This is a genomic window from Cellulomonas sp. P1_G12_2 (genome assembly GCF_056405535.1).
Window position 1 is genome coordinate 1 of the sequence record NZ_JBFUBX010000005.1, and the last position, 57,671, is coordinate 57,671.

Consider the following 57,671-nt stretch of genomic DNA (forward strand, 5'->3'; position numbering starts at 1 on the left):
GCTCAGCGCCCCGCCACCGCGGCGCCCGCCGCGCAGCGTCCGGCCGGAGCGACCCCCGGCCAGGCATCGCCGGTCACCTCGCGGCCCCCGGCAGCGGCCGCCGCAAACCCTGCCATCTCGCGCCCCGCAGCRGCGTCGCCGGCTCCGGGCCAGTGGGGTCAGCGGGCCCCCGAGCCCACCGGCTCGGCCGCGCCGAGCTCCACGGGCGGCTGGGCTCCGACCCCGCCGCCGAGCCGCCCCGCCCCGCAGGACCGACCGACGCCCACCCCGCAGTCGGCGCCGGCGCCGGCCCCGCGCCGCGACGGGCCGAGCTGGGCCGGGGGCACGCCGGCCTCCGCGGGTTCGTGGGCCACGCAACCGCCCGCGGCCCCCGCGCCGACCGCCCCGCCGGCCGCCTGGCAGCAGCCGCCCGCGCAGCCRCCGGCGGCGCAACCCGCTGCGTGGCAGCCGACGCCCGCGTCCGCGCGGACACCGGCCGCTCCGGCGACGAGCCGTCCCGGTCAGCCGACGGGCCAGCCCACCTGGTCCGCCGCAGCGGCCCCCACCGCGCCTGCTCCCGACGCGGCACCCGGCGCCTGGGCGCCCACCGGACTGTCGTCCGGCACGGTCCCGGCGCCCCGCGCCGGCGGCGAGCCCGCGGCACCGGTGTTCGGCGCGCCGCTCGGCGGCCTCCCGGACCCGGTGCGTTCCGGCGTCGCACGCGACGAGGACGACGACGACTACGACGACGAGGACGACGAGGAGCGCCCCAGGCACCCGTACACGTGGCTGCACCTCATCGTGCTCGCGCTCGTGGCGTTCGTGCTGGGCTTCCTCATCGTGCTCCTGCTCAGCAACACCACGGAGGACGACCCCGGCTCCACAGCCGCGGCCCCCGTCACCCACTCGACGACCGGCCTGTCGGCCGGACCTGCCTGACCCGAACCTAGGAGACCCGTGGCTGCGACCGAACGAGCGATCGAGCTGGCCCTGGCGGCCGCTCGTGCCGCGTCCGACATCAAGGCCGAGGAGATCATCGCGCTCGACGTCAGCGAGCAGCTCGTGCTCACCGACGTCTTCCTCATCGCGTCCGGCACCAACGAGCGGCAGGTCGGCGCGATCGTCGACGCCGTCGAGGAGGCGCTGTTCAAGCTCGGCGCCAAGCCGATCCGGCGCGAGGGCAAGGCCGCGGGCCGGTGGGTGCTCGTCGACTTCGGCGACGTCGTGGTGCACGTCCAGCACGCGGAGGACCGGGTGTACTACGCCCTCGAGCGGCTGTGGAAGGACTGCCCCGTGATCGATCTCCCCGCTGACGCGCGGGGGACCGACGAGGGCACCGACGCGTGACGGCGGGGCGGCTGCTCCTGGTCCGGCACGGCCGGACCGCGTACAACTCCGAGGCGCGCCTCCAGGGCCAGGTCGACATCCCGCTGGACGCCGTAGGCCGCTGGCAGGCCCGCACGGCGGCCGCCCGGCTGCTGACCCGGCACGAGCCGACGGTGATCGTCACGTCCGACCTCAGTCGCGCGCACGAGACGGCCAGCTTCCTCGCGCGAGCGACCGGCCTCGACCTCGTCGTCGACGCGCGTCTGCGCGAGCGCGCCTTCGGCCTGTGGGAGGGCCTCACGGGCGACGACCTGCGGCGGGACTGGGCCGACGAGTTCGCCGTCTGGCGAGCCGGCGGCCAGCCGGAGGGCGTCGGCGCGGAGACCCGTGCGGAGGTCGCGCAGCGCGTGCGTGAGGGGATCCTCGAGCACGCCGAGGCGCTGGGCGCGGACGACACCCTCGTCGTCGTCTCGCACGGCTCCGCGATCAGCTGCGCGGTCGGCGACCTGCTCGGCATGCCCACCGACTGGCACGGCTTCACGGGCATGCTCAACGTCCACTGGACCGAGCTCGTCGCCACGCGTGGCGATTTCGCGCCCCCGTGGCGCATGGTCGGGTACAACCTCGGCCCGACCGACGCGTCGAGCGACTGGAACGCCGGACCGGACACCACGCACGAGACCGACGCCGATGCGGAGACCCGGGACCCCGATTAGCGTTTGGGACCGCGTTCGTTCTAAACTCTCCGAGCGCCTACGGGCGTGAGTGGTCCCCCTCGGGGGGCTGCGGGGCTGTGGCGCAGCTGGTAGCGCACCTGCATGGCATGCAGGGGGTCAGGGGTTCGAATCCCCTCAGCTCCACCGAAAGTGCTGGTCAGAGGCCACGCCGGGATCCTGAACACAGGAGCCTGACGTGGCCATCGGCCATTTGTCGGACACTTATCGGTCCGGACTCGTCCTCAGGAGGCACAAGCAGCTCTGCGTACCGAGAAGGGTGGGCTGCGGCACCTGTCGGGCAGAGCAACCATGGGTGCGGCCTCGCCGGTCGACCTGTGCCCCGAGCCGTACGCCGGGGAACGGGGGAGGTGGCTGCACGACGTCGGGCCCGTCTGCGGATGGGCGAACCCCGACCGGGCGCACCGAGGCGGAGACGGTCCAGACGAGCCTTGGCACTGGGAGCTCGTCTCCGGTGTGGAAGTCCTAGCCGACGGCGCCTCAGCGTCGCGGTGTACACCACTGCGCGAGGAGCCTTCGATGCGGGTCGCTCGGCCGGCGATGGCAGCGCCCTCGTTCTGGGAAGGTAGTTCGACTGAGAGCTCGCGGACATGACCAGCGCGCCCGGCCGCCGGGTACGACAGGCTCGTGATCATCCTCTGGTTGGTGCAGCTCGTCGCGCTCGTCGCGACGCAACGCAACCTCGTCCTCGTCCTCGGAGAGCACGACCACGATCAGCTCGAGTGCAACTCCCCGCCCTAGATCCAGTGGCGCGCTCTGAAGACCAGGTACAACGTGACGCTCACGGCGCCCATCAGGGCGAGGGCGAACGGATATCCCCACGTCCAGTGCAGCTCGGGCATGAGGTCGAAGTTCATCCCGTAGACGGTGCCGATCAGGGTCGGCGCGAACAGGATCGCGGCCCATGCGGAGATCTTCTTGACCTCCTCGTTCTGGGCGTTGCTCGCCTCGGAGAGGGTCTTCATCTCCTCGTTCTGCCGCTGCGCGACGAGCGTGGCGTTGACCGTCAGGATGTCGCGCAGCGCGATCCGGAACGACTCGATCCGCTCGTCCACCTCGGTGACGTGGTCGGCGACGTCCCGCAGGTAGCGCTGCTGCTCCTCGTCGACGCCGTACTTGGACGATCCGGCGTCGAGCGCGGCGAGCATCGCGCCCAGCGGGCGAACTGCCCGCTGGAAGTCGACCACCTCGCGGGAGAGCTCATAGATGCGTCGGGAGACTGCGGGGTCCCCGCGGAAGACCTCGCTCTCGATCTCGTCGATGTCGTTCTCCAGCCCGGCCACGACCGGCCCGTAGGCGTCGACGACGGCGTCGAGGATCGCGTACAGGATCGCCTCAGGTCCCCGTCCGAGCAGGTCGGGGCTTGCCTCGACGCGGTGCCTGACGGCGGCCAGGTCGGGGGACTCGGCGTGTCGGACCGTCACGACGAAGTCCGGTCCGACGAACAGGTGGAGCTCGCCGAACTCGACCTGCTCGGTCGAGTCGAGGTAGCGGGCGGCGCGCAGCACGACGAACAGGGTCTGGCCGTACCGCTCGATCTTGGGTCGCTGGTGCGCCAGGATCGCGTCTTCGACCGCGAGCTCGTGAAGATCGAACTCGCGCGCCAGCGACTGCAGATGCTCGGCCGTCGGGCGGTACAGCCCGATCCACGCCATCGCGCCGCGGCTGCTCCGCAGCGCGGAATAGGTGCCGGTGAGGTCGGTCGGCGACGCGATCCGGACGCCGTCCCGATAGACCCCCGAGTCGGCGATGCTCGCCTGCAGCTCGAGCTCGCTCGAGTCGGGCATCGGGTCGCCCCGCCCGACGTGGTCCTCTGGTCCTCGCGCGCCCGGAAGGCGCGGCAGGTGGATCATCGGCAACCTGCCGGGCGACTGGCGACGTGTCATGACTGCGGTCCTCGCGTACGTAGACGGATGGCGGAGTCTGCCGGCGCGGTCCACCCGCGCGGAACCTACTCCCCGTCGGTGAACGCGCATCGAACTCGACTGCGGTCCGTTCGGCAGAACCCGGGATGCTAGTGCCGCGTCGAAGCCCGCTCGGCCTTCATGCGGCGCATGTCGCGGTGCAGCTCCTGGAGCAACAGGGGCCCGTCTGCCCACGCCTGCAGGCTTACCGTGGCGACGGCCCGGACCGGCGGCCACTCGCCGTCGGCGAAGTCGGGGGGACTCGCGGCCAGCGTTCGGAGCGCTCGCTGCCGCAGCTCCTCGGCAACCTCGCGGGCGCGCTCATCGGGTACGGCGGGGAGCACCGCCACGACGAGGATCTCGTCGTCGCCGAGCCGACCGAGAACGCAGCCTCCTGGGTAGGCGCCCGTCAGCGCCTGCGCCATGGAGGCGAGCACGCGGTCGCCGTGGGCGAGACCATGGGCCGCATTGAGCAGGCCGAAGCCCGCGATGTCGATCAGTGTGACCGCCAGTCGTTGGCGGGAACCCCGAATCTCCTGCGCCCACGAGGCGAGCGTGTGCTCGAGGAAGTGGCGGTTGACGAGTCCCGTCGTCCGGTCGCGGATGCCCTGGTCAGCGAGCGCGGCGGCGAGCGAGTGCACGAGCTCCGCCGTCCCTGTCGCCAACCAGAGGTCCGAGCGGACCACGACGTCCTCGAACCGGGATTCGGGCGGTCGGGCCATCGCGAGGAGCGCCGCCTCGACGACGGATGACGACGAGTCGACGACCAGGGGCTCCCAGTCGGCCACGGCGCGCGCTGGGCGACGCGTCAGGACCGCTCGGCCGTAGCCGAGCCGGCCGGCCATGGCGGCGTTGAACCGTGATCGCGTGATGAGTCCGATCCGGTTTGCTGCGTCCCGGTCGATGACGCCGATCCGCAGGAGCGTCGGATCGAGGAAGAGCGGCTCGATCTCGTGCACGGGCGTGTTGGCATCGACCGCCTGGAGCGGGACGGCGAGGGTTCCCACAAGGTCGGAGGACGGGACGGCGCCGGAGCGCAGGTCACGCAGAAGGGTCTGGACATCGGCCACAGTCCGAGCGTCGTCGCTGACACCGCAGGTCGTGAGCGTGTTTGGCGAGTCGCCAGTCAACGTTCACACGCGCGTCACCGGGAGCCGTTGCGTAGCGCTCGCCTGTCCCCAGTGCGCGCCCGACGGCCTGCGCTCTGGCGATGGCGTGGGCCGCTGCCGCTGGACCGTGGGTGATGGCGGTGCTCGGCAACGGGGTGAGCTCCCTAGCCACGATCTGTCTCGGGCGCATCCGGCCGCAGGGGCCACGTCACACCCCGATCGGCGTCGCTGTCGCTGTTGCCCGGAACGTTCCGAAGGCGTGTCAGGCCGAACCCGACGTCGAGGTCCACTCGGCGACCTGGGTCCCCAACGCCGCGGCCATGGCCTCCAGGTCGCGGCGGGCCTGGCGGTGCGAGGCCCAGACCCGTCCGGTGCCACGGATGCCGAGGGGCTCGGATTCCGGGTCGGCGGTCAGCACCACCAGCGTCTCCCGGGCACCCCGCGGCACGAGGTGCGCGGAGACCCGGTAGTCGATCCCGTGCCAGCTCCCGGCTCCGCGCGCGGCCTCCCCCGGGGAGGTGGAGTCGAGAACGACGTCGGCATGCTCGAAGTGCCATACGGCGGGGTTCTGATCCGTCGCGCGGGCGACCGTCGTCAACGCCCTCCAGGCGAGACGTGGATCGGCCGGGATCTCGATGCTTGCGGCAGTCTGCTTCGGCACTCCCATGCGTCCATCATGTGACCACGCGGAGCGTCGATGTCGAGAACGGACAAAGTGCCGGAGAGGACCGTTCTCAGGTTTGGGTCTCCCTCTCGCCGCCCCGCAGGAGCTCGAGCGCCTCGTGCTCGACGAGGACCGGCACGAAGTCGCGGACGCTCGACCCGGTGAACTGCGCCAGCTGTGCCTCGACGACCTCGCGCACGGTGGTGGACGGGATGTCGGGGAACCGGGCGGCGAGGCGCTCGACGACCTCGTCGATCGCGCGGCCTTCGTCCTGGAGGGGCATGTCCGACAGGTTCGCTGGCCGGGCACCCGGCGTCAACTGGAGGACGAGCGACCCATCACCCTCGAGATCGTTCTGCCCCGCCCGTGACCTGGACGTTCGTCCGGTTGTCGGGGGCGAGAGGAGCCGTCGATACGTCCGTCCTGTCTGATCGTCGGCCCCTGGTCGCCTGGTGTTCGTCCTGCGGTCCCGCACAGGTTGCTCACAGATGCAGCCGATCCGCTGAACTGCACCGGGTGCGCCGCGACAGGCGCCACGATGAGAGGACGGGATGCGGACGGTGCCGCCCGTGTTCCAGCTCTACCGGTTCTCCGACGACGACGCCGTGTGGTGGCGGCTCGTGAGCCCGAACGGGCGCGGGTTCGCCCGCAGCACTGTGGCGCTGCCGACCCCCACCGCCGCGCGAGAGTCCGTCGAGGCCGTGCGTGCGTCGATCGGGTCGCTCGTGCCTGTCCTCCGCCTCACCGAGACGTACCGCTGGCAGTGGTTCCTCACCGCCGACGACGCCCCGGTGGTCCAGGGGATCGGCGACAAGGACCGGCGCGTGCGCTGCGCCCACGCCTGCCGGGACTTCGTCCTGCTCGCGCCCGTGGCGCAGATCGACCCCGCCGTCGTCACCTATCGCCGGGTCTCGTCTCCCCGGGTTGCGCGACGCCCGGCGACGTGACCGTGACGCGTGCCCGGCTGGGCTGGGCTGCAGCGGGGGTCGCGGCGACGGCGGTGGTCGTGCTGACAGGGCTGGCGGCCGCGCAGCAGGCCGACGTGGCGAGCGGTGCGGCCGTGCTCCCGGTCGCCGTCGGCACCGCGCAGGTCGAGGCTCCCGAGAGTCCCGGTGGTCCCGTGGGGACAGCCGAGCTGGCGTCGCATGAGGTCGTGGCGCCGGTCGATCGCGCGTCCGGCGCCTGGGTGTCGGCGGTCTCGGGGGTGACCGGCGTCGGCACGGTGGCGCTGCAGGCGTACGCCGACGCCACCCTCGCCATGACGCGTCTGGGTCCTGGGTGTCACCTCGGGTGGACCACGCTCGCCGCGATCGGGACCGTCGAGTCGGGCAACGGCACTCACGGGGGTGCCCAGCTGCAGCCCGACGGCCGGCCGAGCATCCCGATCGTCGGTCCTGCGCTCGACGGGTCTGCCGGGACCGCGGCGATCCCGTCGCATCCCGAGGACGCCGCGTGGCACGGCGACGCCGTGTGGTCGCACGCGGTCGGCCCCATGCAGTTCCTGCCGTCGACGTGGAGTCGCTGGACCTCGGACGGCGACGGCGACGGCACGCAGGACCCGAATGACATCGACGACGCCGCGCTCGCGGCCGCACGGTACCTCTGCGCGTCCGGGCGGGACCTCGCCACGCCCGAGGGATGGCAGGCAGCCGTGCTGTCCTACAACCACGACGACGCGTACGTGGCGCTGGTCCTCGCGACGGCGAACGGCTTCGCCGCCGCAGCGGGTCGATGACCGGGCAGCTGCTCGGCGGGAGGTACGCGCTCGGGGGCCTCCTCGGCTCCGGTGGATCGGCCGATGTCTTCGCCGCCCTCGACGTCCGCCTCGGGCGGGACGTCGCAGTCAAGGTCGTGCGCGTCCCCGTGGCGCCGGGAGCGGATCCGTGGGCCCAGCTGCGGGCGGGTGCGCGCCTCGACCACCCGAACGTCGTGCACGTGCTCGACGCCGGCGCGGACGCCGGTGGGCGGGCGTTCCTGGTGCTGGACCTGGTGGTGGGCCGGACGCTCACCGAGCTGCTCGCGCGCGGACCGCTCGAGGCCCGCGACGCGCTGACCGTGCTGGACGGCGTGCTCGCAGGCCTGCAGCACGCGCACGAGCGGGGTGTCCTGCATCTCGACCTCTCGCCGTCGAACGTGATGGTGCCCAGCCTCGGCGAGCCGAGCGCGGTGCTGCTCGACGTCGGCGCGACACCGGCTCCGGACCTGACCGACCCTCGCGTGACGGTCAGTCCGCACTACGCCGCGCCCGAGGTGGCGACCGGTGTCGGCAGCGACGCCCGCTCGGACGTCTACTCCGCCGGCGCCCTGCTCTTCCACCTGGTCACCGGTCGGCCGCCTTTCGACCATCACGATCCGCAGAAGGTGCTTGCCGCCCAGGTGTCCGAGGTCGCGCCGGTGCCCAGCGCGGCCCGTCCTGGCCTGCCGACCGACATCGACCGGATCGTGCGGCGCGCGTTGGCCAAGGATCCGAACCGGAGACACGACGGTGCGGCGGACCTGCGCGCGGACGTCCGGGCCGCCCTTCTGCTCGCGGGCACGCCTGCCGCGCAGCCGAGCCAGCCTCGGGCCAACGGGTCGGTCCGGACCACCAGAGAGCTGCTCCCGGTTCGCCTGGTCGAGCCAGCACCGGGCGGGCGACCGACCAGCGGGGGAGCCTGGGTGACGTTGGGCATCGCGATCCTCGGCACGGCGTTCGTCCTCTGGCTCGCCCTGGCGCAGCCGTCGACGGCCGAGCCGCCGCCGCAGACGGTCGCGACCACTCCTCCCGTCACTCGCGCGACGCCGGCCCGTGGAACGCCCACGGCACGGCCGGAGCCGACGATGGCGCCGCCCGTGCCCACCGAGGTGGCGGTGCCAGCACTTGTCGGTCTCACGCTGAGCGACGCGCGAGCGGCGCTGGCCGCGGCCGGGCTCACGCTCGGCGAGCTGGTGCAGGCAGACGCGGCCGCGCCCACCGAGACTGTCCTCAGCAGCGCCCCGGCCGGCGGTGAGTCGGCACGTCCGGGTGATCGTGTGGCGCTGATCGTCGCCACCGGGTTGGTCGGTGTTCCGGACGTGAGCGGGCGGGAGCTCGCAGACGCTCGCTCGGCTCTGGCCGCTGCCGGGTTCGCGGTCGTCGAGCGCGCGGTTGCCGCGTCGACGGTGGGGGTTGTCCAAGGGAGCGAGCCGGAGGCCGGGGCGCGGGTGCCGGTGGGCGGGTCGGTCGTCGTGCTCGTCGGCGTCGAGCCGCCAGCCTCGCCCACGCCGACCCCCACGCCCTCGCCGAGCCCCTCGCCCTCGACCGAGCCGTGAGCCGACGCGTCTGTCGGGCTGCGCGCGTTCGTCCCCTGTTCACCGGCGCGGCGTCACTCGGTCATCGGTCCAGGTTTCGATCTGCGGAGGCAGCAGAGGACGAGCAGCGAGGAGCGTGGCGGCAGCGATGAGCACGCAGGTGCGGGTGGACGACCCGCAGGTCGGCTCGGCGCTGCCTCGACGACTCTCCAGCCGCCTGAGCGGCTCCGACCGAGCCTTCGTGATCGGTGCCCGCGGGGTGGGCGCGACGGTGCTGCTCATCACCGGCGGCATCGGGGTGTTCCTGGCGGTCCAGGCCTTCCCCACGCTGCGGCACTACGGCTGGTCGTTCTTCACCGAGACGGACTGGCAGCCCGAGGCCGACCGCGTCGGCATCGCCGCCGTTCTCGTCGGCACCGTGACCGTCGCGCTCGTCGCGCTCGCGTTCGCCTTCCCGCTCGGTCTTGCCACCGCGCTGTACATCAGCGAGTACGCGCCGGCCCGGATCCGCGGCGCCCTCGTCTCGGTCGTCGACCTCATGGCCGCGGTGCCCAGCATCATCTACGGGCTGTGGGGGTTCCTGCTGCTGCAGCCCTACGCCAAGGGCATCGCCCGCTGGCTGCACACCTACCTCGGCTTCCTCCCGTTCTTCCAGGTGGGCGCGGACCCGAACGCAGCGCTGTGGGAGCAGACCCGGTACACCGCGTCCGCGTTCGTCGCCGGCCTGGCCGTGGCGATGATGGTGCTCCCGATGGCCTCCGCAGTGATGCGCGAGGTGTTCTCGCAGGCTCCGCTGGGGGAGCGTGAGGCGGCCCTCGCGCTGGGATCGACCCGGTGGGGCGTGATCCGCTCGGTGGTGCTTCCGTTCGGTCGCGGCGGCATCATCGGCGGCACGATGCTCGGCCTCGGCCGGGCCCTCGGCGAGACCATCGCGGTCGCACTGATCATCTCCCCGGCCTTCGACCTGAAGTTCCAGCCCTTGGAGATCGGCACCAACACCGTCTCGGCGCTCATCGCGCTGCGGTTCGGGGAGGCCGACGACGCGCAGCTCTCCGCACTGCTCACCGCGGGCCTCGTCCTCTTCCTCGGCACGCTCGTCGTGAACACCGTCGCGGCGATGGTCGTCGCACGCAGCCGCTCGGGCGTCGGGACGGACATCTGATGACGGTCCTCGAGGCACGGACGCCGCCCGCGGCTCCCCGCACCTGGGTGCGTCCCGCCGACGACCCGACACCTACCGCGCCCCCACGCCGCCGCCGCCCCGGCGGGACGAAGGCGGAGGACCGCGCGATCCTGGTCGGATCCGTGCTCGCCGGCATCGCGCTGAGCTGGGTGATCTGCTTCCGACTGCTGCCCTGGGGCAATCCTCTGGCGTTCGCGCTCACGGCGTTCGTGGCCTTCCTCGCGGTGGTCACGGTCGCCACGGCCGCGACGTCCGACGGGCCGATGGTCACCGACCGGCTCGCGGCCGCGGTGATCAGCGGCGGGGCAGCGGTCGTCGCGATCGCCCTGGTCACCACGGTGGTGTTCACGTTCGTCCGGGGCGCGGAGGCCCTGACGCACTCGAACATGTTCCTCGACGACATGGCGGGCGTCGGCCCGCGCGACCCGCTGACCAACGGTGGAGTGCTGCACGCGATCCTCGGGTCGCTCATCCAGATCTCGATCGCGGTCGTCGTGACCGTGCCGCTGGGCATCGGCACCGCCGTGTTCATGACCGAGGTCGGCGGCAAGTTCTCCCGTGTCGTCCGCACGGTCGTGGAGGCGATGACCGCCTTGCCGTCGATCGTCGCGGGGCTGTTCATCTACGCCGTGCTGATCCTCACGCTCGGCGTCCCGCGCTCCGGCCTCGCCGCCGCCGCCGCGCTGTCGGTGATGATGCTGCCGATCATCGCCCGCGCCGCCGACGTGGTGCTCCGCGTGGTGCCGGGCGGCCTGCGCGAGGCCAGCCTGGCGCTGGGGTCGTCGCGCTGGCGGACTGTGTGGCACGTGGTGCTCCCCACCGCCCGGGCGGGGCTGGCGACGGCCCTCATCCTCGGCGTGGCGCGTGGGGTGGGGGAGACCTCTCCCGTGCTGCTCACCTCCGGGGCCGCGTCGTTCGTCGTGCTCAACCCGACGGCCGGCGCCATGAACTCGCTGCCGCTGTTCATCTTCTCCGCCATCCGCAGCGGTGAGCCCCTCTACGTCCAGCGCGGTTTCGCCGCCGCGTCGATCCTGCTCTCCCTCGTGCTCGCGCTCTTCGTGCTGGCGCGGCGGATCGCCCGACCGCGGACGGGCCGGCGATGACCCGGCACCCGCGCCCCAGCCCTGGAGGACACGTGCCTGATCCGAGCCGTCGCCGTGCGCGGCGCGCCCTCGCGGCCCTCGGGGCGGTGCTGCTCGTGCTGCTCACCGGTCAGACGCCCGCGTTCGCCGCGTACGGGCAGATCGAGGGCACCGGCTCGACGTGGAGCCAGGTGATCGTCGACCAGTGGATCGCCGACGTGGACGCCAACGGCATCAAGGTCGTCTACACCGGCGGCGGGTCGTCCAAGGGCCGCAAGGACTTCGCGTCCGGGACCACCGACTTTGGCATCTCCGAGATCCCGTACCAGCAGACCGACGAGTACGGGAACGCGGACAACGCCAACGGCCGCCAGTTCGCCTACCTGCCGATCGTCGCCGGCGGCACGGCGTTCACCTACCACCTGGAGTCCGGCGGGCAGCTGGTGCGCGACATCCGGCTCTCGGGGCCGACGATCGCCAAGATCTTCACCAGCCAGATCACCAGCTGGGCGGACCCGGCTATCAAGGCCGACAACAACGGCCGGACCTTCCCGGACCAGCCGATCATCCCGGTGGTCCGCTCGGACGGTTCGGGCACCACCGCGCAGTTCACCACCTGGCTCGACACCGCGCAGCCGGCGATCTGGCGGCCGTACTTCGGCCGGTCGGGGCTGACGTCGTACTACCCGAAGCCCAGCGGCAGCAAGATGATCGGCGCCTCGAGCTCGGACCAGGTGATGAACACGGTCGCCTCGGACGCCGGCAACGGCACGATCGCGTACGTCGAGTACTCGTACCCGATCAACAAGGGGTACCCGGTGGTCAAGGTGCTCAACGCCGCCGGCGTCTACGTGGAGCCCACCCAGTACGCCGTCGCGGTGGCCCTGACCAAGGCGCGGATCAACTCCGACCCCGCGTCGCAGAACTACCTCACGCAGATCCTGGACGACGTCTACGCCAACCCCGACCCGCGGTCCTACCCCCTGTCGTCGTACAGCTACATGCTGCTGCCGACCGGGTCGAGCGACCCGCGGATGACCACCAACAAACGCCAGAGCCTCGTGGACTTCATGTTCTACTCGCTGTGCGAGGGGCAGGGGAAGGCAGGGGCCTACGGGTACTCCCCGCTGCCGCTCAACCTCGTGCAGGCGGGTTTCGAGCAGGTGGCCAAGCTGGGCGCGGCCGACCCGGCCGTCGACGTGAGCAACCGCGACGCCACCAAGTGCAACAACCCGACGTTCGTCGCGGGCGACCTGGCGCGCAACAAGCTGGCGGAGATCGCCCCGGCGCCGGCGGAGTGCGACAAGCAGGGTGCCGGGCCGTGCCTCGGCGCCGGCCAGACCAGTGGGGGGACCGGGAGCGTTGGTGGCCCTGCGGCCGGAGGCGGCGCCGCCGCGGGTGGCGGCGGCGGGGCGGCCGGGGGCGCGGACGCAGAGGGCACCGGGAGCGAGGCGGCGGCGGTCGACGATGCCGTGACGATCGACCCGGAGACCGGGCTTCCCGTCGGGGGCGGCGGGTCGGGCGGGTCCGACGTCGCCAGCGGGACTGTGTCCACGCAGGTGGCGCGCCCCGTGGGGGGCGGAGTGGCGTTCGGCGCGCTCGCGGCCGCCGAGCTGCTCGCGATCGTCCTCGTGCCCGGTCTCCTCGCCGTGCGCGCGCGTCGAGCGGCGGCCCTGTGATGCGCGCGCGCCCGGGCGTGCGACTGGCCGCGCTCGCCGCCGCCGTCGCCACGTTCGCGCTCACCGGCATCGCCGCGGCCGCGCCGGCCGGGGCGGCCGACGCCGTCGACTACCGGCAGACGAAGACGCTCACCCGCGAGCACGTCGCCGCTGACGGCACCACCACGACGGTCGACTCGCGCGAGGTGACCGTGCAGGTGGACCGGACGCAGAGCCTGCGCGGCCGCGAGCGGATCCACGTGAGCTGGTCGGGCGCCCGTCCGAGCGCCGGCCGGTCCGCCGACCCCTACGGGTTCAACGGCATGAACCAGGAGTACCCGGTGGTCATCCTGCAGTGCCGCGGCGTGGACGACGCGAGCGCGCCCGAGGCCGACCAGGTGCGCCCAGAGACGTGCTGGACCTCCACGTACCTGCAGCGCTACGCCGCGGGCGTCGTCTCGGCAGGGGTCTGGCGGCACGACCGCTACGCGTCCGACGAGGACCGCGCGGACCAGGAGACGCTTCCCGACTGGCCCGCCGAGTGCGGCCTGCTGCCGGGTTCCGTCTTCGCGCAGCACCTGCTGCCCTTCGAGGCCGCGAGCGGCACGGTCTACCCGTCGTGCAGCAACTCCACGATCGCCCCGGAGTCCGCGATCGACGCAGCGCTCCCGCCCGCAGACATCGCCGCGTACACCAACCTGGACGGCACCGGCGACGTGCAGTTCGAGATGCGCACCTCGACCGAGAACGAGTCGCTCGGCTGCTCCTCGGACGTCCGGTGCACCCTCGTCGTCATCCCGATCATGGGCCTGAGCTGCCTGGACGCCGACGCGGCCTGCACGCAGACGGGGGACTTCGCACCCGGCTCCTCCAACCTGTCCGACGTCGGCGTGGACGACGCGGTCTCGCCCCGGTTCTGGTGGTCGGAGTCGAACTGGCGCAACCGGTTCAGCGTGCCGCTCAGCTTCGCGCTCCCGCCGGACGCGTGCGACGTCCTCGACTCGCGTGCGCCGGTGGGCATGTACGGGTCGGAGCTGCTGAACCAGGCGTCGATGCAGTGGGCACCCGCATACTGCCTGCGCGCCGACCGGTTCAAGTTCCAGCACAACCGGATGCCGGAGTCCGCCGCGCTGCGGCTGCTGGGCACCGGGGACGCGGTCGCGGCGTTCGTGTCGGACGCGGCACGCACCTCGGCGGTCGACCTGGCCTACGCGCCGACGGCGGTGACCGGCTTCGGGGTGGCGTTCGTCGCCGACCTGCCCGACAACTCCGGGGAGCTGACGCAGCTGCGGATGACCCCACGCCTGCTCGCCAAGCTGCTCACCCAGTCGTACCCGGCCACCAACGACGTCCGCGCGCACGAGGGCCTCGAGAACAACCCGCTGGCGCTCAACACCGACCCCGAGTTCATCGAGCTCAACCCGGGGCTGTCCGCTGTCGCGGCGGAGGCGAAGGCGACGATCCTGTCCCTGTCCGAGGCCTCGGACGTGATGACCGCGGTGACCGGCTACATCGCGGCGGACCCCGAGGCGATGGCGTTCCTCGGCGGGGAGCCGGACCCGTGGGGGATGCGGGTCAACCCGAGCTACCAGGACATCGACGTGCCGCGCGAAGACTGGCCGATGCTGGACACGTACGTCCGCGAGAGCACCCGCGAGTGCGAGCAGCTGATCCGGTCGCCGTACCTGGGGCTCGTCGCCGCGCCGGTGAACAGCCTGCGCAAGATCTCCGAGGCGGTCCTCGACGCGTGGCCGAACGTGCAGACGCAGTGCACGCGCTCAACGACCACCGACCCGTGGAAGTTCGGCCGCATCGCCCGCCAGAACTACGGGGTGCGGTTCATGCTCGGGCTCGTCTCGCTCGGCGACGCGGAGCGGTACGGCCTGCGCACCGCCGAGCTGCGGACCGCTGGTACCGGCCCGGGGGCGACCTTCGTCGCACCGAGCGTGGCGACGATGTCGACCGCGGTCGCACAGGCGACCCAGACAGGCCCGGGCGAGCCCTTCACGTTCGACCGGGCCTCGCTCGACCCGACCGGCTACCCGGGGACGATGGTGGTCAGCACCGCGGCCCGCGTCTCCGGCCTGGACGCGGCTGACGCCGGGCACGTCGCGCAGTTCATCCGGACCGCGACCACCGAGGGCCAGATCAGCGGACCCGGCAACGGTCAGCTCCCGGACGGCTTCGTCCCGATCGCGTCGACCGGGCCGACCGCAGCGCTCTACGCGGCCGCCCAGCAGGCGGCGAGCACCATCGAGGCGCAGAAGGGTCCCGCCGTCGCACCGTCCACCCCGCCGGCCACGGTGGCGCTCGGCGCCGCGACCGGATCGCTGGCGGTCAGGCCACCGGCGCCCCTCTCGGGTGGCGTGCCGGTCGGGGGGACACCGCAGACCGTCGACGGGTTGCCGGCACCGGAGTCGGCCGACGTCCAGGCGGCCGGTACCTCGGGAACCACGGTGGCGCAGGAGTCAGGGGCCGGGGGGACGGCGGTCAAGGCCACTCTCGGCCTGGCGCTCGCGGGCGTGCTCGGGGCACCGCTGCTGCGCAGCCTGGCGACTCGGCGGCGCTCCTCGTGAGCGTCGTCGAGGCGAACCCGTTCGCGCCGCCGGAAGCCGGCCGCGTCCTGCCCCCGCCCGAGCGCCGCGTGCGTGCTCCCCGGCGCCCGCCCCGCCCGGTGCCACCCCAGGTTCCCCGCCCCACGATGCCCGAAGCCGCCTCGGTGGCCTACACCGCGATGCTCCTGATCGCGGCGCTCGCGGGGTGGGCGCTGCTCCAGCTCTTCGTCCTCGGCGGACTGTCGGAGACGCGTGCGCAGCAGGTGCTGCACGCCGAGCTCCGTCAGCAGCTCGCCGCGGAGACGGCGCCGACCGGGGGGAGCATCGAGCCGGGCGCCCCCGTGGCACTCCTGGTGATCCCGACGCTCGGCGTGCGGCAGGTCGTCGTCGAGGGGACGGCGTCCGGAGACCTCACGGCCGGGCCGGGGCACCGCCGCGACACCGTCCTTCCCGGACAGGCCGGCGTGTCCATCGTCTACGGCCGCTCCGCCGCGTACGGCGCGCCGTTCCGGTCCGTGGCACTGCTGAGGGCGGGCGACGGCCTGCAGGTCACCACCGGTCAGGGCGAGTTCGTCTACCGCGTGGACGGGGTCCGCCGTGCGGGCGACCCGCTCCCCGCCGCTCTCGACGCGGGCGCCGCCCGGATCACCCTCGTCACGTCGGAGGGCGACGGTCCGCTCGCGTCGATCACGCCCGTGCGCACCGTGTACGTCGACGCGACGCTCGTCGGCGAGGCCGCGACGGGCCCCGGCGGGCGCCCCGCGGGTGTGCCCGACGCCGAGAAGGCACTGGCAGGCGATCGCAGCGTGCTGCCTCTGCTCGCCCTCTGCCTGCAGGGCCTGCTCCTCGCCGTTGCGGCCACGGCGGTCGCGCTGCGTCGCCTCCCTGGCCGCGCGGTCTGGCCGGTCGCCGCGGGGATCGTCGTGGCCCTGGCCTGGGCCTCGACCGACGCCGCCTCCCAGCTGCTGCCCAACCTCCTCTGACCCCGGCCCGGGACGTCCTGCGGTCGAGCCTGCGCTGTCCCTCGTTCACCTGATGACGGGCGGGGGTTCTTCCTCGGTGGGGAGCGTCTGTGGTGGGCCGGGACACCGGCCCACCGACCACAGTCACGAAGGGCTCCCTCCCATGAAGCGATCGAGGGTCTCGATCATTCTTGCCTCCGTCCTGACCGGCGTCGTCGCCGCGTCCATCGCCGCCACCCCGGCGTACGCGGACCCGACCCCGCAGGTCAAGGACATCGTCGGCGTCGGCTCCGACACGACGGAGTTCGCGCTCAACTACATCGCCGACGGCCGCCGCGCCGGGGTGTTCTCCCCGGGCTACAACGCGAGCGCCAGCGCGCGTCTGGTGTCGTTCGACGCGACCGGCAGCTCCACCGTCGTGCTCAAGGCGGGGACGACGGCCATCACGCGGCCGAACGGCTCCGGCGCGGGCAAGGCGCTGCTCTACGGCGCCGGCAACAACACGAACGTGAACTTCGCGCGCTCGTCGTCCTCGCTCAGCTCCGCGGAGGTCGCGGCCGGGCTCTGGCAGGTGCCCTTCGCGGTCGACGGGCTCAAGCTCGCCGTCGCGTCGACGTCGAACGCACCCGCCAGCATCAGCGCGGCCCAGATGGTGAGCATCTACAACGGCACCTTCACCAACTGGAGCCAGCTGGGTGGCGCGAACGGCGTCATCGTCCCGCAGATCCCGCAGACGGGGTCGGGCACCCGGACGGTCTTCCTCGCCCAGCTCCAGGCCGCCAACGGTGGCACGCCCGTCACCCTTGCGGGCTCGGTGGTCGAGATCCAGGAGCACGACGCCGCGCCGATCGCCGGCAACCCGAACGCGGTCTCCCCGTTCTCGACGGGCCGGTTCCTCACCGCGACCGGCATCAAGCTCACCGGCGGCTGGACGTTCCAGCGCGCGCTCTACAACGTCGTGCGCACCGCCGACCTGACCAAGCCGTTCTTCACGTCGCTGTTCGCCGCTGACGGCTTCATCTGCAGCGGGTCGGCACAGCCGCTCATCGAGGCAGCCGGCTTCCAGCAGCTCTCCGTGGCCGCGGACGGTGGCGCCTGCGGCGTCCCGACCCAGGCCGCGGTCACCAACTTCACCGTCAACTGATTCACCGACAGCTCAGGAGCAGATCGATGAGACTCAACCGACTGGTGGCCGGCGCACTCGCCGCGACCGTCGCCACGGGTGCGGCGCTGGTCGCCGTGGCCGGCCCGGCGGCGGCCAACGACGAGGGCCCGCTGATCCCCGGCAACATCTTCTTCCTCGCGAACGCCGGGGGCTTCGACGCCAACACCCCCGCGGACCAGATCACGAGCGGCACGACTGCGACGCGGCCGTGGCAGTCCCTGACCGTGGACGCGACGTGCCCGGCCGGCACCGGCGTCATCCAGCCCCTGATCCGCATCCCGCAGGCCGGCGTGCCGGTCATCGACTGGGAGCAGGTGCCCTTCGGCCCCGTCTCCACCCTGGTCGACTCCGACGGCCGTCCGTACACGGGCCGCGGCGACTTCATGGGCAAGCCGCAGGCGCTGACGTACCTGGCGTCGCAGCCCGGCAACACCGCGGTGCTGCCGTTCCTGGTGGCGTGCCGCGATGTCGACGGCAACTCGATCGCGTACTTCGAGACCGGTCTCACGATGACCGGCACCTCGAGCGCGAACCTCACGTGGTCGATCCCGGCCGCCGCGTTCCCCTCCGAGCCCAGCACCACGACCCTCGGGGTCTCCGCGACGACCGTCGAGGCCGGCACCTCGGTCGACCTCACGGCGACCGTCGACCCCGCGGCCGCGACCGGTGACGTCGAGTTCTTCGCCGGCGCCACGTCGCTCGGGACGGCCACCGTCGCCGCCGGCGTCGCGACGCTGTCGACCGTCGCCCTGCCCGTGGGCACCAACGCGGTGACCGCCCGGTACCTCGGTGGCTCGCACGCAGCCTCCACGTCCGCGCCGGTCTCCGTCGTGGTCACCGCGGTCGCCGCCCGCACCACGGTCACGACTCTGGGCGTCACGCCGGTCTCCGGCGCGGCGTACTCGGCCGTCACGTTCAGCACCACGGTCGTGGCCTCGTCCGGCGCGGCCAACGGCACCGTCGCCTTCAAGAGCGGCGCCACGGTGCTCGGCTCGCTCCCGGTCGTCGGTGGCGTCGTCGCCGACTTCACCACCAACGTGCTCGGCGCCGGCGTGCACTCGCTGACCGCCGACTTCGTGGGAACCGCGCCGTACAGCAGCTCGGTCTCGGCGCCCGTCGCCGCGACCTACGAGCTGTCCGGTGCGGTGGACGAGCAGACGGTCACCGTCGACATCCCCGTCGGTGCCATCTCGATCACCACGCCGTACACGCCGTCGAACCCGCTCGCGCTCGGCACCGCCGTGCTCGACCCCGCGGACTCGACGTACTCCGCGTCGGCCGCCTTCGAGGACATCGTCATCACCGACACCCGGGCCGGGAACCTCGGCTTCACGGCGTCGGTCGTCTCCGGGGCGTTCACCTCCGCGGCGGGCTCGTTCCCGGGCCTGCACGCCGGGCTGACCGGCCTCGTGGCCGACCAGGTGGCGGGCAACGCGCTGCAGGCCGGCAACGTCACCCTCACCAACCACGCGCCGGCCACCGACGGCCTGGACGTCCCGAAGGTCTTCGCGACCTACGGCGCCGGCCAGCCCCTCGGCACGGCGCACATCGAGGGTGTCTTCGGCGTGGACCAGGTGCCGACGTCGGTCGCACCAGGTCTCTACACCGCGACGGTCACCTTCACCGCCGTCTGACGACGGCCCACCCGGCTGCGGCCGGGCGGTGACCAGGGGAGGTGGGGCGCGCTGCGCCTCACCTCCCCGCAGGCGTTCCCCGTCCCTCACACCTCTGGAAGGCCCGACCTGATGCTCGACCGCCTCCGTCCCCTCCTCGCGGTGGCCGCGGTGCTCGGCGCCGCCGCACTCTGCGCGAGCCCCGCCGCGGCCGCACCCGACCCGCTGCCGCCCGCAGCCGCCGACCTCGTCTCGTTCGGCATCAGCCCCGCCGGTCCGGAGCGCCCGGACGACCGGCCGTTCCTCAGCGTGACCGCACCCCCGGGGGCAGTCGTGTACGAGAACGCCGCGCTGCTCAACCAGGACGACACCACGGTCCAGCTGCAGGTCTACGGCGGAGACGTCGTCATGGCCGACGGTGGCGGGCTGGCCGTCCGCGCGCGAGACGACGCCAGCACCGACGCAGGCGCGTGGATCGCCGTCCCGGGCGCGGCCACCGTCGACGTGGCCCCCCAGACCGCGGACGCGGGGTTCGGCTACACCGTCGTCCCGTTCACGGTCTCGATCCCGGCGAACGCCGAGCCCGGTGATCACCTGGGTGCACTGGTCGCGTCGCTGGAGAGCGTGGGTCCGGGAGCCGAGAACGCGCCGAGCATCGAGCTCGAGCAGCGGGTCGCCGCTCGTGTGTACATCCGCGTGGACGGCCCGCTGGACCCGGGTCTCCGGGTGACGGACGTCTCCGCGACCTGGCACGCGGCGTCCTTGGTCGGTGCGGGCGAGGTCACCGTCGACTACACGCTCCGGAACACCGGCAACGTGCGGATGGCCGTCGAGCCCGAGGTCGCGGTCGGCGGTGCGTTCGGTCTGCTCCGCGAGCGTGTGGACGGCGACCGGGTCGACGAGCTGCTGCCCGGCGGCGAGGTGCGCGGGTCGACGACCGTGCCCGGCGTCTGGCCGCTGGTGCTCGAGACGGTCACGGTCGAAGCGACCGCGGTGGCCCCGGCGGCGGGGGACGACCCTGGCGTGGGGACCGTGTCGGGTGCCGTGCGGGTCTGGGCCGTCCCGTGGCTGGTCCTCGCGCTGCTGGTGCTCATCACCCTCGGGCTGGTCGTCCGGAGGGTCCGCCGCAGGGCGATCACGACGGCAGGACCGGCGGTCGAGGCGCCCCAGCTCGAGGCGGTGCGATGACTGCCCCGCACGCCGTCCCGCGGACGCCCGGCGGGGGCCCGGCGTTCACCTACGGGCTCCATCCTCGTCGCGGTGCGACAGCACGTGACGTGAAACCACGCCAGATCGTCCTCGAAAGGACTGCTCGATGAAGCTCAGGAGAGTTGTGGCCGCGCTGGTGGCCGGGACGTGCGCGACGGGTGCGGCGCTCGTCGCCGTGGCGGGCCCCGCAGCCGCCAACGACGAGGGTCCGCTGATCCCCGGCAACATCTACTTCCTCGCGAACGCCGGCGGGTTCGAGGCGAACACCGCGGCCGACGTCATCACGAGCGGCACGACGGCCACGCGTCCGTGGCAGTCGCTCGCCGTGGACGCCACCTGCCCGGCCGGTTCCGGCGTCATCCAGCCGCTGATCCGGATCCCGCAGGCCGGTGTCCCGGTCATCGACTGGGAGCAGGTGCCGTTCGGCCCGGTCTCGGTGCTGGTCGACTCGTCCGGACGTCCGTACACGGGTCGCGGCGACTTCATGGGCAAGCCGCAGGCGCTCACCTACCTGGCCTCGCAGCCGGGGAACACCGCCACGCTGCCGTTCCTGGTGGCGTGCCGCGACGTGGACGGCAACTCGATCGCGTACTTCGAGACCGGCCTGACGCTGACGGGCACCACGAGCGCGAACCTGACATGGTCCGTCCCGTCGCACACCTACCCGTCCGGCGGGGGCACCCAGGCCGTCGCGACGACGACCACGCTCACCGCGGCTGCCTCGGGCGCCGACCTGGTCCTCACGGCGGCGGTGGCCCCGGCCGGCGCGGCCGGTCAGGTCACGTTCAAGGAGGGCGCCACGGTCCTCGGCACCGCGCCGGTCGCTGCCGGCTCGGCCGCGCACTCGGTGCCGGCGCCCAGTGCCGGGAACCACTCGTACACCGCGGACTTCGCCCCGACCGACACCGCCGCGTACCTCGCCTCGAGCGGGAGCCTCTCGCTCTCGCTCGGGATCGACTCGGCGACGGGGCAGCTGGTGCTCACGGTGCCCGAGGCGCCCGTGGTCGACGGGTCGCTCATCTTCAGCGTCCCGTTCGACACGCCGGTCGCCCTGACCGGCTCGCGCTCGGTGGACAACTCGCGGGTCACCGCGGCCGGGGTCTTCCCGACCGTGACCGTCACGGACACCCGCCGGGACGCGCTCCTGACCGGCTGGGAGGTCAACGCGCAGGCGTCGGACTTCACCGGCACCTCCGCCACGGTCGGCGCCAAGTACCTGGGCTGGACGCCCGGCACGCCGAGCATGACGCCGGACGCCGGCAGCCCGCTCGTCGCGCAGGCCGGTCCGGCCGTCGCCTCGTTCCTGGACGACGCCTCCAGCGCCGGCCTGTCCGCCAGCTCGCTGCTGGGCCGGGCGCAGACCCCCGGTCGCGGGGTCTCGACCCTCGCCGCGGGCCTGGCGCTGGCCATCCCGGGCGCGACGTCGGCCGGCTCGTACACGTCGACCGTCACCGTCACCCTCGTCGGCGGCTGACCGAGACGCCACGGACCGGGGCTCCTCGACGCGCGAGCTGTCGAGGAGCCCTGGCCGTGGCACGTCCGACCCGAGCACTCCTCACCACCCCGATCGGAGAACCCATGGCGGCCCACCGCCCCCTGCTCGCCGCCGCCACCGTCGCGCTGACGGCGTTCCTCGCGGTCTGCGCCGCCCCGGCCGCCCTCGCGGACGACACCGCTGCGGCTTGGGCGGTCACGCCGGCGGGCGCGGCCGGCGCCGCCGACGGTCGGACCAGGTTCGAGCTCGCTGCGGCGGCGGGGGAGACCGTCGAGGAGCACGTGCTCATCACGAACTCCTCGACGGTCGAGCGCGAGTTCGCGGTGTACGGGGCCGACGGGTTCAACACGCCGTCCGGCGGCTACGACCTCTCACCGGCAGCCCAACCGCCGACCGACCTGGGCGCGTGGGTGAGTGTCGCGAGCCCGACGGTCACGATCCCGCCGCTGGCGACCGCGTCCCTCGCGTTCACGGTGGCGGTCCCAGCCGGGGCCTCGCCCGGCGACCACCCCGGCGGGATCGTCGTCTCACCCGTCCAGACGCAGGTCACCAGCGCCGGGGTGCTCGTCGACACGCGGGTGGCGGTCAGGCTCAACCTCCGGGTGGCCGGAGAGCTGGCCCCTGCGCTCGAGGTGCGGGAGGTCAGCGGCACGTTCGACGCATCCCTCGTGCCGTTCGCCTCGGCGCCGATGACCGTCACCTACGAGGTGGTCAACACCGGCAACGTCAAGGTGGTCGGCGTCCCGCGCGTCCGGGTGACCGGACCGTTCGGTCGGACGCTGGCGTCGCTCGATGCCGAGCAGACCCGGGAGGTCATGCCAGGCGACTCCTTCACGGTCGTCTCGATTCTCGAGGGCGTCGAGCCGCTCGGGGTGTCCACCGCGGTCGTGGACGTCGACATGGCCGCAGCGCCGGGGCCGGACACCGAGATCCCGCTCGTCTCCAGCACGGCGCGGACCACCGTGCTGAGCGTCTCGTGGACGGGGCTGGCCCTCGTCGCACTCCTCGCCGCGACCGTCTGGTACCTCGTGCGCCGGACGCGCCGCCGGCGCCGGGAGGGTGCCGAGCACTGGGAGCGGATGGTTGCCGAGACGCGCCACGAGATCGAGACCGCGTCCGCGCGGGGCACCCGTGCCCTCGGCGCCGGACTGGTCCTGCTGGCCGTCCTGGCGCTGACCGCCGCGGCCGCGATCAGCAGCGCCCCTCCGGCCCTCGCGGCGGGTTCGGACGACGGCTCGCTCACGCTGACCGTGCCCCCCGGCACGACAGGGAGACCGCCAGTCTTCGTGGGGTCGCCGGGCTCCGGGACGAGCAGCTCCGCAGGGCCACGCCGTCCGTCCTCCTCGTCCGCAGCCCCGACGTCGGCTGCGCCCGACCCCGTCGACGGGGCGGACGTGATTCCGGCCGTCGACGTCGTCGCCGACCCCGGGACCCCGCCGGACCTCGTGTGGACCGCGGGCGCACGTCGCTGGACACCGGTGCAGTGGACCCTGCTCGGCCTCGGCGCTGCCGGGGCCCTCGCCGCGCTGGCGCTCGCCGCCCGCGCCATCGCACGCGCCAACGGCGCGGGAGGAGTCTCGTGAGCAACCACCAGTCCGACTCCACGGTCGTCCTCTCGCCCGTGCCCGCCGGACGTCCCAGCTCGATCGGCCTGCTCGCCGCGGCGCCGGTCCACGAGCTCCCCCCGTCCCTCGCCCCGAGCCGGCTCGCGGAGCTGCGCGCCCAGTCGATCTCGGCGTGGTTCGGCAAGCACCAGGTCCTCGACCGGGTATCGCTGACCATGCCCGCGGGCATCGTCACCGCGCTGATCGGCCCGTCGGGCTGCGGCAAGTCCACGTTCCTGCGGATCCTCAACCGCATGCACGAGCTGGTGCCGTCCGCCGCTCTCGCCGGTGAGGTCCTGCTCGACGGACAGGACATCTACGACCCGTCGCGGCGGCTGACCCAGGCCCGTCGGGACATCGGCATGGTGTTCCAGAAGCCGAACCCGTTCCCGGCGATGAGCATCAAGGAGAACGTCCTCGCCGGCCTCAAGCTCACGGGCGTGCGCGCGTCGAGCTCGGACAAGGACCAGCTCGTCGAGGAGTCGCTGACCAAGGCGGGTCTCTGGCGCGAGGTCCGTGACCGTCTCGGAGCACCGGGTGGCGGGCTGTCGGGCGGCCAGCAGCAGCGGCTCTGCATCGCGCGGTCCCTCGCCGTCCGGCCGCGGGTTCTGCTCATGGACGAGCCGTGCTCGGCGCTCGACCCGACGTCGACCCGCGTCATCGAGGAGACGATGACGGAGCTCGCGCGGGAGGTGACGATCGTGATCGTCACGCACAACATGCAGCAGGCCGCCCGGGTCTCGCAGCAGTGCGCGTTCTTCCTCGCCTCGCAGGGCACGCCTGGAGTCATCGTCGAGCACGGCGACACGCAGGCCATGTTCCAGTCGCCGCAGGACGAGCGCACGGCCGCCTACGTCGGTGGGCGCTTCGGGTGAGTGCCCGAGTGTTCGTCTCCCTGCAACCGAGCTCCGGCCAGACGTCCGCTGTGAGTTCACGGGAGCGCGGCACGATCGGGCTCTGCATGGAGGAGGGATCATGACTGTGCGTGTCGAGCGGGACCGCGGCAGCTACTCGTGGGTGTCGGTGTCCGATCCCGTCTACGTCGTGGAGTTCTGGACGAACGGTGGCGACGTCGAGACGTGGCGCGTGCTGGACGCCGAGGACATCGACGATGTCACCGACTGGGCACACAGCCACCAGCGCGGCCGCCTGCTGTCCGTGAGCGTCGAGCACCAGGACGAGTACGGGACGTCGGTTCTCCGCCTGCTCGGTCCGTCGACCGCCGTCCGGGGGGCGATCCGTTCGGCGTGACGCCGACACGCTGAGGACGTGCCACCTCCCGGTCGCGGCGTGCCGCGTACGACCCAGAGGTCCGTCCGGCGTCCAGGGTGTACGGACGTCAGACAGAAGTCATGCACTCGTCCAGAATGCCCATGCTGCCGAGACGATGGAAGCCCTCCGTTCGGGCTGAGTTCACAACTCATGGACGACTCTGGGCCGGGGCACTTGGCGACTGCCGAGACTCCCCGCGCGTATCCCGCAGCAGAGGCCCATCGGTCCAATGGTCTGGCAGCGCAGTTCATCTTGCTGGGCTATCGTCCGGCGCATGAGCAAGCCGTTGGATGTTGAGTGCCCCCGGTGCCAAGCCGCACCGGGAAAGTCATGCCGCACGGCCGACCGCGTGAAGCGTGACCCTCACCGCCGGCGGCGCGAGGCCGCGGACCGCAAGAAGTAGGTCGCGCCCGAGCCTGAGAGATCCGCCATAGCTCCGCGCCCACCACATCAAGGCACATCGGAACAAGCGAGCGCACGCCCGGTTGCACGCTGCCGGGCTGGGCCGGGCGTGGTGCGTTGCGGAGTGGTCATCATGGAATGTCGCGATCGCCGCACCCGGCCGGTCTGTCAGGAGGACCCGATGGACTCCACGTTCGACCTCGACCGCATAGAGCCTGACGCCGAGGACAATCTGCGCGAGTACATCGACCGGCTCGTAGCCGAGGGCTACAGCGTCGCCGGCGGCGAGGGTGCGGATCCCGTGCTCATCGACCCGGGCGGCGCAGCGGTCGAGACGTGGCGCGAGGACTACCCCTACGGCGAGCTCATGGACCGCGAGGAGTACGAGGAGGCGAAGTACCGCCTGCAGATCGAGCTCCTCAAGCTGCAGTACTGGGCGGAGGACAACGGCGAGCGGCACATCATCGTGTTCGAAGGCCGCGACGCGGCTGGCAAGGGCGGAACGATCAAGCGGTTCGTCGAGCACCTGAACCCGCGTGCAGCACGTGTGGTCGCGCTCACCATGCCCACCACCACCGAGCAGGGTCAGTGGTACTTCCAGCGCTACGTCCAGCACTTCCCCACGCAGGGCGAGATCGTGCTGTTCGACCGGTCCTGGTACAACCGCGCCGGCGTCGAGCGAGTGATGGGGTTCTGCTCCGACAACGAGTACGCGGAGTTCATGCGCCAGGCTCCCGACTTCGAGAGGCTCATCGTCGACGCCGGCACGCACCTGACGAAGTTCTGGTTCTCGGTCACCCGCCGCGAGCAGCGCACCCGGTTCGCGATCCGTCAGATCGATCCCGTACGTCGCTGGAAGCTGTCACCGATGGACCTCGAGTCACTCGGCCGCTGGGAGTCCTACTCAGCCGCGAAGGAGGCGATGTTCGCCGGGACGGACACCGATCACGCGCCGTGGATCATGATCCGGAGCAACGACAAGAAGCGCGCCCGGCTCAACGCCATGCGCTACTTCCTGAGTCAGTTCTCGTACGACGGGAAGAACGAGGACGTCGTCGGCGAGGTCGACCCGTTGATCGTGCAGCGCGCCCGCAACACGGTTGGCGACTGAACCGCCTGTCTAGCGAACCGTGGGCACCGGTGTCCGTCGTCTGAACACAGACCGGGGTGGGATGAGGGGATCGACGTCGACAAGCGCGGGCCGTGATCAGGCGGCCGCTACTCCGAGAGAGTCGAGCAGGCGGAGGACCCTGCGTTCGATCTCGTCGCGGACTGCCCGCACGTCAGCGAGCCCGAGCGACATGGGATCGGCCAAGTTCCATTCCTCGTAGCGCTTGCCGGGGAAGATCGGGCAGGCGTCACCGCAGCCCATGGTGATGACGACGTCGGCAGCTCGGACGATCTCGTCGGTCCAGGGCTTGGGGTACTCGCGGGCGATGTCGATGCCGCGTTCGGCCATGACGGCGACGGCGCCGGGTTCGATCGCGTCGCCGGGCTGGGAGCCGCCCGACCACCCGACGATCGAGTCGCCCGCGTGGTGCTGGAGGAATCCGAGCGCCATCTGAGAGCGACCGGCGTTGTGCACGCAGAGGAACAGGACGACGGGCCGACCGTCGTGGCTCTTGCCCTCGACCTTGGCCAAGGCGTGCAGGCGTTGGCGGGCGAAGCGCTCGGCGAGCAGCGGCAGATAGTTCGCAATGGTGGCTCGCCCGGCGAACTCGTCGTATGACGAGGTCAGGAACCGGTCGATGGTCTCGACGCCGAAGACGCCCTGGAAGTCCGTCGCCAGTCGCGCGGCGGCGGTCAGCAGGGCGTGCCGCTGGTCGATGCGGAGGTTGGGACGCTCGTGCGCGGTCATGGTGTCGTCTCCTTCGACGGTGTCAGGCGGGGGCGAGGCGCGGAGCGAGGTCGTCGACCCGACGGGCGATCTCCTCGAGTGCGGCGTCGAACGCCGCGTCCTCGTTGGCGGCGACCGGGTCGGGAACCGACCAGTGCAGGTCCGCGACACCGCTCATCTCCTCGTGCGCGTTGTCGCACACGGTCACCACGAGGTCGCCGTCGCGGTGCACGTCGCCGAACAGGCGTGGCTTCGCGTCGCGCAGGGGCAGGTGGTGGCGGGCGGCTGCGGCCAGCGCACCGGGCGCCACCGTTGCGGCGGGGTGCGTGCCTGCGGACGCCGCGGTGATCCGGCTTGTCCTGTGCCACAGGGCGGCGGCCAGGTGGGAGCGTGCGGAGTTCGCGGTGCAGACGAACAGCACGCGACGCGGGCGGGGCACCGTCCGACCCGAGGGGATGATCGCCGCGTCGGGCGTCAGGTGCAGGTACGTCCTGCGCCGGTCACCCTCCGAGCGGCGCCGGGAGACGAGTCCGTGCTCGACGAGCACCCCCACGTGGTGCGCGACGAGGTTGGACGCCATCCCGAGCTCGGCGGAGAGCTCCGAGGGGGAGTGATCGCCGAGCGAGAGCAGCTCGACGACGGCCAGCCGACCGGGGTCGGCCAGAACGGCGTGCCGTGCTGCGCGCCGCTCGATCTCCATCTGCCACTCAGTGTTCATTGAGTCAATATTGACTGAGTTATCCCTGCCGGGTCAAGATGCCGCCGTGACCCGAGCCGAGCAACCCGTTCCCACATCCCTGCCCCGCCGCCTGGCGGCCGAGCTTGTCGGCAGCCTGCTGCTGGTGGCCGTGGTGGTCGGATCGGGGATCATGGCCACCGCGCTGAGCGCCGACGTCGGCATCCAGCTTCTGGCGAACTCGACCACGACCGTGCTCGGGCTGGCGGTGCTGATCGTGGTGTTCGGCCCGGTTTCCGGGGCGCACTTCAACCCGGTCGTGACGAGCGCCGAGTGGGTGCTGTCGCGGGGGAGTGCGGAGCGGCGCCCGCCGCTCGAGGTCGCCGGCTACGTGCTCGCGCAGTGCGCGGGAGGCGTCGCGGGTGCCCTGCTCGCCGACGCCATGTTCGAGGTCGCCCCGGCGATCTCCACGACCGAGCGGACCGGCGGTGGGCTCCTGGTGGGTGAGGTCGTCGCGACGGCCGGGCTCGTGCTGGTGATCTTCGCCCTGGTGCGCAGCAGTCGACCCGCTCTCGTGCCGGCCGCCGTCGCCGCCTGGATCGGGGCCGCGTACTGGTTCACCTCCTCGACCTCGTTCGCGAACCCTGCCGTCACCGTCGGACGGATGTTCTCCGACACCTTCGCCGGCATCGCACCCGGCTCTGTGCCGCCGTTCCTGCTCGCCCAGGTGGTCGGTGCCGCCGTCGGCGTCGTCGCGGTGGTCGTGCTCTACCCCGCACGTTCGCCACGGGATCTCCCGGCGGAGCAGGTCCTGCCCGTCGTCGTGCACTGACGAGGAAGGCACACCATGCACCTGGTCGTGGTCGGTGGCAGTGACGCAGGCATCAGCGCCGCCCTGCGCGCCCGCGAGCTCGACGAGACCACCGAGGTCACCGTCGTCGTCGCCGACGCCTACCCCAACTACTCCATCTGCGGCATCCCGTACTACGTCTCGGGCGAGGTCACGCACTGGCGCAACCTTGCCCACCGCACCCGCGAGGACCTCGAAGCCACGGGGATGCGACTGCGCCTGGAGACCCGCGCGACGGGAATCGACGTCCCCGCACGCCGTCTGCGCGTCCGCGACGGCGACGGCGAGGCGTGGCTCGGCTACGACGCCCTCGTCGTCGGAACGGGCGCCGTACCCGTGCGCCCGCCGATCGACGGGCTCGACGACCTCGGTCCGCAGGACGGCGTCCACCTGCTGCACACGATGGGGGACACCTTCGACCTGGTCGCCACGCTGGACCGTGCCGGACCGCGGCGCGCGCTGATCGTGGGAGCCGGCTACGTCGGCCTGGAGATGGCCGAGGGACTCACCACGCGAGGGATCGAGGTCACGCAGGTCGAGCGCCTCCCCGAGGTCCTGCCGACCGTGGACGCCGAGCTCGGCGCCCTCGTGCGCGCCGAGCTGGTGCGCCACGGCGTCGACGTCCACACCGGCACCACTGTCACAAGGATCGCCCGGCGCGACGACGGGCTCCACGTGGACGCGCAGGATGCCGATGGTGAGCCGGTCTCGTGGGACGTCGACCTGGTGCTGGTCGTCGCGGGCGTCCGTCCCGACGCGGACCTCCTCGTCGCGGCGGGCGCCTCCACCGGGCCTGCGGGGGCGGTCGACGTCGGACCGGACATGCGCACGAACCTCGACGCCGTGTGGGCGGCGGGCGACTGCGTGATTACCCACCACCGGCTCCTCGGCCGCACGTACCTCCCTCTCGGGACCACCGCCCACAAACAGGGACGGGTCGCAGGGGAGAACGCCCTCGGCGGGTCCGCCCGCTATGCCGGAAGTCTGGGCACCCAGGTGGTGAAGGTGTTCGACCTGGTTGCAGCCCGCACCGGACTGCGCGACCGCGACGCCGCCGAGGCCGGTCATGTGACCCTGACGACGCAATCCACCCCCGACGACCACAAGCGGTACTACCCCGGAGCGCAACCGATCTTTATCCGCGTCACCGGCGACGCCACCACCGGTCGGCTGCTCGGCGCCCAGCTCGTCGGTGGGCTGACCACGCAGACCGCCAAGCGCGTCGACACGTTCGCCGCCGCGCTCTTCCACGAGATGAGCGTCGAGGCCGTCAGCGAGCTCGACCTGTCCTACACGCCACCCCTCGGCTCGCCGTGGGACGCCGTCCAGATGGCCACACAGGACTGGGTCCGTCGTCACCGATCCACGGGAGCATCCGCATGACCACGATCCTGTTCGTCTGCGTCCACAACGCCGGCCGGTCCCAGCTCGCGGCCGGTCTGGCGGCCGCGAGCGCCGACTCCGACGTCACCGTGATCTCCGCCGGCACCGACCCCGACGCCGCAGTGAGCGCGACCGTGCTCGCCTCCCTGGCCGAGGTCGGGATCGACCGCAGCAGTGAGGTTCCGCGGCTCCTGACGGCTGATCTCGCCGCGCAGGCGGACGTGATCGTCGCGCTCAAGCCCGGCCTCGACCTGCCAACCCACGGACGGGTCGAGGTCTGGCCCCTTCCCGACCCGGCCACCTGGGACGTCGACGGCATCCGCCCGTTGCGAAACCACATCAACGACATGATCACGGACCTACTCGAGCGCGAGCGTGCTGTGCCTTGATTCCGAGGTTGTGCCCGCGCGCGTGCCCGTCCGCGGCGGCCTCGCCGGCGCCCGCCGCGTCTTCACAGAACGGATCGAACGTGCGGCTTCTCCCTGACCGTCCGCGACGCACGGGCTCCGACGCAGCGAACCCGAGAGAACCCACCCGTGGTCGTTTCGTTGCGCGTCGTCGAGCACATGCTCGTGACGGTGCCGGATCGAGCGCAAACTCGACTGTGAGAAGGCGAGGATGCTCGGTTGCTCCCCGCCGGAGAGGGACTCAGTCCTCGCTGAGGGGTCGCGCAGCGTGCATTGGACAGGAGTTGGACACTCTAGGCGGCGGCTTGGCGGGTGCGTCCTTGCTGGTCAGAGGCACGAGCTGCGTGACTTGAAGCCCATGCCGTGCAAGGGGTTCAAGTGTCGAGGCTCTGACCGGAGTCCAGCCATCGCTCTGACGGGCCGCGGCGCCGTCACATCCGGCCGACACGATGGCCGTCTCTCGCACAGGCTGATGCCCTTGCAGGACGCGTTCCCGGTCACGGCGTCCGGGTGGCGATCCATGGGCCGGTGCCCTCGGATGCGTCGACGATGCCGTCCTCGACCCACCGCAGCCGGCCGGCCATCACGGCGCCGGCCAGCCGGTCGTCGGACGCGGCGGTGGAGCCGCGGAGGCTCCGGAACAGCCCCTCGACCCGGAGGCGGGACTGGGCGCAGAAGGCGTCGGCGAGCTCGATCGCGTTGCGGCCGACGGCTGGGTCTTCGTGGCGCATCGCGGTCGCCCGGGTGCACACGGCGGACATGGCGAACAGTTCGGCGCCGATGTCGACGATGTGACCCAGCAGCACCTGCTTGCGGTCGAGGCGGGCCTGGTAGCGGGCCATCGCGTAGAAGGTGTGCCGTGCCAGCGAGCGGGACGACCGCTCGATGAAGCGCACGTGGCGGGCCAGCGCACCGAAGTTGCCGTAGGCGCTGGGCCTGGAGCCTTGCCCGGTCAGCAAGGTTGGGAACCAGCGGGCGTAGAAGCGGCTGGCGCCGACGGCTGCGCGTGTCTTGGCGCCGAGGGACGCGTCGCGGGACGCGAGGTCGCCCGCGGCGGCCAGGTGGGTGTCCACGGCCTCGCGGGCGATCAGCAGGCGCATGATCTCCGACGAGCCTTCGAAGATGCGGTTGATCCGCATGTCCCGAAGCAGCTGCTCGGCGGGGACCGCCCGCTCACCCCGCGCCGCCAGCGAGTCGGCGGTCTCGTACCCGCGCCCGCCGCGGATCTGCACCAACTCGTCGGCCACGCGGTAGCCCATCTCGCTGGCCCACAGCTTGGCCAGGGCCGCCTCGATGCGCACATCCTTCTGGCCGGCGTCGGCCAGCCGCGCGGACAGATCGCACACCGACTCCAGCGCGAACGTCGTGGCAGCGATAAAGGCCAGCTTGGACCCGATCGCCTCGTGCTCGCCCACCGGCCGGCCCCACTGCACCCGCTCGGCAGACCACTGCCGTGCTATGGACAGCGCCCACTTGCTGCCGCCGGCGCAGATCGCCGGGATCGACAGGCGGCCGGTGTTGAGGGTGGTCAGCGCGATCTTCAAACCCTCGCCCTCGCGTCCTAGCCGGTTGGCCGCCGGCACCCGCACCTGCCGGAACCGGGTGACGCCGTTCTCCATCCCGCGCAGCCCCATGAACCGGTTGCGGTGCTCGATGGTGATCCCCGGGGTGGAGGCTTCGACAACGAATGCACTGATGCCGCCGCGCTCGTTGTCGTGCGGCGGGACGACGGCCATGACCACCAGCAGCTCGGCGATCGGACCGTTGGTGGTCCACAGCTTCACGCCGTCCAGCAGGTACGCCGTCCCGTCGTCCATCGGGTTGGCGGTGGTGCCGAGCCGGGCGGGGTCCGACCCGACGTCGGGCTCCGTGAGCAGGAACGCGGAGATCGCGCCCGCGGCGCAGCGCGGCAGGAACGCCTGCTTCTGCTCGGGGCTGCCGAACAGGTGCACGGGTTCGGGCACACCGATCGACTGGTGCGCAGACAGCAGCGCGGCCAGACTCGGGTGGACCGTGCTGACCAGCATCAAGGACCTGCAGTAGTCGACGAGCGACAGTCCCAGGCCGCCGTACCGCTGCGGGATCTTCATGCCGAACGCGCCGACGCGCCGCAGCGCGTCGATCACCTCATCGGGGACCTGGTCCTCGCGCTCGATCGCCAGGCCGTCGATGGTCCTGCACACCTCGAGCAACGCCTGGCGGAACACCGCCCCGCGCGCCGCGGCGTCCGGGTCGGACGCCGGGTAGGGGTGGATGAGCCCGACGTCGAATGCGCCGAGGTACAGCCCCTTGGCGAAGCTCGGTCGGGTCCACTGCCGCTCCCGGGCCGCCTCGGCGACCTCACGAGCCTTCCGCTCACCGGCGGTGGGGGTCTGGTCTACGGCGACGCTGCTCATGACGAGCCTCCTCAGCGGGACCCGCACCGAACGGGCCAGCCGCTCGATGTCGATGCTACCGACCGGTCGCGCGGGTGCGCTCCCTGCGGACGGCGGGCCCTCCGGTGCGACGTCGTACCCGAGCCGCGTGTCGCATGTGAGCTGCCGGCGCCTTCCTCCTGCTCACGTTGGGAGGAGCAGGGCACCTCCCGGGAGAGGAGGGCACCTCGGTTGGCGGTCGGCGAGAGGTGAGCGGCCGCGGTGGACAATTCATGGGATCTTTCCTGCGCTCTCGGGACCGCGGGTACTGGGCCATGCCCACACTTCCCGCATCCGCGTCCCTGCCCACCGGTTTGACCCCGTCGAGCACTACCTCCGCCCCATGGAGGCCCTCACCATCACCACCAGCCGCGACCTCGGCCTGTGAGCGCCTCGAGTCAAGGACGGCCGCCGTCAGCTCAGCGGGGTCTGCCGCACACCGAGCACCTCTGACCCCGGGTGCACCCGTTCGGTGCGTTCATGTTCTCGCCTGGCGCCGGGAGGTCAGGGACTCGGCATGCCCGTGGGCCTTCCGCAGGACTCCGATCGTGAGCAGGGCGAGCGGTGCGTTGACCAACCCTGGTGCACCGACCCACAGGGACTGGGTGGACGCTGCGTAGGCACCCCAGATCACCGCGTTCAGGAACAGCAAGACCTGCGAGGTCATGGACACCCCGCGGAGTCGGTCCGGGTCACCCCGGCTGTGCCAGACCACCAAGGCCTGGGGCCACCAGAGCACCAGGGAGACCACCGAGCCAGTGAGGCCGGCGATCGCGGCGAACGTGTTCACGGCGGGCCTCCGCCTTGCCCCGATCCCCAGCGCGGTTCGCAGCTCGGGGCAGCGTCGGCCGCTGCGGCATCGGGCTCGTCGACCCGGCTCGAGGCGGCCGCGGAGGCCGGCAGTGCTGTCCTCGTTGATGACTCCATGGGGTCCTCCAACGCTTTGCCTCGCTCCACGGTCGTGGCGCGGCGCGTCCTGCCGCATCGGGAGAATCACGTAGAACTGCGGAAGGTGGCATGGGTCATCTGTCGAACCTGGCACGCGGATCTGCGAGCGACCTGAGGTGATGGAGCGATCACCGGATTCGTGGTCCGACGGGCCGGCACGTGTCAGGCGAGCCCGTTCTCGAACGCGAACGCGGCGGCGGCTGTCCGGGATGTGACACTCAGCTTCGTGTAGATGTTCGACAGGTGCCGTGCGACAGTCTTGTCGCTCAGCACGAGCGCGGCGGCGATCTCGGCGTTGCTGCGGCCGGTCGCCACCAGCCGGAGCACCTCGACCTCGCGTTCGGTCAGTCCCGCGGGACGACTCGTTTGCATCAGCTGGAGCACGTCGCGTTCCGCCGGAGCCGCCCCGAGACCCTGGAACACGCGGCGCGCCTGGCCGAGCTCGGCGACAGCCGAGTCGCCGTCGCCCAGATCCCACAGTGCACGTCCGAGGAGCACCTGGCAGCGTGCGGCGTCGTACGGGGCGTCGAGCGAGCGCCACAGGGACGCCGCGCTGCGAGCCTCCAGGGCGGCCGCACCGGGATCTCCGGCGCTGAGCAGGCAGCTCGCTCGTGCCTGGTGCCCGGCGGCCGACAGTGCCGCGCACCTGAAGGACTCGGCGATCGCGGCCAGCTCGTCGGCGACGGCCCGCGCCTCCTTGACCTCACCGGTCGCGAGCAGAACCTCGACCGAGCCGGCGAGCAGCTGGGAGCGGTGGACCGGGTCCCGCGGCTCGGCCAGCAGGCGGTGGACGGCGTTGGTCGCGGCCGCGGTGCGGCCCCGCGCGAGCCACAGCAGCGCCAGGCCCGGCTGGGACTCGTAGCCGAAGCCGGTCGCCCGTTCGTAGTCCGTCTCGGCCGCGTCCAGGTCGCCGCAGATGCGATGCAGGTTGCCAGCCTCGGCCAGTGCCAGTCCCGCGGGCCACGGGGTCCCGGAATCGAGGTACGTGCGCGTAGCGCGGTCGAACTCCTCGAGCGCCGCACGGAAGGCGCCACGAATCGCCATGATCTGCCCGCGGTGGATCGCGCACTGACCCGTAAAGGGAACCAGGCCGGGCTGTTCCTCGATCCACCGGGTCAGGGCGGCGGTCCACTCCGCGGCGCGCCCGTAGTCGGAGACCTCCTGGCACGCCTCGATGAGCGAGCAGTACACGTGGCCCGCGGCGATAGGGGAGACCTCACCCATCGAGATGCCGATCATCGCCTCGTCCAGCAGCGACATGCCCTCCGGCACGCGACCTGCGTACATCAGCATCCGGCCCTGCGCGTTGAGCCCCTGGGCGAGCAGGTCGGCGTCGCTGAACCTCCGCCCGTACTCCGTGATCTCCTCAGCCAGCTTCGACGCCGGCTCGAACTCGCCCGCGTAGATGTGGCGCATCATCACGGGAACCAGGACGTACCCCCGCTCCACGACGTCGCCGCGAACCTGCTCCAAGAGCCGGCGGCAGCGGCCGACCCAGCCGGCCCCGACGGCGGACTCGCCGTTCTCGAGGAGCACCATCGAGAGCCAGAATCCGATGCGGACCGCGGGCACGGTCTCGCCGGCGTCGATGTGCGCCTTGTAGGCCCGTTGCAAGGCCTGGACGCAGTCGTTCTGCCGGCCCAGGAGGTAGGCCGCGATCGCCAGCCGAGAGAAGTCCTGTGCGCCGAGGGCGGTGTCGTCGGCATCCGAGAGGGCGTCGTACGCGGCCACCCACTCGCGGCGCTCGTACGCCTCCCGTGCTCGTTCCAGATCGTCGACCACTCCCACGGCGCACCACCCACTTCTGATGTTAGGACGTGCGCGTACGACCCGTCAGGCAGCCGTCAAGGCGTCGGCCCTCCCGGCGATCTGGCGCGCGACGTACTCCGCGTCGCGCCCGACGCCCACCAGCACCATGGAGCTGAAGGCGTACTGGAAGGAGAGGCCGCAGAAGAACATCCCGGGAGCCTTCTCGACGACACCGCGGTACTCCTCGGGCCATCCGTCCGGTCCGAAGACCGGCACCGTGATCCAGTCGAAGACCTGCTGGAAGCCGGTGCACCAGATCACCGTCGAGGCGGGGATCACCCGGCCGTCGTCCAGCACCGGTCGCCCGCCGTCGACGCCGGCGACCCGCTGGGTGATTCGTTCGACGCCCCGCCGGGCGAGATCCTCCCGCTTGACCCGGGTCATCGGTCCGCCGTGGTGCCGGACCTCGTCGAGCGCCTTGCGTCCTATGGGCGTGCGCCGGGTGAGCACGTGCTGCCACATGAGGACGACCGCGGGGAAGCCGATCCGCAATGGCTTCCGGTCCCACCGGAACGGGATCTGCCCGCAGTCCCGCCCGACCAGCGTGGTGGGTAGGTGCTCGGCCACCTCGTAGGCGATGTCGCACCCCGAGTGCGAGGCGCCCACGACGAGCACAGGACCCGCGGAGATCTGCGACGGACGCTGGTACTCGCACGAGTGCAGCTGCTGGATGGACGGGTCGAAGTCGGCGGCGAAGGCCGGGACGTACGGCGTTCGTCCAAACGTGCCCGTGGCGACGACCACGTTGTCACAGGTGACCGTGTCCTCGCCGAGCACAGCGCGGTAGCCACCCTCGGGTCTCGCCTCGAGCCGGTCGACGTGGGTGCTCGTCCGCACCGGGAGGTCGTGGTGGATCGCGTACTTCTCCAGGTAGTCCGCGACCTCGTCCTTGCCGGGGAACGACCAGGGCGCCGCCGGCCAGCTGAGGCCGGGGAGCGCGTCATACTTCGCCGGGCTGTAGAGCCTCAGCGTGTCCCAGTGTCGGCGCCAGCCGTCCCCGACGCGGGGGTTCCCGTCGACGATCAGGAACGGGCGTTCGAGCCGCTGCAGGTGGTAGCCCGTGGCGAGGCCAGACTGGCCGGCACCGATCACCAGGGTCTCGATGCGTTGGTTGTTCATGACGTGCTCCCGTCGTTGCTGGACGGCAGCACGCTAAGAGCGCGGGGTCGGGCATCGCGTCGGCACGATTGCGCATCTTCTCCGTTCCGTAGTGGGAAGAATCACGCACCCGTCGACTGTTTCCGAGTCAGCCTGCCTGTCCGCGCACCGAGCTCGTCGTGGCAGCGGACGGTTCAGTGACGTACACCGAGACTGACTGACGGATCCGAGTGCATCGCGGTGCTGCAAGGGGTCAGGGGCTCGAATCCCTGTGCTGGTCAGAGGCCACGCCGGGATCCCCTGAGCACGTCGGGGCCCGCGACCGGGCCGCTCGTGCCAGCATGAGGCGTGCTGAGCGTGAGCGTCATCGTCACCGCGTTCGACCAGGGCGGACTGGTCGCCGAAGCGGTCGAGTCGGTCCTGCGCCAGACCCGCGTCCCGGATGCCGTCATCGTGGTCGACGACGGCTCGACCGACGACGAGTCGGTCGACGTCATCGAGCGGCTCCAGAGGGACGCTCGGGTCAGGGTGCTGCGTCAGTCCAACCGTGGGGTCGGCGCAGCCCGGAACGCGGGGATCGCCGCTGCTGGGACCGACCTCGTGGCCGTGCTGGACGGCGACGACCGCCTCGCGCCGACGTTCCTCGAGCGGACGGTCGCGGTCCTGGAGGGTGACCCCGGCGCACGTGCCGCCTCGTCGTGGCTGCATGCGCACGGCGTGATCGACGCGGTCGTCCGGCCTCGCGGAGGGTCGGCGGTCGACTTCCTGCACCGCAACGCCTGCCCTGCGTCCGCCGTGGTCCGTCGCGACGCCTGGCGTGCGTGTGGCGGCTACGACGAGGACATGCGCAGCGGGTTCGAGGACTGGGACTTCTTCTTGTCGCTCGTCGGCGATGGTGGGCACGTCACCGTCGTGCCCGAGCCGCTCATCGAGTACCGGACGGCGCCCGCGTCCGCGAACGTCCGCTCCATGGACTCCCGGCTGGAGCTCTACGGCCGGATCGTCGACAAGCATCGCGCCGTCTTCGAGCGGCACCTGCGGGAGGTGCTGCTGGCGCTCGAGGCCCGCGCCATGGACGCCGCCGGCCGGTGGGAGGACCTCGTGGCCGCGGACGGGTCGCTGCCGGTCGGGGAGGTCACGTACGGCGACGGCGGCATGGCCGCGGCCGTCCGGATCGCCGTCCGCCGGGGCTGACCGCCTCCTCGAGGCCGTCGTCGTCGCAGCCGGACCTCATGGCACGAGCGGCAGGTCTACCGCGTCCGTCGTCGACCTCGCCCTTCCGCCGCGCGCGGCCGGGACGTCGAGGCGGCGCAGGACCAGCAGCGCGATGCCGGCGGACAGGACCTCGCCCGCGGCCAGGCCGGTCCAGATGCCGGTGGGGCCCGTGTGTCCGAGGGCGAGCACCAGCGGGACCTTGACGAGCAGGAGCGTTCCGACGGAGATGAGGTACGACGGTCGTGGTCGGCCGAGAGCCTGGAAGTACGCGGAGACCAGTGGTGTGACGCCGGCTGCAGCGAACCCGATCGCCAGGATGCGCAGAGCGTCGACGGACTCGGCGTGGACGGCGGCGTCGTCGACGAAGACGGCGGTGATGGGCTCGGCGAGCAGCGCGACGGAGCCGGCGGCGACGGTGCTGTAGACGAGGGTGGCGCGCAGCGACAGGGTCCGGGCGCGTCGGACGCGTGCGGCGAGCCGGCGACCGGCGTTGTACCCGACGATCGGCTGCATCCCCTGGCTGATGCCGAGCTGGGGCATCGCGACGAACGTCTGGATGCGGGAGCAGATCGCGAACGCGGCCAGTGCCGCGGTGGCGGCGGCCAGCCGGGACAGCGTGGTGTTGACGACCACGACGAGGAGGGTGGCGCCGAAGCCGGCGAGGAACGACGGGGCGCCGATACCCACGAGGGTGCGGACCGTCGGGAGGTGGGGCCGCAGGTCGGACCTGCGGACGCGGTAGGGGCGGTGCCGCTGGGCGAAGAAGAACCACATGCTCATGGCGGCGGAGACGGCCTGGCCGCCGACCGTTCCCAGGGCGGCTCCACGGACGCCGAGGTCCAGTCCGAAGATGAGCAGCGGATCGAGGGTGATCTGGACCGCGACGGGGACGACCCAGAGCATCGTGGCGAACCGCATCCGACCCTCGGCCCGGACGAGGCTGGAGAACCCGGTCGAGACGATCGCGCCGGCCAGGATGATCTGGGCGTACTCGCGCGCGTAGCCAAGGGTCTCGCCGTGGGCGCCGAGCAGCCGCAGGAGCGGCTCCAGCCCGGTCAGCCCGATCACGGTGGTCGTGACGGCGGCGGTCCAGAAGACGACGAAGGCGTTCCCGGCCGCGCGTGCGGCTGTGCTCGTGTCGCCGGAACCGAGGTGCCGGGAGACGACGGAGGCTGCGCCGACGCCGAGGGCGGTCGAGACCGCGCCCAGCGCCAGGAGCAACGGGGCGACGAGGTTGACCGCCGCCATCGCCGTGGTCCCGACGCCGCGGGCGACGAACCAGGCGTTGGTGAGCGCGTAGATCCCGTAGACCCCGACCGCGATGGTGGTCTGGGTGCAGGCGTGCCACAGCAGCCGCCCGACGGGCCGTTCGCCCAGGGCGGCGGCGTCGAGCGTGCGCCGCGTCCGCGCGCCGGTGTCCCGGGTGGTCACGGCTCGGTGAGCAGGCGCATCGTCGTGTCGATCTTCTCGCGTGCCCAGTCGTACTGGGTAGGTGTCGTGTGTCCGCGGTAGACGGTCTCGATGGCCATGATCACGACCAGGTGCAGGCAGTACAAGCGACGGCGCGTCTGCTCCCTGGGGGTGAGCTGCTCCTGGCCGTAGCCGCGCATGAACGCGGTCGGGTCGCCGAGGTCGGACAGCTGCGTGCCGGCGAACCCGGCCTCCATCAGCGGGTCCCCGTACAGGGCTCGTTCGTGGTCGATGATCGTGACGATCCTGCCGTCGCGGACCATGACGTTGGAGTCCCAGAGGTCCCACTCGACGAACCTCGGCTCGATGACGTCCTCGAGGACGTCGGCGTGCAGGGCGACCACCTTGCGGATCTCGTCGTAGTCCCGGCCGATGTCGACGTTGCGGGCCTCCCCGGCGGCCAGGACGTCCTCGACGAGGCCGGTGAACACGACCCGCCACGACGGGTCGCCCGGGCCGGCGAGCGGTCCGAACCAGCTCCCGCGGATCGAGTTCAGCTCGCGGTTGGCAGCGCCGAGCGCCTCGTTGTACGCGTCGCGCCGCTCGGTGCTCAGGCCGTCGGTGATGATGCCGAAGTTCTCGGCGTCGACGAACGGCATGAAGAAGTAGTCGGCGTCGACGAGCTCGTGGCTCAGGTCGGCGTGGTCGACCTGCGGGACCGGGACGTCGGTGCGTGCCGCGATCAGCGCCAGCGCGTCGAGCTCGATGCGCATCGCGCCGCGCTCGGCGGGCATCACGGGCACGCCCCGCGGCGGCGCGATCTTCACGACCACGGCCCGGCCGTCGCGCAGCAGGATCCGGTAGGCGACGTTGAACCAGCCGTGCCCCAGCTCCTCGAGCCAGGTGTCCGGCTCGCCCGTGGGCACCTGGTCGGCGCCGTAGGCACGCTCGACCATCGCACGCAGCGTCGCGGGCGTCTGGCGGTTCTTCGTGATGCTCTCCATCGAGTCCTCGTCATGGTGCGACAGGTGGCCCTGGGCGGCGCCTGGGGCACCATCCTGGTCGACGACCAGGCGGGCCGGGAGGGTGCGACGGGGTTGCGTCCGGGCGGCCGGCGGTTCAGCGCGGAGGGGGTCCGCTGCTCGCCCGGACGATGAGCTCCGTAGGCACGATCGTCAGCGCCGGAGCCGGGATCGACCGTGACCGGAGCTGACCGACGACGAGGCCGACCAGCGCGCGGCCGATGGCGGGGAAGTCCTGCCTGACGGTCGTCAGGGGCGGCGAGGCCCAGCCGCTGACGGCGATGTCGTCGAAGCCCACCACGGACACGTCCTCGGGCACGCGACGGCCCTGCTCGTGCAGCGCCCGCACCAGGCCGAACGCCATCTCGTCGTTGGCGCAGAACACGGCGGTCACCCCGAGGTCGTCCGCGAGCCGCTGACCCGCCTCGTAGCCGGAGCGCGCGCTCCAGTCCCCGTACACCGGCTCGGGCGGACGAATCCCGGCCTCCAGGAGGCAGCGGCGCCACGTACCGCTGCGCACGAGGGCGTGGTCCGAGTCCAGCGGCCCGGCGAGGTGGTGCACGGTGCGGTGTCCGAGGCCGAGCAGGTGGCGGACCGCCTCCTCGCTGCCCTGGACGTGGTCGGCGGTGACGGTGGGGTAGTGGCCTGCGAACTTGGAGAAGGACACCGCCACGGGCATGCCGGCGGGGAGCACCAGCGTCGCCGGCGTCGCCAGCTCGGCCCGCATGATGACGAGGCCGTCGATGGCCTGGTGCGAGATGCGGTGGGCCGCGTTCTCCCAGCCGTCCGGGGCGGGGTTGCGCACGTGGAGGAGCGTGACCGAGTAGTCCTCGAGCTCCGCGGCCGCGACGAGGGCCTCGGCCGTGAGGGCCTCACCAGTGCGGTTGAAGCCGTGCGAGAGCACGCCGATGGCGCCGAACGTGCCGTTCCGCAGCGCCTGGGCCGCCCGGTTCGGCGAGTAGCCGAGCTGGTCCATGGCGTGCACGACGCGTGCGCGGGTGCTCGATCGGACGGACTCGGCGCCTGTCGAGACGCGCGAGACCGTCTGCGGCGAGACGCCGGCAAGGCGAGCCACGTCTCCGATCGAAGGGCCCGAGCGGCGTCGGCCGGGCGCTGGCGCGGTGGTCATGGCGAGATGCTAGTGGGGAACAGGGATGGTGACGTCACCAATCGTCGCGAATCCATACCTGACCGTTACCAAAACGTCGCCGGAGGAGTCGTCGGACCGCTGCTATGGTGACGTCACCAATCGCCAGAGAGGTCGAGTGACGCCGGTGTCGCTCGTGGTCGGTGTGGACGAGACCTCTGTGGCGCGGAGCTGGGAACCGCCTGACCCACAGCACGGCGCACGACCTCCAAACAGCACAGTCGACCTATCCCGCTCACCCGCCGCGACGTCGCGGGGGGCGCGGGAGCCGGCGGCTCGGCGAGAGCCGGCGACGGTCCACGGGACGACCAACAGCACGAAGGGATCACCCGATGAAGAAGACACGCACGCTCGGGGCGCTGGGCGCCGTCATGACGCTGAGCCTCGCCCTCGCCGCTTGCAGCGGTGGAGGTGGTGGCTCGGGCACGGACGAGACGACTGACGCCAGCGGTGGTACGGGCGACAACACCTTGACGGTCTGGGCATGGGACCCGGCGTTCAACATCTACGCCCTCGAGGAGGCCGAGAAGGTCTACCAGAAGGACCACCCGGACTTCAGCCTCGAGGTCGTCGAGACGCCGTGGGACGACCTGCAGACCAAGCTGACCACGCTGGCCCAGTCGGGCGAGACCGACCAGCTGCCCGACATCTTCCTCATGCAGAACAACGCGTTCCAGAAGAACGTCATCAACTACCCGGACATCTTCGCCAACTTCGGCGACTCCAAGGTGGACTACAGCGAGTTCCCCGAGTCCGTCGTGGCGTACTCCACGGTCGACGACACCAACTACGGTGTGCCGTTCGACAACGGGACCGCGATCGGCGCGTACCGGACGGACCTCCTCGAGCAGGCCGGCTACACGGTCGACGACTTCACCGACATCACGTGGGACGAGTTCCTCACCCTCGGCAAGGACGTGCTGGCCAAGACGGGCAAGCCGCTGCTCACCGGCCAGGCGAACTCGGCCGACACGATCATGATGATGCTGCAGAGCGCGGGCGCGAGCCTCTTCGACGACGAGGGCAACCCGACGATCACCGACAACGACGCGCTGCTGGCCGCCATCGACATGTACGGGCAGCTGGTCAAGGCCGGCGTCTTCGTCGAGGTCAACTCGTGGGACGAGTACATCAACACGATCGTGAACTCGAACACGGCCGGCATCGTCAACGGCGTGTGGATCTCCGGCTCCATCCAGTCGGCCGCGGACCAGTCCGGCAAGTGGGCCGTCACCAACGTCCCGAAGCTCGACGGCGTCGACGGGGCGACGAACTACACCGCGAACGGTGGCTCGTCCTGGGCGATCACCCCGAACGGCAACGAGGCGCTCGCCAGCGACTTCCTGGACGCGACCTTCGCCGGCTCGACCGAGTTCTACGACACGATCCTCCCGAAGTCGGGCGCACTGGCCAACTGGCTTCCCGCGGGTGAGTCGGACGTCTACAACGAGCCGCAGGAGTTCTACGGCGGGCAGCCGATCTACGCCGACGTCCTGAAGTTCGCCGCGCAGGTTCCCAGCAACAACACGGGCGCCTACTACTACGAGGGTCGCGACGCCGTGAGCGTCGCCATCACCAACATCCTCAACGGCGCGGACCCGAAGGCCGAGCTCGACCAGGCGCAGCAGACCGTCGAGTTCGCCATGGGGTGACCTGAGGGCGGGCGGCGGAGGCCGGTCTATCGGCTCCGCCGCCCGCTTTCCTGCCCTGCCCGTCGTCACCGCGAAGAAGAGGTGAGCCGATCGTGTCCGCTCCCACCGCACCGACCGAGGGCCGCGCACCGAGCGCGCCCCCGCCCGGGACGAAGAAGTCCCGTCCGTCCAGGCCGCCCAAGGCGGCACCTCTGTCAGCGATCCAGCGCCGCCGCAGCCTGACCGGGTGGACGTTCATCATTCCCGCCGCGGCCATCATCGTGCTGGTCAACTTCTGGCCGATGATCCAGGCGCTCTTCCTGTCGCTGAAGACGGGACGCGGGACCCAGCTGAGCTGGGCCGAGCCGCTGTGGCTGAACTACCAGCGACTGTTCCAGGACGACCAGTTCCGGCTGACGCTCAGCACGACGTTCATCTACCTGATCATCCAGGTACCGATCATGCTCCTGCTCGCGATGCTGCTGGCGAACGTGCTCAACGCACCGTGGCTGCGGTGGAAGGGGTTCTGGCGGACGGCGATCTTCCTGCCGTGCGCCGTGGGCCTCGTGTCGTACTCGCTGGTGTTCCGGCAGATCTTCGCGACCGACGGCCTCGCCAACGACCTGCTCACGCAATTCGGGATACTCGACTCTCCCGTCAACTGGCTCGGCCAGACCGGCACCGCGCGGATGGTGATCATCCTCGGCCTGCTGTGGCGGTGGACCGGCTACAACATGATCTTCTTCCTGGCCGCCCTGCAGAACATCGACCGCTCGACCCTGGAAGCGGCCCGCGTCGACGGCGCGAACGGGTTCAAGACCTTCTGGTACGTGACCATGCCGCAGCTCAAGCCGATCATCCTGCTCTGCGCGATCCTGTCGACCAACGGAACGCTGCAGATGTTCGACGAGTCGTTCAACCTCACCGCAGGTGGCCCGGGCAACACGACGATGTCGGTCTCGCACTACCTGTACAACGTGTCGTTCCGCAACAGCCCCAACTTCGGGTACGCGGCCGCCATCTCCTACGCGATCCTCATCATCGTGGCCATCCTGGCCGCCATCCAGCTGAAGGTGGGCGACAAGCGTGACTAGGACAACACTTCGCCGGATCCCCGCTTACCTGTTCCTGTCGGTCGCCGTCGTCCTGTCGGTCTTCCCGCTGTACTTCATGACCGTCTCGGCGACGAACACGAGCAACGAGGTGATCGCGTCCAAGCTGCTTCCGGGGGGCCACCTCCTCGACAACTTCCGGTCGCTCGTCGACGCCCAGCCCCTGGGGACGGCGTTCTACCACTCCGCGGTCAACGCCGTCGCGACGACCCTGCTCGCCCTGGTGCTGTGCTCGATCGCGGGGTACGCGTTCGAGATCTACCACTCGCGGGCGAAGGACGCCGTCATGGGGCTCCTGCTCCTGGCGATCATGATCCCGTTCGCGGCCACGATGATCCCGTTGTTCCGCCTCTTCGCCCAGCTGGGCCTGGTGAACTCGACGGCCGCGGTCATCCTGCCCCTGATCGCGACACCGTTCCTGATCCTGCTGTTCAGGCAGGCCTCGCGGACGTTCCCGCACGAGATCATCGAGGCGGCGCGCCTCGACGGGCTGGGCGAGGTGAGCATCTTCGCGCGCATCTACCTGCCGACGATGAAGCCCACCCTTGCTGCCGCGGGTGTCATCACCTTCCTGTTCTCGTGGAACAACTTCTTGTGGCCGAAGGTGATCCTGGTCGACAACGCGTACCAGACCTTGCCGATGCTGCTCTCGAACATGCGCGCCGGGTACGTCACCGACTACGGCAGCCTCATGCTCGCCGTGTTCATCGTGTCGGTGCCGACGGTGGTCATCTTCCTGGCGCTGCAGCGCCACTTTGCCGAGGGCGTCACGGGGGCCATCAAGTGACATTCGACCTCAACCGGATCGCGGACCCCCAGTTCGTCAAGGAGAACCGGCTCGACGCGCATTCCGACCACCGGTGGTTCGCCTCCCCGCAGGAGGCGAAGACCGGAACGAGCTCCTTCGAGCAGTCGCTCAACGGGCTGTGGAAGCTGCACTACGCGAAGAGCCCCGCCCTCGTCGTCCCCGGCTTCGAGCGGGTGGACGTCGACGACTCGGGCTGGGACGACGTGCCGGTGCCCGCCCACGTGCAGCTGCTCGGCTACGACCGCCCGCAGTACACCAACGTGCAGTACCCGTGGGACGGCTACGAGCAGCTCGAGGCGGGGCAGGTTCCCCAGCGGTACAACCCCGTGGCGACGTACCGCCGGACGTTCACCCTCGAGCACCCGCTCGAGCCTGGCGAGCGGCTGAGCGTCAGCTTCCACGGCGCGGAGAGTGCCGTCGCCGTGTGGCTGAACGGCGCCTACGTGGGCTACGGGACCGACTCGTTCACGCCGTCGGAGTTCGACCTCACCGACGCCGTGGTCGACGGCGAGAACCTCATCGTGGCGCAGGTGGTCCGGTGGAGCGCCGGGTCGTGGATCGAGGACCAGGACTTCTTCAGGTTCTCGGGCCTGTTCCGGGACGTCGTCCTGAACCGCCGGCCCACCGTGCACGTCGAAGACGTCCGAGTAGTGACCGACGTCGCCGACGACCTGTCCGAGGCGACGGTGCGCGTGCGCGTCGTCCTGGCCGGCGAAGGCAGGGTGGACGCCCGGATCGTCGGTGCCGGACAGCTGAGCGGCGACGACGAGCTCGTGGTCCGCATCGAGAGCCCGCGGCTGTGGAGCGCGGAGGACCCTCACCTGTACGACCTCACGCTCGACGTGCACGACGCGTCGGGCCGCCTGACCGAGCACATCCCTGTGCGAGTAGGTGTGCGCCGGTTCGGCATCGAGGACGGCCTGCTCAAGGTCAACGGGTCCCGCGTGGTCTTCAACGGCGTGAACCGGCACGACTTCGGCCTCCAGGGTCGCGTGATGACCCGTGAGCAGACGGAGGCCGACCTCCGGCTCATGAAGCGGCTGAACATCAACGCCGTGCGGACCAGCCACTACCCGAACAACTCGTTCTTCTACGAGCTGTGCGACGAGTACGGCCTGTACGTCATCGACGAGATGAACCTCGAGTCGCACGCCATGTGGGACAGGGTGGCCATCGGTGGGGCGCCGATCGAGGAGGCTCTGCCCGGGGACCGCCCCGAGTGGCTGCCCGCCCTGCTCGACCGCGCCGCGAGCATGCTGGAGCGGGACAAGAACCACCCGAGCATCGTCATGTGGTCCTGCGGCAACGAGTCGTACGGCGGGACGGACATCCTGGCGGTCGCGGACTACTTCCGTCGCGAAGACTCCCGGCCTGTGCATTACGAAGGGGTGCACTGGGACCCGCGGTACCCCCAGACGACCGACGTCGTCTCGCGGATGTACGCGCCGGCCACCGAGATCGAGGAGTTCCTCGCGACGCACCGCGACAAGCCCTACCTGCTGTGCGAGTACGCCCACTCGATGGGCAACTCGTTCGGCGCGGTCCACAAGTACCTCGACCTCGCCTACCGTGAGCCGTTGTTCCAGGGCGGCTTCATCTGGGACTTCGCGGACCAGGCACTGCGGCGCACCGACCCCGGTGGCCGTGAGTACTTCGGCTACGGCGGCGACTTCGGCGACGCGCCGCACGACTCGGACTTCAGTGGCAACGGCATCGTCTTCGCCGATCGCACCCTCAAGCCGATCGCCCAAGAGGTGCACTACCTCTACCAGGGCTACCGGCTCTCGGTGGACGCCGACAAGGTCACGGTCGAGAACCGCCACCTGGCCACCCCGTCGTCGGCCCACGAGTGCGTGGTCACCGTCGCCCGAGAGGGTCGGGTGCTCCAGGAGGAGGTGCTCGACACTGCCGTCGCCCCTGGGGCCTCGCAGGTCTACGCGCTCCCCGTCACGGTGCCGACCGCACCCGGGGAGTACACCGTCGACGTGTCCTTCCGACTCCGACGCACCACGCGCTGGGCGTCGGCCGGGCACGAGGTGGCGCACGAGCAGGCGGTCGTGGTCGTCGCTGGCTCCGTGCCGGCCCGTCGGGCCGCCACACCGGAGGTCGTCTACGGCATCCACAACGTGGGCGTGCGGGGGAGGCACTTCACCGCCCTGTTCTCGCGGCTGCACGGGGGGTTGCTCTCCTACCGCTACGGGCTGACGCCGGACGGCGGCCGGGAGCTGCTGCGCTCGGTGCCCCAGCCGAGCTTCTGGCACGCACCCACCTCCAACGAGTACGGCTGGGGCGCACCCGCGCAGGACGGCGCGTGGCTTCTCGCCAGCCGGTATGCGAAGGCCGTCCGGGGGCCCGACGAGCCGGCGGTCGAGCAGACGGACGCCGGCGTGCGCGTCCGCTTCCGGTACGAGCTGCCCACCACGCCGGCGGGGGAGTGCGAGCTCTCCTACCTCGTGGACGGTGACGGTCGCGTGGAGGTCACCCTCACCGTGCGACCAGGTCCGGGGTTGTCGGACATGCCCGAGCTCGGGCTCCTGCTGGCGACCGACCACTCGTTCCGCCACCTGCGCTGGTACGGGGACGGGCCCGAGGAGTCCTATGTCGACCGTCGAGCGGGCGCGCGGCTGGGTGTGTGGGAGGCCGACGTCCGGACCGCGCTCACGCCCTACCTGCGTCCGCAGGAGGCGGGCAGCCGGACAGGCGTCCGCTGGGCGACCGTGACCGACGAGCGTGGGGCGGGCCTGCGGTTGGAGTCCGACCAGGGCATGGAGCTGTCGGCCCTGCCGTGGACGCCGTTCGAGATCGAGAACGCCGCGCACCACACCGAGCTTCCGCCGATCTATCAGACGATCCTGCGGCCGGCGCTCCAGCGGCGCGGGGTCGGCGGCGACGACTCCTGGGGTGCGCAGACCCACGCCGAGTACCGACTGCCCACGGATACCGAGCTGACCTTCCAGTTCGCCTTCCGCGGGCTCCTGTAGGTCCACCGCACCACTCGGTGCTCAGATCCGCCTCGAAGGCCCCGTGGCCAGCTAGATCGCTGGTCGCGGGGCCTTTCGGGGTGCTGAGATCGGTGCGCCCCGAGTCAGCGGACCTCCTCGAGGATGGTGAGGTCCCAGGCGCCGACGGTGAGGTCGGTGCCACCCTCGACGGTGGCGTCGTCGAGGACGGACCGGGCCGTGACGGGGCTCGTGACCTGCACGGGGCTGTCGGAGTAGTTCAGGAGGTAGGTCAGCGGTGCTCCGGCGGAGTTCACGCCTCGGCGAACGGTGACGGTCCCGGCGAGCTCCTGCGGCCAGCCCCACAGGCCCGCGTCGCGCACCGCCAGGGCGAGCACCTCGCGGACCAGGGCGGGTCCGGTCATCGTGCCGAGGTGGATCGCTGTCCCGGCCCCCGCGCGATGCCGGGTCACCGCCGCCTGACCGCCCCACGCAGGGTGGTCGTACGACGCGAGCACCTCCGCGCCGTCGGGCTGCAGGAGCTCCATGAAGCGCAGGGCGGAGCGGTCGTCGGGGCCCAGCGCGGCGGCGCCCGGGGCGGCCGCCAGGTCGCCGTGCAGGGTGAGGCGCACGTCGACCGGGACGGTGAACTGGTTGTACGTGAGCCCGAGGACGCCCGTGAGCGAGTGCGGCTGCCGGTCGCTCCACACCTTGACGTGCTCGTCGGCGACGAACGACTTGAACGTCGAGACCAGGTGGCCACCGTCGCCGACGAACGCGCTCAGCCGCTGCAGCGTCGACTCGGGCGCCGAGTACAGCGCCGGGACGACGACCATCGCGTACCGGCTGAGGTCCTCGGTGTCCGGGGAGACGAAGTCGCACTCGACGTTCAGCTCGAACAGGGCGTCGTACACCCAGCGGAGCACGTCGTTGTAGCCGATCGACGGGCGGAGGAAGGCGGGGAACCCGGTCTCGACGGTGAACCACTTCAGCGCCGTCAGGGCCTCGTTGCTGACCATGACCGCGACCCGGTTGGACTTTTGCAGGTGCACGAGCGACCGCCCCACCCGCCGGAGCTCGGCACCGATGACGGCGGCCTCGTCGTAGGTGGGGTTCGCCTGGAGGTCGTGGCTGAGCAGTCCGCGCCAGTACGTCTCGAAGGAGTTGTGGATGGAGTGCCAGTGCCAGTACATGACGGCGTCGGCGCCGCTCGCGAGGTGGCTGTAGGCCTGCAGGCGCAGCTGGCCCGGGTAGGGCAGCCAGGCCGGCTGCCCTTGGGCCTGGGTCTCCAGCACGAGGTAGTTCGCGCCGCCCTTGATCGAGCGGGTCATGTCCCCACCGAACGCGATCTCCTTGCCGGAGAGCGCGGACTGCGTGGGGTGGTAGATGTCGACGCCGGCGATGTCCACGTGCGCCGCAGCCCGGAAGTGGTCGACGGCCGGCTGCAGCCCGTAGGACCAGCCCGGCCCCCAGTCGAAGTCGAAGTTCTGCGTGAGGAACTGGTCGCCTCGCGCGTACTCGCGCACGATGGCGGCCTGCCACGCGAGGAACTCCTCCACGAGAGAGCGGCGGAACCGGTCGAACGAGGCGGCCAGGGAGCCGTTGATAGTGCCGCGCACGTCCGGGAAGTCCTCCCAGGCGTCGACACGGTTGGACCAGTAGTCCAGGCCGAAGGCACGGTTCATCGCGTCGACGTCGTCGTCGAACGTCTCGCGGAGGTGCGTGACGAACCTGCGCTGCACGTCAGCCGAGGCAACGTCGTAGTACTTCGTCTCGTTGTCGAGCTGGAAGCCGATGACCGCACGGCGGTGCGCGGTGTGCGCCAGGAGCGCGCGGATGACCCGCTCCGAGTGGAGGAGGTACGCCGGGTTGGTGATGTTCATGATCTGGCGCGCCCCGTAGCGTCCCTGGCCCGTGCTCGTCTCGGCGAGCACGTCCGGGTGCGACTTCACGAGCCACGCCGGCACCGCGTAGGTGGGGGTCCCGACGATGACGTGGATGCCGGCGGCCTCCATCGCGTCGAGCGCGCGGTCGATGTGCGTGAAGTCGAACACGCCGGGCTGCGGCTCCACCGTGCTCCAGGTCGACTCGGCGACGCGGACCACGTTGAGGTTCGCCGCCTGCAGCATCGCGACGTCGGTGTCGATGCGGTCGGTCGGCATGTACTCGTCGTAGTAGGCGGCGCCGTACAGGATCTCGTCCATGCGTGTCAGGCCTCCGTGCCTCGGGTCGGTGCGAGCAGCTCGATCTCGGGCCTGCGCGACGCTACCTCGACGGGGCGAGGACTGGTTCGCACAGGTGCCGTCCTGAGGACTGCCGGCGGTTCTGGAAGGTCGAGATCGCCGCAGGCGAGGTCACGGCGTGGTTTGTGTTCCCGTTCCCCTAGAGTCTCGTGCGATGGGACCGACGCCCGCGCCGCGCAGACGCCCGACGATCCGTGACGTCGCGGCTGCGGCGGGCGTGTCCCGGGGCACGGTCTCGCGCGTCATCAACGGTGGGCACTGGGTGTCCCCGGACGCGCTCGCGGCCGTCGAGGAGGCGATCCGGACCACCGGCTACTCCGCCAACCCGCACGCGCGCAGCCTGGTCACCGGACGGTCGAACTCGGTGGCGTTCCTGCTCACCGAACCCCAGCACCTGCTGTTCGAGGACCCGAACTTCTCGATCCTGCTGCGGGGAGCCGCCCAGGCGCTGGCCGCACGCGGCATGCCGCTCCTGCTCATGGTCGCGGGCACCCCCGAGGAGCAGAAGCAGGTCGCGTCCTACGTCGGCGCCGGGCACGTCGACGGCGTCCTCGCGATCTCCTCGCACAGCGGCAACCGCCTCCTCGACGCGCTGGTGCGGCAGGGCATCCCGATGATCTCCTGCGGCATCCCGCTCGGCTTCGAGGGCAGCCTCGGCTACGTCGCCGCGGACGACCTCGGCGGCGGGCGGCGGATGACGCGGCACCTGCTCGACATCGGCCGCACCAGGATCGCGACGATCACCGGACCACTGGACACCCCCGGGGGCAGGCTCCGTCTCGAGGGTTACCGCGACGAGCTCGGGTCGCTCTACGACGAGTCGCTCGTCACCCACGGCGACTACTCGCGGGACGGTGGCGCGGCGGGGATGCGGACGCTCCTCGAGCGGCGACCCGACATCGACGCGGTCTTTGTGGGCTCCGACCTCATGGCTGCGGGCGCCCTGCAGGTGCTCCGCGAGGCCGGCAGACGCGTCCCGCAGGACGTGGCGGTCGGAGGCTTCGACGACTCCGGGCTCGCGGCGACGCTCGATCCGCCGCTGACCACCATGCGGCAGCCACTCGAACGGATCGCCGGCGAGATGGTGCGCCTGCTGATCGAGCTGGTCGAGGGCGGGGAGCCAGCCGCCGTCACGCTGCCGACCTCGCTCGTCGTGCGCGCCAGCACCCGATCGGCTGGACCGACCCCTTCCTGACGAGCCGGATCAGGCCGACCGCCCGGTCCGAGCCGCCCGGAGGGGATCCTGAACGACACGCGCCTTCACGCCTGTGCACGCTCCCATCCGGGCCCGACATACGCGGACATCTTGACGGGCGCTTTCGTGCGCTCATACGGTGGCTGAGTGCTGTGCACGTGCACACTCCAATGAGACAAGGACGTCCCATGCAGCCGATCAGCCGACGCCGAACCCCCATGCTCGCCCTCCTCGCCGCGGGCGCCCTCGTCCTCGGCAGCGCGGGCCCCGCTCCGGCCGAGGAGCCCGACGGCCTGGTCAACTTCGCACCGGTCCGCAGCAACCTCGCCGCGAAGCCCTGGGTCACGGTGAGCGCCACCGCGGCGCAGGCGAATGCGGGACTCGCCGTCGACGGCGACCTGACGACCGCGTGGACCGCGCGCGGCAAGGGTCGGCACTCCCTCGTCCTCGACCTCGGCGGGGCGTACGACAACATCCGGAAGGTCGGTCTCGTCTTCCCCGACGCGCACGGCACCTACCAGTACGTGGTCGAGTCCTCCGCAGACGGTCACCGGTGGAAGACCCTCGTCGACCGCAAGAGGAACAAGCAGGCGGGTCGCGGCGAGGAGCACCTCGTCGCGCGCGCCGGGATCGCCTTCCTGCGCGTCACGATCACCGACGTGTCCCCGGGCGCCGTCGCCGGCATCAGCGAGCTGTCCGTGTGGAACTACCTGCGCGACGACGTCGTGCTGGGCGCGGACATCTCCTACGCCGACCAGAACGACGCACAGGGCCTGACCTACGTCGTGGACGAGGGCGCGGCGCCGGTGCCGATCCTCGAGGCGGCTGCCGACGCCGGCATGGAGTACATCCGCCTGCGCGTCTTCAACGACCCGCGCGACGAGCGGACGGGCGAGTACCTCGATCCCGCGTACCAGAGCCCGGAGCGCACCCTCGACGTCGCGCGCAAGGTCGTCGAGCAGGACATGGGCCTGGGCATCGACCTGCACTACGCCGACTCGTGGGCCGACCCGAGCAAGCAGGCGAAGCCCACCGCGTGGCGTGAGCTGCCCTTCGACGAGCTGACCCAGGCGGTCTACGACTACACGTACGCGACCATCGACGCGCTCGTCGCGCAGGGCACCACTCCCGACAAGGTCGCGGTGGGCAACGAGCTCATCAACGGCTTCATGTGGGGGAGCGAGCGCCCGCAGCCGTGGTTCGACGACTCGGTGTGGTGCGGCTCGTGCTTCTTCAACCACGACCCGTCGTTCGTCTCGCAGCCCGGCGGCGCCCTGCTCTGGGACTACTGGGGCTCGGACGACCCGGCCGAGCAGGCCGCCTACGACGCCGCGTGGGACCGGTTCGCCACCCTCCAGGCGTCGGGCATCAAGGCCGTCCGGGATGTCTCGGCGGCCCACGGCGAGGACATCCAGGTCGAGACCCACGTGATCATCGACAACGGGAAGGTCGACAAGACGCTCGAGTTCTGGGACCAGTTCCTCACCCGGCTGAACGCCAAGGGCCAGGACATCGACGTCATCGCGCACTCCTACTACCCCGAGTGGCACGGGACGCCCGAGCACTACGAGGCGAACCTGCACCAGGTCGCCGCGGCGCACCCGGGCTACGCCATGGAGATCGCCGAGACGTCGCACCAGTCGAACGACTGGGACGGCCTCCCGGTCCCGAACTCGCCCTACCCCAAGACCGCGGAGGGTGCCGGCCTCTTCCTCCAGGACGTCTTCCGGATCGCGAACGACCTGCCCGACAACCGCGGTGCCGGCGTCCTGGTCTGGGAGCCCGCGAACTGGCAGGAGATGATCGACTGGTCGAACAGCGCCTGGCCGGTGCTCACGTTCCACGAGACGGTCGAGGTCTACGAGGCCAGCGACGCCGAGTTCGTGGTCGCCGACACCGTCTACCGGACGGTCCGCACCTCGGCCCCGCTCAGGCTGCCGGCCACCGTCGACGTCCTCGACTCCGACGGCACGCTCCACGCAGTGCCCGTGACCTGGGACGCGGTCCCCGCCCGCGCCCCGTCCCGCCCCGGACAGGTCGTCGTCAGCGGCACCACGGTCGAGCACGGTCCGGTGACCGCGATCGTCGACGTCGTCCACAGAGCTCTCGCCACCCCCTGAGCGCTCGCGCCTGACGCACCACCGGCGGTGGCCCATCGCGGGCCACCGCCGGTGGCGTGCATGCCGCCTGTGGGCGACAGGGAAGCGCACCGCATCGGTTGCGCCCCAGCGCGCTGCGGGGTCAAGATCGCCCGACGGCTGCAGCCGTCCCCATGAAGGAGGTCCCAGATGGCCACGACGGAGACGGCGATCCTCGCCGGGGGGTGCTTCTGGGGTGCGCAACAGCTGCTGCGCCGTCGCCCGGGAGTGATCTCGACACGCGTCGGGTACTCCGGCGGCGACACCCCGAACGCCACCTACCGCAACCACGGCGACCACGCCGAGGCCGTGGAGATCGTCTTCGACCCCGAGCAGATCTCGTACCGGGACCTGCTCGAGTTCTTCTTCCAGATCCACGACCCGTCGACGAGGAACCAGCAGGGCAACGACATCGGCCGCAGCTACCGGTCGGCGATCTTCTTCACCTCGGACGAGCAGCGTCGGGTCGCGCTCGACACGATCGCGGACGTCGACGCGTCCGGGCTCTGGCCCGGCAAGGTCGTCACCGAGGTCGAGCCGGCCGGTGAGTTCTGGGAGGCCGAGGAGGAGCACCAGGACTACCTGGAGAAGATCCCGCACGGGTACACGTGCCACTACGTGCGCCCCGGCTGGCGGCTCCCGCACCGCGACGAGCAGCGGGTCGGGTAGCGCCCGAGTCGTGCGCGGCTCGGCTGAGCCGTGCGCACGGCGTCGGCGAGGTCCCGTTGGCGATCCCTGGCTGGGTCATAGCCAACCGGTCGCTGTCGAGGCGGGTGGGTGTGGTCGGCCCGAGTTCCCCCCGTCTGGCGGGTCGACGGACACGGTGTCGCGGTGGGATCGTCGGACGACGCACCGCGGAGGACACACCAGTGCTCGGACCACGACGGACGACCCAGGGTCGTCATTCGGCGCGCCCGCGGCAGGGGCGGCGGCCGTGGGAGTCGGTCGCGATCCTCGCGTCGATGGCGTTCCTGACGGCCGTCCTGGCCGCGCCGCCCATCGACACCTCCCACTCCGCCGACGTCGAGGGGGCGGTGACGGGCGCCGAGGCGCCGGTCTCGCAGGAGCCGACGGGACCGGCGTACACCCAGGCGCTGACGCGGCTCGACGACCGCGTGACGGCGGTGGAGACGGCGACCGCCACCCTTGTCGGCCATCCGTTGGTCGACACCACGAAGGCTGCCTCGCGGACCCTGTTCCGTCCCGGCGTGGCCGACGCCACGGCCGCGCCCGTCACGTCGGGGTTGACCGCCGAGCAGCTCCCGGACCGAGTCCTGGGCGCGCGACGGCAGGTGGCCTCGGGTGACCTCACCACGGCCGCGCGCGTGGTCAAAGGAGTCGAGACCGACGTCCTGCTGGTCGCGCTCGACCTCGGTGACCAGTCGGCGCAGAACGTCGCGATGACGCGCCTGCTGGTCTCCGCCGACCCGCAGGTCGCGCTGCTCGACGCGGCCGTCGGGTCCACCCACGCCGCCGCCGAGGTCCGCGACGTCGTCGCGGCCGCCAGCTCCGCGGTCCAGGCCAGGGACGCCGCGGCCGGCATCACCGTCGCGGCGCAGCAGATCGCGGTGACGGGGGACGAGGCCGCCAAGGCGGCGGTCGCCAAGGTGGAGGAGCAGGCCCGGTCGACCGACGGCTACACCAACGGGAACATCCCGCTGAAGGTGCTCTGCGCGGTCGCGTTCGCGCCGAGCCAGCACCTGCGCTGCGACGCGGCGGAGGCCCTGGCGCGGCTGAACGCGGCCTACCGCGTCGACTTCGGTCACGACCTGAGGATCACGGGCTCGTACCGCTCGCTCGAGGAGCAGATCAGCACGCGGGCGGCCAAGGGGACCATGGCCGCGGTGCCCGGCACGTCCAACCACGGCTGGGGTCTGGCGATCGACCTCGACCAGGCAGACGGCTACCGGTCCGCGCAGTACGCCTGGCTCAAGGCCCATGCGATGACGTACGGCTGGCACCACCCGACCTACATGGACGAGGGGGGTCGCGGACCCCACGAGCCATGGCACTGGGAGTTCGGCACGTCGGACGACGCCGGCACCGGCACGTCGGTACCGATCACCGTGGGCGTCGCGGCGCCGACCGCCCCGCCCCCGACCGCGCCCGCGCCGCCCGTCGTCGAGCAGCCCAGCGTCGCTCCGGCGGTGCCGGCGCCTGCCCCGAGCGCCACGCCGACCACGACGCCGACGCCGACGCCGAGCAGCAGCCCGACCGCTTCCGCGGGGCCGTCCGTTCCGTGACGTGCCCGTAGGCGCCGTGGACCTCCCCCTGGTTCCGGGGTGAGCGTCCGTCCACTCTTCGCCCCGAGGGGATCAGAGGATAGTATTCATCGATTCTACTGATGGGTGGGCGGCATGGAACTTCGACAGCTGGAGCACTTCGTCGCGGTGGCGGAGGAGCGTCACTTCACCAAGGCGGCCGAGCTCCTGCAGATCTCGCAGTCGGGACTGTCGGCGTCGATCAGGGCCCTGGAGAGCGAGCTGTCGGCGACGCTGTTCGTCCGCAGCACGCGCCGGGTCGAGCTCACGGCAGCGGGTGACGCACTGCTCCAGGAGTCGTACCGGACGCTCGCCAGCGCCGCGGCCGCGCGCGAGGCGGTCCAGTCCGTGCAGGGCCTGATGTCCGGCACGGTCGCGGTCGGCAGCGAGCAGTGCCTCGGCGTGGTCGACGTCCCGCACGAGCTGGCCTCATTCCACCAGCAGCATCCCGGGGTGGGTGTACGACTCGGCTTCGCCGGCTCGTCGGCGCTGCTCGCGGACGTCGCCGCGGGGCGGCTCGACCTCGCTCTCGTCGCGGTGTGCGGGGCTCCGCCGCCCGGCATCACGCTTGAGGCGCTGATGCGTCGCCCGTTCGTGGTGCTCTGCCGTCCCGACGACTTTCCGTCCGACGTCGAGTCCGTGTCGGTAGGTCAGCTCGCAGGTCACCGGCTCGTCGGCTTCCAGCCGGACTGGGCCGCCCGCATCCTGACCGATCGCCTGCTGGAGTCGGGCGGCCTCCCGTCGAAGGTCGACCTCGAGGTCAACGACGTCCACACCCTGCTCGACCTCGTCGAGGCAGGGATGGGCATCGCCCTCGTCCCGCAGACCGTGGCGGCCAAGCGGCCCGACCGGCTCCGAGCGATCCGGCTCACCGGCGAGCACGTGCCCAGCTGGGATGTCGCGGTGGCGGTGCCCGCCCATCGCGGACCGGCCGCGGAGGCTCTGCTCGCTCAGCTGCGGATCGCCGCGCGAGAGGCAGGCGGCAGCCCGTCAGAGTCGTGACGGACCCACGGACGGCGGACGACCGGGGGAGCGCCTGGCGTGGGCGCCCCCCGGCCGCACCGCTGTCCGCGTCACGGCACGCGGTGCCCCGCGGCGCGGAACAGCTCGTACCACTCGGCCCGCGTCAGCGGGAGCTCGGACCCGAGCGCCGCACCGCTGATCCGGTCCGGCGTCGTCGTGCCCAGGACGACCTGGATGCCGGCCGGGTGCCGGGTGATCCATGCGGTGGCGATCGCGATCGGCGGGACGTCGTAGTGCGCCGCGAGGCGGTCGACGACCGCATTGAGCTCCGGGTAGTCCTCGTTGCCCAAGAACGGCCCGGTGAAGAAGCCCGACTGGAAGGGTGACCACGCCTGAACGGTGATGTCGTTCAGACGGCAGTAGTCCAGCAGACCACCGCCGTCGAGCACGAGGGACTGATCCAGGCCCGCCATGTTGGCCGCGACTCCCTGCGCCACCAGTGGTGCGTGGGTGACCGAGAGCTGCAGCTGGTTGGCGACCAGCGGCTGGCGTACCGAGCGCGTGAGGAGATCGATCTGGCGTGGCGTGTGGTTCGAGACGCCGAACGCGCGGACCTTGCCGGACGACTCCAGCTCGTCGAAGGCGCGCGCCACCTCGTCGGGTTCGACGAGCGCATCCGGTCGGTGCAGGAGCAGGACATCGATGCGATCGGTGTCCAGCGCCGTGAGCGATCCCTCGACCGACGCCAGGATGTGCTCCGCGGAGAAGTCGAAGTAGGGCCCCTCCCGGACGATCCCGCACTTGGTCTGGATCGTCCAGGCGTCCCGTTCGGAGGCGCTGAGGTGCATCGCCTCGGCCCACCGGCGTTCGCAACCGTGCAGGGTCTCGCCGTACACGTCGGCGTGATCGACCATGTCGATCCCCGAGTCGCGGGCGGTGCGCACGATCTCCCGGACGTCGTCGTCGCTCTTGCCGTCGA

At 71.5% G+C, this 57,671-nt stretch carries 47 protein-coding genes, 1 tRNA gene and 1 pseudogene (1 of these 49 running past the window's edge); 34 read left to right on the forward strand and 15 right to left on the reverse strand.

Going from position 1 to position 57,671, the window contains the following annotated elements; all coding sequences use genetic code 11:
* The 4 genes and pseudogenes from AC1DXT_RS16025 to AC1DXT_RS16040 form a co-directional block, all read left to right on the forward strand.
* A pseudogene (locus AC1DXT_RS16025) lies at positions 1–918 on the forward strand (hypothetical protein); the annotation flags it as partial.
* Between the two features lie 18 nt (positions 919–936).
* Positions 937–1,326: a ribosome silencing factor gene (rsfS, locus tag AC1DXT_RS16030; RefSeq protein WP_477062300.1), complete on the forward strand. Its 390-nt coding sequence runs from the start codon at positions 937–939 to the stop codon at positions 1,324–1,326.
* On the forward strand, positions 1,323–2,021 hold the full coding sequence (locus AC1DXT_RS16035) for a histidine phosphatase family protein (protein ID WP_477062301.1): 699 nt from the start codon (positions 1,323–1,325) through the stop codon (positions 2,019–2,021). The genes rsfS and AC1DXT_RS16035 overlap by 4 nt, the downstream gene beginning before the upstream one ends.
* 71 nt (positions 2,022–2,092) lie before the next feature.
* Positions 2,093–2,165 (forward strand) — tRNA-Ala (locus AC1DXT_RS16040).
* A gap of 611 nt (positions 2,166–2,776) precedes the next feature.
* Here the strand turns inward: AC1DXT_RS16040 and AC1DXT_RS16045 are convergent.
* The 4 genes from AC1DXT_RS16045 to AC1DXT_RS16060 all read right to left on the reverse strand — a co-directional run bounded on the left by AC1DXT_RS16045 (position 2,777) and on the right by AC1DXT_RS16060 (position 5,999).
* Entirely contained in the window at positions 2,777–3,826 is a 1,050-nt protein-coding gene (locus AC1DXT_RS16045; RefSeq protein WP_477062302.1) for a magnesium and cobalt transport protein CorA, read from the reverse strand.
* Positions 3,827–4,053: 227 nt separating this feature from the next.
* Positions 4,054–5,013, reverse strand: coding sequence for a GGDEF domain-containing protein (locus AC1DXT_RS16050; RefSeq protein WP_477062303.1), 960 nt, complete (start codon positions 5,011–5,013; stop codon positions 4,054–4,056).
* Positions 5,014–5,314: 301 nt separating this feature from the next.
* Entirely contained in the window at positions 5,315–5,719 is a 405-nt protein-coding gene (locus AC1DXT_RS16055) for a hypothetical protein (protein ID WP_477062304.1), read from the reverse strand.
* 67 nt (positions 5,720–5,786) lie between these two features.
* The gene (locus tag AC1DXT_RS16060; protein ID WP_477062305.1) at positions 5,787–5,999 is read right to left on the reverse strand and encodes a three-helix bundle dimerization domain-containing protein; all 213 of its coding nucleotides are present in this window, start codon (positions 5,997–5,999) and stop codon (positions 5,787–5,789) included.
* Between the two features lie 268 nt (positions 6,000–6,267).
* Between AC1DXT_RS16060 and AC1DXT_RS16065 the strand changes: the two genes are divergently transcribed.
* The 17 genes from AC1DXT_RS16065 to ppk2 all read left to right on the forward strand — a co-directional run bounded on the left by AC1DXT_RS16065 (position 6,268) and on the right by ppk2 (position 26,297).
* The gene (locus AC1DXT_RS16065; protein WP_477062306.1) at positions 6,268–6,663 is read left to right on the forward strand and encodes a hypothetical protein; all 396 of its coding nucleotides are present in this window, start codon (positions 6,268–6,270) and stop codon (positions 6,661–6,663) included.
* Complete coding sequence (locus AC1DXT_RS16070) at positions 6,660–7,451, forward strand: lytic murein transglycosylase (RefSeq protein ID WP_477062307.1); 792 nt, start codon at positions 6,660–6,662, stop codon at positions 7,449–7,451. Before AC1DXT_RS16065 ends, AC1DXT_RS16070 begins: the two co-directional genes overlap by 4 nt.
* Positions 7,448–9,007 carry a protein kinase domain-containing protein gene (locus AC1DXT_RS16075; protein ID WP_477062308.1) on the forward strand — a complete coding sequence of 520 codons (1,560 nt, stop codon included), beginning with the start codon at positions 7,448–7,450 and terminating at the stop codon, positions 9,005–9,007. Before AC1DXT_RS16070 ends, AC1DXT_RS16075 begins: the two co-directional genes overlap by 4 nt.
* A gap of 127 nt (positions 9,008–9,134) precedes the next feature.
* Positions 9,135–10,148 (forward strand): phosphate ABC transporter permease subunit PstC, encoded by a 1,014-nt coding sequence (gene pstC / locus AC1DXT_RS16080; RefSeq protein ID WP_477062309.1) that lies wholly within the window; start codon positions 9,135–9,137, stop codon positions 10,146–10,148.
* Positions 10,148–11,272, forward strand: coding sequence for a phosphate ABC transporter permease PstA (gene pstA, locus AC1DXT_RS16085; protein WP_477062310.1), 1,125 nt, complete (start codon positions 10,148–10,150; stop codon positions 11,270–11,272). Before pstC ends, pstA begins: the two co-directional genes overlap by 1 nt.
* A 32-nt stretch (positions 11,273–11,304) precedes the next feature.
* Complete coding sequence (locus AC1DXT_RS16090; protein WP_477062311.1) at positions 11,305–12,930, forward strand: phosphate ABC transporter substrate-binding protein PstS; 1,626 nt, start codon at positions 11,305–11,307, stop codon at positions 12,928–12,930.
* On the forward strand, positions 12,930–15,485 hold the full coding sequence (locus tag AC1DXT_RS16095; protein WP_477062312.1) for a hypothetical protein: 2,556 nt from the start codon (positions 12,930–12,932) through the stop codon (positions 15,483–15,485). Before AC1DXT_RS16090 ends, AC1DXT_RS16095 begins: the two co-directional genes overlap by 1 nt.
* Positions 15,482–16,447, forward strand: a complete 966-nt coding sequence (locus AC1DXT_RS16100) for a sortase (RefSeq protein ID WP_477062313.1) — start codon at positions 15,482–15,484, stop codon at positions 16,445–16,447. The genes AC1DXT_RS16095 and AC1DXT_RS16100 overlap by 4 nt, the downstream gene beginning before the upstream one ends.
* 142 nt (positions 16,448–16,589) lie before the next feature.
* On the forward strand, positions 16,590–17,570 hold the full coding sequence (locus tag AC1DXT_RS16105) for a substrate-binding domain-containing protein (RefSeq protein WP_477062314.1): 981 nt from the start codon (positions 16,590–16,592) through the stop codon (positions 17,568–17,570).
* A gap of 26 nt (positions 17,571–17,596) precedes the next feature.
* Entirely contained in the window at positions 17,597–19,225 is a 1,629-nt protein-coding gene (locus tag AC1DXT_RS16110) for an Ig-like domain repeat protein (protein WP_477062315.1), read from the forward strand.
* 111 nt (positions 19,226–19,336) lie between these two features.
* Positions 19,337–20,392 carry a COG1361 family protein gene (locus AC1DXT_RS16115; RefSeq protein WP_477062316.1) on the forward strand — a complete coding sequence of 352 codons (1,056 nt, stop codon included), beginning with the start codon at positions 19,337–19,339 and terminating at the stop codon, positions 20,390–20,392.
* 127 nt (positions 20,393–20,519) lie between these two features.
* A complete protein-coding gene (locus AC1DXT_RS16120) occupies positions 20,520–21,887 on the forward strand; it encodes an Ig-like domain repeat protein (RefSeq protein ID WP_477062317.1) in 1,368 nt (455 codons plus the stop codon).
* A 56-nt stretch (positions 21,888–21,943) separates the two neighbouring features.
* Complete coding sequence (locus AC1DXT_RS16125) at positions 21,944–23,491, forward strand: hypothetical protein (protein WP_477062318.1); 1,548 nt, start codon at positions 21,944–21,946, stop codon at positions 23,489–23,491.
* 131 nt (positions 23,492–23,622) lie between these two features.
* Positions 23,623–24,387, forward strand: a complete 765-nt coding sequence (locus AC1DXT_RS16130; RefSeq protein WP_246280558.1) for a phosphate ABC transporter ATP-binding protein — start codon at positions 23,623–23,625, stop codon at positions 24,385–24,387.
* Between the two features lie 100 nt (positions 24,388–24,487).
* The gene (locus AC1DXT_RS16135) at positions 24,488–24,763 is read left to right on the forward strand and encodes a hypothetical protein (protein WP_477062319.1); all 276 of its coding nucleotides are present in this window, start codon (positions 24,488–24,490) and stop codon (positions 24,761–24,763) included.
* Positions 24,764–25,058: 295 nt separating this feature from the next.
* A complete protein-coding gene (locus AC1DXT_RS16140) occupies positions 25,059–25,187 on the forward strand; it encodes a zinc finger domain-containing protein (RefSeq protein ID WP_477062320.1) in 129 nt (42 codons plus the stop codon).
* Positions 25,188–25,367: 180 nt separating this feature from the next.
* Positions 25,368–26,297: a polyphosphate kinase 2 gene (gene ppk2, locus AC1DXT_RS16145; protein WP_477062321.1), complete on the forward strand. Its 930-nt coding sequence runs from the start codon at positions 25,368–25,370 to the stop codon at positions 26,295–26,297.
* A 96-nt stretch (positions 26,298–26,393) separates the two neighbouring features.
* On the opposite strand, the gene AC1DXT_RS16150 is transcribed toward ppk2, so the two are convergent.
* Positions 26,394–27,044 carry an arsenate reductase ArsC gene (locus tag AC1DXT_RS16150; RefSeq protein WP_477062322.1) on the reverse strand — a complete coding sequence of 217 codons (651 nt, stop codon included), beginning with the start codon at positions 27,042–27,044 and terminating at the stop codon, positions 26,394–26,396.
* Between the two features lie 22 nt (positions 27,045–27,066).
* A complete protein-coding gene (locus AC1DXT_RS16155; protein ID WP_477062323.1) occupies positions 27,067–27,741 on the reverse strand; it encodes an arsenate reductase/protein-tyrosine-phosphatase family protein in 675 nt (224 codons plus the stop codon).
* A gap of 46 nt (positions 27,742–27,787) precedes the next feature.
* Between AC1DXT_RS16155 and AC1DXT_RS16160 the strand changes: the two genes are divergently transcribed.
* The 3 genes from AC1DXT_RS16160 to AC1DXT_RS16170 are packed head-to-tail and all read left to right on the forward strand — an operon-like array spanning position 27,788 to position 30,321.
* Positions 27,788–28,531, forward strand: a complete 744-nt coding sequence (locus AC1DXT_RS16160; RefSeq protein WP_477062324.1) for an aquaporin — start codon at positions 27,788–27,790, stop codon at positions 28,529–28,531.
* Positions 28,532–28,546: 15 nt separating this feature from the next.
* Complete coding sequence (locus tag AC1DXT_RS16165) at positions 28,547–29,932, forward strand: FAD-dependent oxidoreductase (protein WP_477062325.1); 1,386 nt, start codon at positions 28,547–28,549, stop codon at positions 29,930–29,932.
* Positions 29,929–30,321: an arsenate-mycothiol transferase ArsC gene (locus AC1DXT_RS16170; protein WP_477062326.1), complete on the forward strand. Its 393-nt coding sequence runs from the start codon at positions 29,929–29,931 to the stop codon at positions 30,319–30,321. The genes AC1DXT_RS16165 and AC1DXT_RS16170 overlap by 4 nt, the downstream gene beginning before the upstream one ends.
* Before the next feature lie 515 nt (positions 30,322–30,836).
* Here AC1DXT_RS16170 and AC1DXT_RS16175 read toward each other — a convergent pair.
* The 4 genes from AC1DXT_RS16175 to AC1DXT_RS16190 all read right to left on the reverse strand — a co-directional run bounded on the left by AC1DXT_RS16175 (position 30,837) and on the right by AC1DXT_RS16190 (position 36,629).
* Positions 30,837–32,735 (reverse strand): acyl-CoA dehydrogenase family protein, encoded by a 1,899-nt coding sequence (locus AC1DXT_RS16175; protein ID WP_477062327.1) that lies wholly within the window; start codon positions 32,733–32,735, stop codon positions 30,837–30,839.
* Positions 32,736–33,231: 496 nt separating this feature from the next.
* Positions 33,232–33,543 (reverse strand): hypothetical protein, encoded by a 312-nt coding sequence (locus tag AC1DXT_RS16180; protein WP_477062328.1) that lies wholly within the window; start codon positions 33,541–33,543, stop codon positions 33,232–33,234.
* Between the two features lie 320 nt (positions 33,544–33,863).
* Positions 33,864–35,489 (reverse strand): LuxR C-terminal-related transcriptional regulator, encoded by a 1,626-nt coding sequence (locus tag AC1DXT_RS16185; protein WP_477062329.1) that lies wholly within the window; start codon positions 35,487–35,489, stop codon positions 33,864–33,866.
* A 45-nt stretch (positions 35,490–35,534) separates the two neighbouring features.
* Entirely contained in the window at positions 35,535–36,629 is a 1,095-nt protein-coding gene (locus tag AC1DXT_RS16190) for a flavin-containing monooxygenase (protein ID WP_477062330.1), read from the reverse strand.
* 336 nt (positions 36,630–36,965) lie between these two features.
* On the opposite strand from AC1DXT_RS16190, the gene AC1DXT_RS16195 reads away from it, so the two are divergent.
* Positions 36,966–37,802, forward strand: a complete 837-nt coding sequence (locus tag AC1DXT_RS16195; protein WP_477062331.1) for a glycosyltransferase family 2 protein — start codon at positions 36,966–36,968, stop codon at positions 37,800–37,802.
* A 36-nt stretch (positions 37,803–37,838) separates the two neighbouring features.
* Here the strand turns inward: AC1DXT_RS16195 and AC1DXT_RS16200 are convergent, their stop codons facing one another.
* The 3 genes from AC1DXT_RS16200 to AC1DXT_RS16210 form a co-directional block, all read right to left on the reverse strand.
* Positions 37,839–39,254: an MATE family efflux transporter gene (locus tag AC1DXT_RS16200; protein ID WP_477062332.1), complete on the reverse strand. Its 1,416-nt coding sequence runs from the start codon at positions 39,252–39,254 to the stop codon at positions 37,839–37,841.
* Entirely contained in the window at positions 39,251–40,237 is a 987-nt protein-coding gene (locus AC1DXT_RS16205) for a phosphotransferase family protein (protein ID WP_477062333.1), read from the reverse strand. Before AC1DXT_RS16205 ends, AC1DXT_RS16200 begins: the two co-directional genes overlap by 4 nt.
* Before the next feature lie 115 nt (positions 40,238–40,352).
* Positions 40,353–41,330: a LacI family DNA-binding transcriptional regulator gene (locus tag AC1DXT_RS16210; RefSeq protein ID WP_477062334.1), complete on the reverse strand. Its 978-nt coding sequence runs from the start codon at positions 41,328–41,330 to the stop codon at positions 40,353–40,355.
* Positions 41,331–41,734: 404 nt separating this feature from the next.
* Between AC1DXT_RS16210 and AC1DXT_RS16215 the strand changes: the two genes are divergently transcribed.
* The 4 genes from AC1DXT_RS16215 to lacZ all read left to right on the forward strand — a co-directional run bounded on the left by AC1DXT_RS16215 (position 41,735) and on the right by lacZ (position 47,934).
* Positions 41,735–43,054, forward strand: a complete 1,320-nt coding sequence (locus AC1DXT_RS16215) for an ABC transporter substrate-binding protein (protein ID WP_477062335.1) — start codon at positions 41,735–41,737, stop codon at positions 43,052–43,054.
* Positions 43,055–43,146: 92 nt separating this feature from the next.
* Complete coding sequence (locus AC1DXT_RS16220) at positions 43,147–44,127, forward strand: carbohydrate ABC transporter permease (protein ID WP_477062336.1); 981 nt, start codon at positions 43,147–43,149, stop codon at positions 44,125–44,127.
* The gene (locus tag AC1DXT_RS16225) at positions 44,120–44,932 is read left to right on the forward strand and encodes a carbohydrate ABC transporter permease (protein ID WP_477062337.1); all 813 of its coding nucleotides are present in this window, start codon (positions 44,120–44,122) and stop codon (positions 44,930–44,932) included. Before AC1DXT_RS16220 ends, AC1DXT_RS16225 begins: the two co-directional genes overlap by 8 nt.
* Positions 44,929–47,934, forward strand: a complete 3,006-nt coding sequence (gene lacZ, locus AC1DXT_RS16230; RefSeq protein ID WP_477062338.1) for a beta-galactosidase, LacZ type — start codon at positions 44,929–44,931, stop codon at positions 47,932–47,934. The genes AC1DXT_RS16225 and lacZ overlap by 4 nt, the downstream gene beginning before the upstream one ends.
* Positions 47,935–48,038: 104 nt before the next feature.
* Here lacZ and AC1DXT_RS16235 read toward each other — a convergent pair whose 3' ends face one another.
* Positions 48,039–50,096, reverse strand: coding sequence for a beta-galactosidase (locus tag AC1DXT_RS16235; RefSeq protein WP_477062339.1), 2,058 nt, complete (start codon positions 50,094–50,096; stop codon positions 48,039–48,041).
* Positions 50,097–50,289: 193 nt separating this feature from the next.
* On the opposite strand from AC1DXT_RS16235, the gene AC1DXT_RS16240 reads away from it, so the two are divergent.
* From AC1DXT_RS16240 to AC1DXT_RS16260, 5 genes are all read left to right on the forward strand, one after another.
* Positions 50,290–51,330: a LacI family DNA-binding transcriptional regulator gene (locus tag AC1DXT_RS16240; RefSeq protein ID WP_477062340.1), complete on the forward strand. Its 1,041-nt coding sequence runs from the start codon at positions 50,290–50,292 to the stop codon at positions 51,328–51,330.
* A gap of 188 nt (positions 51,331–51,518) precedes the next feature.
* Entirely contained in the window at positions 51,519–53,450 is a 1,932-nt protein-coding gene (locus AC1DXT_RS16245) for a glycosyl hydrolase 53 family protein (protein WP_477062341.1), read from the forward strand.
* A gap of 168 nt (positions 53,451–53,618) precedes the next feature.
* Positions 53,619–54,137 carry a peptide-methionine (S)-S-oxide reductase MsrA gene (gene msrA / locus AC1DXT_RS16250; protein WP_477062342.1) on the forward strand — a complete coding sequence of 173 codons (519 nt, stop codon included), beginning with the start codon at positions 53,619–53,621 and terminating at the stop codon, positions 54,135–54,137.
* Positions 54,138–54,430: 293 nt separating this feature from the next.
* Positions 54,431–55,711: a M15 family metallopeptidase gene (locus tag AC1DXT_RS16255; protein WP_477062343.1), complete on the forward strand. Its 1,281-nt coding sequence runs from the start codon at positions 54,431–54,433 to the stop codon at positions 55,709–55,711.
* Between the two features lie 114 nt (positions 55,712–55,825).
* The gene (locus AC1DXT_RS16260; protein ID WP_477062344.1) at positions 55,826–56,731 is read left to right on the forward strand and encodes a LysR family transcriptional regulator; all 906 of its coding nucleotides are present in this window, start codon (positions 55,826–55,828) and stop codon (positions 56,729–56,731) included.
* A 71-nt stretch (positions 56,732–56,802) separates the two neighbouring features.
* Here the strand turns inward: AC1DXT_RS16260 and AC1DXT_RS16265 are convergent, their stop codons facing one another.
* Positions 56,803–57,671 carry the 3' portion of an aldo/keto reductase gene (locus tag AC1DXT_RS16265; protein WP_477062345.1) on the reverse strand. Its footprint extends 64 nt past the window's final position, so 869 of the gene's 933 nt are visible here — the last part of the coding sequence; the start codon falls outside the window, past its right edge — the gene reads right to left on this strand; it ends in the stop codon at positions 56,803–56,805.

Excerpts from the sequence above, each read along its gene's own strand:
- AC1DXT_RS16045 (WP_477062302.1), bottom strand. The coding sequence starts at position 3,826 with ATGCCCGACTCGAGCGAGCTCGAGCTGCAGGCGAGCATCGCCGACTCG.
- AC1DXT_RS16055 (WP_477062304.1), bottom strand. The coding sequence starts at position 5,719 with ATGGGAGTGCCGAAGCAGACTGCCGCAAGCATCGAGATCCCGGCCGAT.
- AC1DXT_RS16060 (WP_477062305.1), bottom strand. The coding sequence starts at position 5,999 with ATGCCCCTCCAGGACGAAGGCCGCGCGATCGACGAGGTCGTCGAGCGC.
- AC1DXT_RS16065 (WP_477062306.1), top strand. The coding sequence starts at position 6,268 with ATGCGGACGGTGCCGCCCGTGTTCCAGCTCTACCGGTTCTCCGACGAC.
- AC1DXT_RS16075 (WP_477062308.1), top strand. The coding sequence starts at position 7,448 with ATGACCGGGCAGCTGCTCGGCGGGAGGTACGCGCTCGGGGGCCTCCTC.
- pstC (WP_477062309.1), top strand. The coding sequence starts at position 9,135 with ATGAGCACGCAGGTGCGGGTGGACGACCCGCAGGTCGGCTCGGCGCTG.
- pstA (WP_477062310.1), top strand. The coding sequence starts at position 10,148 with ATGACGGTCCTCGAGGCACGGACGCCGCCCGCGGCTCCCCGCACCTGG.
- AC1DXT_RS16095 (WP_477062312.1), top strand. The coding sequence starts at position 12,930 with ATGCGCGCGCGCCCGGGCGTGCGACTGGCCGCGCTCGCCGCCGCCGTC.
- AC1DXT_RS16105 (WP_477062314.1), top strand. The coding sequence starts at position 16,590 with ATGAAGCGATCGAGGGTCTCGATCATTCTTGCCTCCGTCCTGACCGGC.
- AC1DXT_RS16110 (WP_477062315.1), top strand. The coding sequence starts at position 17,597 with ATGAGACTCAACCGACTGGTGGCCGGCGCACTCGCCGCGACCGTCGCC.
- AC1DXT_RS16115 (WP_477062316.1), top strand. The coding sequence starts at position 19,337 with ATGCTCGACCGCCTCCGTCCCCTCCTCGCGGTGGCCGCGGTGCTCGGC.
- AC1DXT_RS16120 (WP_477062317.1), top strand. The coding sequence starts at position 20,520 with ATGAAGCTCAGGAGAGTTGTGGCCGCGCTGGTGGCCGGGACGTGCGCG.
- AC1DXT_RS16135 (WP_477062319.1), top strand. The coding sequence starts at position 24,488 with ATGACTGTGCGTGTCGAGCGGGACCGCGGCAGCTACTCGTGGGTGTCG.
- AC1DXT_RS16140 (WP_477062320.1), top strand. The coding sequence starts at position 25,059 with ATGAGCAAGCCGTTGGATGTTGAGTGCCCCCGGTGCCAAGCCGCACCG.
- ppk2 (WP_477062321.1), top strand. The coding sequence starts at position 25,368 with ATGGACTCCACGTTCGACCTCGACCGCATAGAGCCTGACGCCGAGGAC.
- AC1DXT_RS16150 (WP_477062322.1), bottom strand. The coding sequence starts at position 27,044 with ATGACCGCGCACGAGCGTCCCAACCTCCGCATCGACCAGCGGCACGCC.
- AC1DXT_RS16155 (WP_477062323.1), bottom strand. The coding sequence starts at position 27,741 with ATGAACACTGAGTGGCAGATGGAGATCGAGCGGCGCGCAGCACGGCAC.
- AC1DXT_RS16165 (WP_477062325.1), top strand. The coding sequence starts at position 28,547 with ATGCACCTGGTCGTGGTCGGTGGCAGTGACGCAGGCATCAGCGCCGCC.
- AC1DXT_RS16170 (WP_477062326.1), top strand. The coding sequence starts at position 29,929 with ATGACCACGATCCTGTTCGTCTGCGTCCACAACGCCGGCCGGTCCCAG.
- AC1DXT_RS16175 (WP_477062327.1), bottom strand. The coding sequence starts at position 32,735 with ATGAGCAGCGTCGCCGTAGACCAGACCCCCACCGCCGGTGAGCGGAAG.
- AC1DXT_RS16190 (WP_477062330.1), bottom strand. The coding sequence starts at position 36,629 with ATGAACAACCAACGCATCGAGACCCTGGTGATCGGTGCCGGCCAGTCT.
- AC1DXT_RS16205 (WP_477062333.1), bottom strand. The coding sequence starts at position 40,237 with ATGGAGAGCATCACGAAGAACCGCCAGACGCCCGCGACGCTGCGTGCG.
- AC1DXT_RS16215 (WP_477062335.1), top strand. The coding sequence starts at position 41,735 with ATGAAGAAGACACGCACGCTCGGGGCGCTGGGCGCCGTCATGACGCTG.
- AC1DXT_RS16235 (WP_477062339.1), bottom strand. The coding sequence starts at position 50,096 with ATGGACGAGATCCTGTACGGCGCCGCCTACTACGACGAGTACATGCCG.
- AC1DXT_RS16240 (WP_477062340.1), top strand. The coding sequence starts at position 50,290 with ATGGGACCGACGCCCGCGCCGCGCAGACGCCCGACGATCCGTGACGTC.
- AC1DXT_RS16245 (WP_477062341.1), top strand. The coding sequence starts at position 51,519 with ATGCAGCCGATCAGCCGACGCCGAACCCCCATGCTCGCCCTCCTCGCC.
- msrA (WP_477062342.1), top strand. The coding sequence starts at position 53,619 with ATGGCCACGACGGAGACGGCGATCCTCGCCGGGGGGTGCTTCTGGGGT.
- AC1DXT_RS16255 (WP_477062343.1), top strand. The coding sequence starts at position 54,431 with ATGGCGTTCCTGACGGCCGTCCTGGCCGCGCCGCCCATCGACACCTCC.
- AC1DXT_RS16260 (WP_477062344.1), top strand. The coding sequence starts at position 55,826 with ATGGAACTTCGACAGCTGGAGCACTTCGTCGCGGTGGCGGAGGAGCGT.